The 57030-nt window shown below is 70.6% G+C and carries 51 protein-coding genes (2 of these 51 only partly in view); all 51 read right to left on the minus strand.

Annotation, left to right across the window (positions count from 1 at the left end):
* Positions 1-313: the 5' end (the start) of a methyl-accepting chemotaxis protein gene (locus IB242_RS06170; protein ID WP_192277007.1), read on the minus strand. The gene continues 1877 nt to the left of window position 1, outside the view; only the first 313 of its 2190 coding nucleotides appear in the window; its start codon is at positions 311-313; its stop codon lies off the left edge, out of view.
* A 63-nt stretch (positions 314-376) separates the two neighbouring features.
* On the minus strand, positions 377-937 hold the full coding sequence (locus tag IB242_RS06175; protein WP_192277010.1) for a transposase: 561 nt from the start codon (positions 935-937) through the stop codon (positions 377-379).
* A 327-nt stretch (positions 938-1264) separates the two neighbouring features.
* A complete protein-coding gene (locus tag IB242_RS06180; protein WP_192277013.1) occupies positions 1265-3451 on the minus strand; it encodes a methyl-accepting chemotaxis protein in 2187 nt (728 codons plus the stop codon).
* A 348-nt stretch (positions 3452-3799) separates the two neighbouring features.
* Positions 3800-6529 (minus strand): methyl-accepting chemotaxis protein, encoded by a 2730-nt coding sequence (locus tag IB242_RS20735; RefSeq protein ID WP_192277016.1) that lies wholly within the window; start codon positions 6527-6529, stop codon positions 3800-3802.
* Between the two features lie 194 nt (positions 6530-6723).
* Positions 6724-8976 (minus strand): methyl-accepting chemotaxis protein, encoded by a 2253-nt coding sequence (locus tag IB242_RS06190; protein ID WP_192277019.1) that lies wholly within the window; start codon positions 8974-8976, stop codon positions 6724-6726.
* Between the two features lie 186 nt (positions 8977-9162).
* A complete protein-coding gene (locus IB242_RS06195) occupies positions 9163-11526 on the minus strand; it encodes a methyl-accepting chemotaxis protein (protein WP_192277022.1) in 2364 nt (787 codons plus the stop codon).
* Positions 11527-11597: 71 nt separating this feature from the next.
* The gene (locus IB242_RS06200) at positions 11598-11987 is read right to left on the minus strand and encodes a hypothetical protein (protein WP_192277025.1); all 390 of its coding nucleotides are present in this window, start codon (positions 11985-11987) and stop codon (positions 11598-11600) included.
* 105 nt (positions 11988-12092) lie between these two features.
* On the minus strand, positions 12093-12569 hold the full coding sequence (locus IB242_RS06205; protein WP_192277028.1) for a chemotaxis protein CheW: 477 nt from the start codon (positions 12567-12569) through the stop codon (positions 12093-12095).
* Positions 12570-12666: 97 nt separating this feature from the next.
* Positions 12667-13431, minus strand: coding sequence for a flagellar brake protein (locus tag IB242_RS06210; protein ID WP_192277031.1), 765 nt, complete (start codon positions 13429-13431; stop codon positions 12667-12669).
* A gap of 87 nt (positions 13432-13518) precedes the next feature.
* On the minus strand, positions 13519-15759 hold the full coding sequence (locus tag IB242_RS06215) for a methyl-accepting chemotaxis protein (protein WP_192277034.1): 2241 nt from the start codon (positions 15757-15759) through the stop codon (positions 13519-13521).
* A 222-nt stretch (positions 15760-15981) separates the two neighbouring features.
* Positions 15982-17967, minus strand: coding sequence for a chemotaxis protein CheA (locus IB242_RS06220; RefSeq protein ID WP_192277036.1), 1986 nt, complete (start codon positions 17965-17967; stop codon positions 15982-15984).
* A gap of 36 nt (positions 17968-18003) precedes the next feature.
* Positions 18004-18369, minus strand: coding sequence for a response regulator (locus tag IB242_RS06225; RefSeq protein WP_192277039.1), 366 nt, complete (start codon positions 18367-18369; stop codon positions 18004-18006).
* On the minus strand, positions 18366-18683 hold the full coding sequence (locus tag IB242_RS06230; RefSeq protein ID WP_192277042.1) for an STAS domain-containing protein: 318 nt from the start codon (positions 18681-18683) through the stop codon (positions 18366-18368). Before IB242_RS06230 ends, IB242_RS06225 begins: the two co-directional genes overlap by 4 nt.
* A gap of 122 nt (positions 18684-18805) precedes the next feature.
* Entirely contained in the window at positions 18806-19837 is a 1032-nt protein-coding gene (locus tag IB242_RS06235) for a chemotaxis protein CheW (protein WP_192277046.1), read from the minus strand.
* Entirely contained in the window at positions 19834-20622 is a 789-nt protein-coding gene (locus IB242_RS06240; protein ID WP_192277049.1) for a ParA family protein, read from the minus strand. The genes IB242_RS06235 and IB242_RS06240 overlap by 4 nt, the downstream gene beginning before the upstream one ends.
* Complete coding sequence (gene motD, locus IB242_RS06245) at positions 20622-21599, minus strand: flagellar motor protein MotD (protein ID WP_192277052.1); 978 nt, start codon at positions 21597-21599, stop codon at positions 20622-20624. The genes IB242_RS06240 and motD overlap by 1 nt, the downstream gene beginning before the upstream one ends.
* A gap of 13 nt (positions 21600-21612) precedes the next feature.
* Positions 21613-22353 (minus strand): flagellar motor protein, encoded by a 741-nt coding sequence (locus IB242_RS06250; protein WP_192277055.1) that lies wholly within the window; start codon positions 22351-22353, stop codon positions 21613-21615.
* A gap of 139 nt (positions 22354-22492) precedes the next feature.
* Positions 22493-24364 (minus strand): chemotaxis protein CheA, encoded by a 1872-nt coding sequence (locus tag IB242_RS06255; RefSeq protein WP_192277058.1) that lies wholly within the window; start codon positions 24362-24364, stop codon positions 22493-22495.
* Positions 24365-24368: 4 nt separating this feature from the next.
* On the minus strand, positions 24369-24995 hold the full coding sequence (locus IB242_RS06260) for a protein phosphatase CheZ (RefSeq protein WP_192277061.1): 627 nt from the start codon (positions 24993-24995) through the stop codon (positions 24369-24371).
* Positions 24992-25384 (minus strand): chemotaxis response regulator CheY, encoded by a 393-nt coding sequence (cheY, locus tag IB242_RS06265; RefSeq protein WP_192277064.1) that lies wholly within the window; start codon positions 25382-25384, stop codon positions 24992-24994. Before cheY ends, IB242_RS06260 begins: the two co-directional genes overlap by 4 nt.
* 62 nt (positions 25385-25446) lie before the next feature.
* Entirely contained in the window at positions 25447-26193 is a 747-nt protein-coding gene (locus IB242_RS06270) for an RNA polymerase sigma factor FliA (RefSeq protein ID WP_192277067.1), read from the minus strand.
* Positions 26190-27068, minus strand: a complete 879-nt coding sequence (locus IB242_RS06275; protein WP_192277070.1) for a P-loop NTPase — start codon at positions 27066-27068, stop codon at positions 26190-26192. Before IB242_RS06275 ends, IB242_RS06270 begins: the two co-directional genes overlap by 4 nt.
* Positions 27055-28506, minus strand: a complete 1452-nt coding sequence (flhF, locus tag IB242_RS06280) for a flagellar biosynthesis protein FlhF (protein WP_192277073.1) — start codon at positions 28504-28506, stop codon at positions 27055-27057. The genes IB242_RS06275 and flhF overlap by 14 nt, the downstream gene beginning before the upstream one ends.
* A gap of 166 nt (positions 28507-28672) precedes the next feature.
* Entirely contained in the window at positions 28673-30772 is a 2100-nt protein-coding gene (flhA, locus tag IB242_RS06285; RefSeq protein ID WP_192277077.1) for a flagellar biosynthesis protein FlhA, read from the minus strand.
* A complete protein-coding gene (gene flhB / locus IB242_RS06290; RefSeq protein ID WP_192277079.1) occupies positions 30769-31908 on the minus strand; it encodes a flagellar biosynthesis protein FlhB in 1140 nt (379 codons plus the stop codon). Before flhB ends, flhA begins: the two co-directional genes overlap by 4 nt.
* A 70-nt stretch (positions 31909-31978) precedes the next feature.
* Complete coding sequence (locus tag IB242_RS20740) at positions 31979-34228, minus strand: EAL domain-containing protein (protein ID WP_192277081.1); 2250 nt, start codon at positions 34226-34228, stop codon at positions 31979-31981.
* Positions 34229-34357: 129 nt separating this feature from the next.
* Positions 34358-35152: a flagellar biosynthetic protein FliR gene (gene fliR / locus IB242_RS06300; protein WP_192277083.1), complete on the minus strand. Its 795-nt coding sequence runs from the start codon at positions 35150-35152 to the stop codon at positions 34358-34360.
* A 12-nt stretch (positions 35153-35164) separates the two neighbouring features.
* Positions 35165-35434 (minus strand): flagellar biosynthetic protein FliQ, encoded by a 270-nt coding sequence (locus tag IB242_RS06305; protein WP_192277086.1) that lies wholly within the window; start codon positions 35432-35434, stop codon positions 35165-35167.
* 483 nt (positions 35435-35917) lie between these two features.
* Positions 35918-36679 carry a flagellar type III secretion system pore protein FliP gene (fliP, locus tag IB242_RS06310; protein WP_192277088.1) on the minus strand — a complete coding sequence of 254 codons (762 nt, stop codon included), beginning with the start codon at positions 36677-36679 and terminating at the stop codon, positions 35918-35920.
* Between the two features lie 2 nt (positions 36680-36681).
* Positions 36682-37089 (minus strand): flagellar biosynthetic protein FliO, encoded by a 408-nt coding sequence (gene fliO, locus IB242_RS06315; RefSeq protein WP_192277774.1) that lies wholly within the window; start codon positions 37087-37089, stop codon positions 36682-36684.
* A 5-nt stretch (positions 37090-37094) separates the two neighbouring features.
* Positions 37095-37430: a flagellar motor switch protein FliN gene (gene fliN, locus IB242_RS06320; protein WP_192277090.1), complete on the minus strand. Its 336-nt coding sequence runs from the start codon at positions 37428-37430 to the stop codon at positions 37095-37097.
* Entirely contained in the window at positions 37427-38446 is a 1020-nt protein-coding gene (fliM, locus tag IB242_RS06325) for a flagellar motor switch protein FliM (protein ID WP_192277094.1), read from the minus strand. Before fliM ends, fliN begins: the two co-directional genes overlap by 4 nt.
* Positions 38447-38551: 105 nt before the next feature.
* Positions 38552-39004: a flagellar basal body-associated FliL family protein gene (locus IB242_RS06330; protein WP_225540257.1), complete on the minus strand. Its 453-nt coding sequence runs from the start codon at positions 39002-39004 to the stop codon at positions 38552-38554.
* Between the two features lie 420 nt (positions 39005-39424).
* Positions 39425-40561: a flagellar hook-length control protein FliK gene (locus IB242_RS20825; protein WP_192277097.1), complete on the minus strand. Its 1137-nt coding sequence runs from the start codon at positions 40559-40561 to the stop codon at positions 39425-39427.
* Positions 40558-41013, minus strand: coding sequence for a flagellar export protein FliJ (gene fliJ, locus IB242_RS06340; protein WP_192277100.1), 456 nt, complete (start codon positions 41011-41013; stop codon positions 40558-40560). Before fliJ ends, IB242_RS20825 begins: the two co-directional genes overlap by 4 nt.
* On the minus strand, positions 41010-42422 hold the full coding sequence (gene fliI / locus IB242_RS06345; RefSeq protein WP_192277103.1) for a flagellar protein export ATPase FliI: 1413 nt from the start codon (positions 42420-42422) through the stop codon (positions 41010-41012). Before fliI ends, fliJ begins: the two co-directional genes overlap by 4 nt.
* A complete protein-coding gene (locus IB242_RS06350) occupies positions 42419-43048 on the minus strand; it encodes a FliH/SctL family protein (RefSeq protein ID WP_192277106.1) in 630 nt (209 codons plus the stop codon). Before IB242_RS06350 ends, fliI begins: the two co-directional genes overlap by 4 nt.
* Positions 43045-44034 carry a flagellar motor switch protein FliG gene (gene fliG / locus IB242_RS06355; RefSeq protein WP_255523454.1) on the minus strand — a complete coding sequence of 330 codons (990 nt, stop codon included), beginning with the start codon at positions 44032-44034 and terminating at the stop codon, positions 43045-43047. Before fliG ends, IB242_RS06350 begins: the two co-directional genes overlap by 4 nt.
* Before the next feature lie 10 nt (positions 44035-44044).
* Positions 44045-45772, minus strand: a complete 1728-nt coding sequence (gene fliF, locus IB242_RS06360) for a flagellar basal-body MS-ring/collar protein FliF (RefSeq protein ID WP_192277110.1) — start codon at positions 45770-45772, stop codon at positions 44045-44047.
* Positions 45773-45790: 18 nt separating this feature from the next.
* On the minus strand, positions 45791-46159 hold the full coding sequence (gene fliE / locus IB242_RS06365; RefSeq protein ID WP_192277112.1) for a flagellar hook-basal body complex protein FliE: 369 nt from the start codon (positions 46157-46159) through the stop codon (positions 45791-45793).
* Positions 46160-46758: 599 nt separating this feature from the next.
* Positions 46759-48255 (minus strand): sigma-54 dependent transcriptional regulator, encoded by a 1497-nt coding sequence (locus IB242_RS06370; protein WP_192277114.1) that lies wholly within the window; start codon positions 48253-48255, stop codon positions 46759-46761.
* Positions 48252-48638 carry a response regulator transcription factor gene (locus IB242_RS06375; RefSeq protein ID WP_192277116.1) on the minus strand — a complete coding sequence of 129 codons (387 nt, stop codon included), beginning with the start codon at positions 48636-48638 and terminating at the stop codon, positions 48252-48254. The genes IB242_RS06370 and IB242_RS06375 overlap by 4 nt, the downstream gene beginning before the upstream one ends.
* A gap of 7 nt (positions 48639-48645) precedes the next feature.
* Positions 48646-50067, minus strand: a complete 1422-nt coding sequence (gene rpoN / locus IB242_RS06380; RefSeq protein ID WP_192277118.1) for an RNA polymerase factor sigma-54 — start codon at positions 50065-50067, stop codon at positions 48646-48648.
* 155 nt (positions 50068-50222) lie between these two features.
* Positions 50223-50855, minus strand: a complete 633-nt coding sequence (locus IB242_RS06385) for a response regulator transcription factor (protein WP_192277120.1) — start codon at positions 50853-50855, stop codon at positions 50223-50225.
* A gap of 98 nt (positions 50856-50953) precedes the next feature.
* Complete coding sequence (locus tag IB242_RS06390; RefSeq protein ID WP_192277122.1) at positions 50954-51544, minus strand: PilZ domain-containing protein; 591 nt, start codon at positions 51542-51544, stop codon at positions 50954-50956.
* Positions 51541-51837, minus strand: coding sequence for a hypothetical protein (locus IB242_RS06395; RefSeq protein ID WP_192277125.1), 297 nt, complete (start codon positions 51835-51837; stop codon positions 51541-51543). The genes IB242_RS06390 and IB242_RS06395 overlap by 4 nt, the downstream gene beginning before the upstream one ends.
* Positions 51834-52244, minus strand: a complete 411-nt coding sequence (gene fliS, locus IB242_RS06400) for a flagellar export chaperone FliS (protein ID WP_192277127.1) — start codon at positions 52242-52244, stop codon at positions 51834-51836. The genes IB242_RS06395 and fliS overlap by 4 nt, the downstream gene beginning before the upstream one ends.
* A 31-nt stretch (positions 52245-52275) precedes the next feature.
* Entirely contained in the window at positions 52276-53667 is a 1392-nt protein-coding gene (gene fliD, locus IB242_RS06405) for a flagellar filament capping protein FliD (protein ID WP_192277129.1), read from the minus strand.
* A 268-nt stretch (positions 53668-53935) separates the two neighbouring features.
* The gene (locus IB242_RS06410) at positions 53936-55081 is read right to left on the minus strand and encodes a flagellin (RefSeq protein WP_192277131.1); all 1146 of its coding nucleotides are present in this window, start codon (positions 55079-55081) and stop codon (positions 53936-53938) included.
* A 324-nt stretch (positions 55082-55405) separates the two neighbouring features.
* Positions 55406-56629, minus strand: a complete 1224-nt coding sequence (gene flgL / locus IB242_RS06415) for a flagellar hook-associated protein FlgL (protein ID WP_192277133.1) — start codon at positions 56627-56629, stop codon at positions 55406-55408.
* Positions 56626-57030 carry the end of a flagellar hook-associated protein FlgK gene (flgK, locus tag IB242_RS06420; RefSeq protein ID WP_192277135.1) on the minus strand. Its footprint extends 1479 nt past the window's final position, so the window shows 405 of its 1884 coding nt (coding positions 1480-1884); its start codon lies beyond the right edge, outside the window — the gene reads right to left on this strand; it ends in the stop codon at positions 56626-56628. Before flgK ends, flgL begins: the two co-directional genes overlap by 4 nt.

A 57030-nucleotide genomic window follows, 5' to 3' on the forward strand; every position in this document is an offset into this window, starting at 1 on the left:
GTGCCGACAGCTCCTCGCGCGTCTTCAGGTAGCCCTGGCGCATCGCGCGGACATCCTCGAGCAGCTGGGGGCGTTCGTCCTCGGGGGCGAGCAGCAGGTCGCGGGTGTTGCGCTCGGACTGCAGGTTGACGCGACGCATCTGGATCAGCAGCGCGGTCTTGCGGTTCTGCAGGTCGGTGATGTCCTGGACGTGGTCGTTGACCGTGTCCAGCTGGTACAGCGCCAGCGCGGACGACGCGGCGAGCATGGCCAGCAGCAGGCCGAAGCCGAGCGCCAGACGGCTGCCGACCTTCATCGATTGAAGAATGTTCATGAGCTCCTTGCAGGGGACGGGGTGGTCCTGTCCGATAGCGCAGGGATCGGCTCACGATTGAATTCAGCCGTCTCTCGAAATAAACACGCGCAGGGCCTGGACCAGTGCGTCGGTGGAGGACGCGGCCACGTCGGCCGCCGGCGCCGGCGCCGTCGTCAGCGGCGTGACCGGTGGAGAACGCGCCTGCAGGTGCTTGCGCGGGCGACCGCGGCGGCCACCGTGCACCGGGCGCCAGCGCGGCCCGCTCTGCCCGGGTCCCGGTGCCGGGTCGCACGTCCAGTGAATGCCCCGCAGTTCGGGGTGCTCGGCCAGGCCGGCGGCCCAGATCGCATCGAACAGGCCGTTCTCGTCCCAGTGCCGGAAATGCCGGTTGACGGTACTGACGCTGCCCAGCGCCGGTGGCAGCTCATGCCATGCACAACGGGTCAGCAGCACGTGCAGGACCGCGTCGAACACCTCGCGCTGGTCACGGGCCTTGCGCCCACCGCCGGGACGTCTGCGATAGGCCCTGTCTGGCGTTCGCCGGGAGGCCGGGATCAAGGGTTCGATGCGTTTCCACAGGTCGTTGCTGATTCCCATGCATGTCCGCTCGGTGTCCTCCCGGTGAGCCAGACGGCAGAGCATGCACGAGTGCGGCGTGAGTTTTAACCGCCAAGTTATTGTTTCGGGATAATTTTTCTTGAGTTCGCATTGTCCATCCACTGGCCTGCGGGTCAGGCAGTGGACAGTGCGAGGAGGATGGAGAGGCGCGCGCCGCCACTGTAGCCGCGGCGCGGCGGCGGTCATCGCAGTGTCATTTCGATATATCTTATCTATCGACGTGGTGTGCATCGGGGACAGCGATGGCGCCCGGCGCGGGCCCTGCATCGCCGTGATCCCGGTTGGCCGGCAGGTGCAGGCGCCCGGTTCCATCCGCAGCGGCGGAACGGAACCGGGGACGTGCGTACCGGATCAGGCGGTTTCCACCGCATACAGCGGGCGGCGCCCGCGGCGTTCGCCGGCACCCGCGCCGCGTACACCGCCCGGGTGCGGCGCACGCGGTTCCAGCCGGAACACCGCCACCGCCGATGCCAGACCGGAGGCCTGGTCTTCCATCGCGCGCGCCGCGGCGCTGGCCTCCTCGACCAGGGCGGCGTTCTGCTGGGTGGCGCCGTCCATCTGCACGATGGTCTGGCTGACCTGCTCGATGCCGCTGGCCTGCTCCTGCGACGCGGCGGCGATCTCGCCCATGATGTCGGTCACCCGCCGCACCGAGGCCACGATTTCGGTCATGGTCGCACCGGCCTGCAGCGCCAGCGCCGATCCGCTTTCGACCCTGCCGGTGGACTCCTCGATCAGGGTCTTGATCTCCCTGGCCGCCGTCGCGCTGCGCTGTGCCAGCGAACGCACCTCGCTGGCGACCACCGCGAAGCCGCGGCCGAGCTCACCGGCGCGGGCCGCCTCGACCGCCGCATTGAGCGCCAGGATGTTGGTCTGGAAGGCGATGCCGTCGATCACCGAGATGATGTCGCCGATCCGCCGCGAGGACGCCTGGATGTCGGTCATCGTCGCCACCACCTGGCCGACGACGTCGCCGCCCTGAGAGGCGACCGACGTCGCGCCGATGACCAGCTGGTTGGCCTGCCGCGCGTGCTCGGCATTCTGCTTGACGGTGGAGGTCAGTTCCTCCATCGAGGCCGCGGTCTCCTCCAGGTTGGCCGCCTGCTGCTCGGTGCGGCGCGACAGGTCCTCGTTGCCGGCGGCGATCTCGGCCGCCGCACTGTTGATGGCCACGTTGGACTGCTGGATGCGGCCGACGATCGCCGTCAGCTGTTCGACGGTGATGTTGGCGTCGTCGCGCATCGTGGCGAACACGCCGCGGAAGTCGCCCTCCATGCGCGCGGTCAGGTCGCCGGCGGCGATCGCACGCAGCAGCTGCGAGAGCTGCGACAGGGTCTGGTCGCTGCTGGCCATCATGCCGTTCAGGCTCTGCACCATGGCCAGGAAATCGTGGCGGTAGGCGGACTCGTCGCCACGGACCGAGAAGTCGCCTGCGGCGGCGGCCGCGGACAGGCGCCGGATCTCGCCATTGATCGACGACAGCGCCTGCTTGCACATGTCCATCGCGTCGGTGATCGCGGCCTTCTCGCCGGGCAGCCGGTCCATGTCCACCGACAGGTCGCCGACCGCATAGCGGCGCATGGTCTCCACCGCGCGCATCTTCACCCCGATGTGCTGGGCGACCAGCGCATTGGTGTCGCGCACCATGCGCCCGTACTCGCCCGGGAAGCTGGCGTCGTCGATGCGGAAGCTGATCTGGCCCTGGTCGTGGCGCACCGTCATCTCGGTCTGCGCGGCGATCACCGCCTGCAGCTGCTGCTGCATGCAACGCATCGACTCGAGCAGCTGCCCGGTCTCGTCGCGCCGCTGCGCGCCGATCGGATTGTCGAGCCGGCCCTGGGCGATGTCGCGCGCCACGCGGTTGGCCTGCTGCAGGGGGCGGGCGATCGCGCGGGAGATGCGCCAGCCGAACAGCGAGGCGGACAGCAGCAGGATCGCGATGCCGATCCAGATCACGGCCACGGTGCTCCGGTACGACGTTTCCGAGCCTGCGACCTGGCGATGCAGATGCTCGGCGTTGTAGGCGGTCAGCGCGTCGAGCGCATCGGACAGGTCGCGGCGATGCTGCAGGGCGTCGCTGTCGGAGATCCGGCTGGCGTCGGCGAAATCACCGCGCTCCAGCGCGGCCAGGATCGCCGCGTTGGCCGCCAGGTAGGCCTGGCGCGCAGTCCTCACCTCGTCGTACATCGCCTGTTCCCGGGCCGAGGATTCAGCGGGAATGGCGTCGTAGGCGCGCTCGGCCTCGGCGATGGCCTGCAGGTCCTTGTCGAGCCGCGCGCGGTACTCCCGCCGCTGGTCCTGCGGGCGCTGCGGATCGAGCAGGGCCAGTTCGTAGAGCCGGATCTCGTTGGTCAGCGCCCGCATCTGGCCCAGGTGCAGCACCGCCGGCAGCCAGTTGCGGTTGGTGTCCTGGATCTGGACGTTGGAGATGCCCAGGCGCCACAGCGCCAGCATGCCCAGCGCGAAGGTCATCAGGGTGGTCACGGCGAACGCCACCGCAAGCTTGCGTCCGACCGGCAGGTCATGGAACCAGGTCATGGTGTTGCCCTCCTTGAGCGGATCGTCGGATGACGATCGAGACTGATCGGTTAGCGGCAGGCCGCCTCCGTTATGGAAGATCCTTCCTTGAATGGTTCACCGCGATGCCGCGGCTGCAGGACGGCGGACATGGCGGACAGGCGCGCGGGAACGTCCCCGCGTGCGATGGTGACGATGGTCGAGCAGGCGATCCTGTCATCCGGCATGGCGCCTCCTGCACTGCGACCGCGCTGTCACCGGATCGGCGCGCGGCCGATGACAACGCGATGTCCAGTCCGTGCGTGCGAATCCAGCGACGTGTTCACCCGGCCGTCGGCGGCGTGCACCGGCGCGCCTGCGTCACCGCACTCAGAACTCCGCCCAGTCCTTCTCCGCTGCCGGCCGCGCGCGGGGCGGGCGTGCCGGTAACGCAGGTGGTGCGGAAGCCAGGGGCGCGGCGCGGGGGCGGGGAGCGGCAGGTGCCGGTGCGGCGGTACGCTCGAACCGGAACACCGAGATGGCCTGGCCGAGGCCGGCGGCCTGCTCCTCCATCGCACGTGCCGCGGCGGTGGCTTCCTCCACCAGCGCCGCGTTCTGCTGGGTGGTCTCGTCCATCTGGGTGATGGTCTGGTTGACCTGCTCGATGCCGGCGGCCTGTTCCTGCGAGGCCGCCGAGATCTCGGCCATGATGTCGGTCACCCGCTGCACCGAGGCCACCAGTTCGCCCATCGTCGCCCCGGCCTGCTGGGCCAGCGCCGAGCCGGTCTCGACCTTGCCGGTCGAATCCTCGATCAGGCCCTTGATCTCCTTGGCCGCGGTGGCGCTGCGCTGGGCCAGCGAACGGACCTCGGTGGCGACCACGGCGAAGCCGCGGCCCTGCTCGCCGGCACGCGCCGCTTCCACCGCGGCGTTGAGCGCCAGGATGTTGGTCTGGAAGGCGATGCCGTCGATCACCGAGATGATGTCGGCGATCCGGCGCGAGGAGGCCTGGATGTCGGCCATGGTGGTGACGACCTGGCCGACGACCTGACCGCCCTGGGCGGCGACCGAGGCCGCGCCGATGGTGAGCTGGTTGGCCTGCCGTGCGTGGTCGGCGTTCTGCTTGACCGTGGAGGTCAGCTCCTCCATCGAGGCGGCGGTTTCCTCCAGGTTGGCGGCCTGCTGCTCGGTACGGCGCGACAGGTCATTGTTGCCCGAAGCGATCTCGGTGGCGGCGGTGTTGATGGCCACGTTGGACTGCTGGATGCGGCCGACGATGGAGGTCAGCTGTTCGACGGTGGCATTGGCGTCATCGCGCATCTTCGCGAACACGCCGTGGAAATCGCCTTCCATCCGTGCGGTCAGGTCGCCTGCGGACAGCGCCGTCAGCAGGCGCGAGACCTCGGCCAGGCTGACGTCGTTGGCCTGGAGCAGGGCATTGAGCTGCTGGGCCAGCTGCAACAGGAAACCCTGCTTGCCCTGCAGCGACACGCGGCCGGAGAGGTCGCCGGCCGCCGCCGCCGAGACGATGCCGCTGAGTTCCTGCTCGACCTGCACTTCGGCGGTGCGGTCCGCCCATTCCACCGCGTAACCGATGCGGTCACCGGCCGCGTCGCTGACCGGATTGATGATCAGCTGCATGATGTGGCCGCCGACCTGGATCTGCGCCTTGTGCGTGCCCGACAGGGCCGACAGCAGCCGCGACTGGTGCTCGGGATGCCGATGGAACACGTCGATGCTGCCACCGACGACCGTGGCCACCTGGAACTGCGGCAGATCGCGCTGGATGTCGCTCTCGACCTCGGCCAGCATGCGCAGCAGCGGGCGGTTGGCGTAGATGATGGTGCGGTCGGCGTCGGCGATCATCACGTTGGTGGTGACGTCGTCCAGCGCGGTGCGGATGCGCAGGTTCTCGCGGGCCAGCGCCGCATCCTGCTCGATGCGGCTGCGCAGGTTGCCCTGCATGCGCAGCATCGAGCGCATCAGGTCGCCGATCTCGTCGCCGCGCGATGCATCGATGCGGGTATCGAGCGTGCCGTTGGCGATGTCGTCGGCCACCGCGGCCGCCTGCGACAGCGGACGCACCACCTGCCTGCGCAGCAGCAGCGACAACGCGACGCTCAGCACCACCGCGGCGCCGAGCCCGACCAGCACCAGCAGCCAGAGCAGGGAACGGGCCTGCTGCATCAGCAGGGCGTGCGGGACGATCACGCCCATCGCGAAACGCTGCGCGGTGCTGCCGACCTGCATCGGCGCGTAGACCGCCACCGCATCGTCGCTGCGCGCATGCTCGCCGAACGTGTCGAACAGGTCGCCGCGCGCAATCCCGGTCAGCGCCGCCCGCGTGGTGGCATCCTCGCGGACCCGGCCGACCTCGGCCGGATCGGGGCTGGCCAGCACCCGGCCGGCCGGCGACAGCAGTTCGATGTGGCCTTCGCCCAGCGGACGCAGCGCCGACAGGCGCTCCTGCAGCGAGGACAGGGCGATGTCGACGGTGACCATGCCGAGGAAGCGATCGCCCTCGAGGATCGGCATCGACAGCGTGGTCATCAGGATCGTGCGTCCGCCGATCTGGTATTCGTAGGGCTCGACCAGCATCGCCTCGCGCCGCTCGCGCGGCATCCGGTACCAGTCGCCCGCGCCGGGCACCTCGTAGTCGCGCAGCGGCTCGCTGATCGGCGTGCCGTCGTTCCACGCCCAGTAGCTCATGAAGCGGCCGGTCTCGTCGTGGGCTTCGGCGCCGACATGCTCGGCGTCGCGTCCGTCGAACGCATCCGGTTCCCACAGCGTGCCCACGCCGATCCACTCCGGATGGGCCTGGAGCTGGGCGCGCATCAGGGCCGAGGCCGAGGCACGGTCGAGCCGGCCCTGCTCGCGCAACAGCAGCAGCGTGCCGGCGAGCGTGGCGGCGGTGTCGTGCGCGGTGCCCAGTTCGGCCGAGACGCGTCCAGCCTCGACAGTGGCCAGGTTCCGCATCGATTCGGCGGCGGTGGAGAGCAGGGCGGTGCTGCTCTTCCAGTAGCTGATGGCCGCGGTCAGGCCGAAGGAGACGACGGCAACGAGGGCGGTACCCAGCATCAGCCGGGTGGCGATGCTGGCCTGACGGCGGGAGGTGGACATGCGGGGCTCGCGGAGTTGCCGGAATGGCCCTGTTGTCATCGGGCCGCAATCCACCAACTTGAGGCACGAACTGTGCTTCAGTTCACCAAAATGCCGTACCTGCCAGCATGTCGCTGCCGGGCCGCCCGGTCGGCGGCCGGACCTCTGGTATCAGGCCGACCGCGCGCGGAGGTTCTCGTGACCCGGCAGGCGCCTCAGAAGGTCGCCCAGCCCTCGGAGGACGACGACACCGGGGCCGCCGGCACCGCCGCGCGTGGCCGCCGCGCACCACCACCGCGGATCGCCGACGGCCGCGGCGAGGGCGCCGCCTGCGGCGTCGGCAGGGGCTCCTGCGCAGGCTCGCCGGTGCGGAACACCGCGACCGCCTGCGCCAGGCCGGCGGCCTGTTCTTCCATCGAACGCGCGGCAGCGGTGGCTTCCTCGACCAGCGCCGCGTTCTGCTGGGTGGTCTCGTCCATCTGGGTGATGGTCTGGTTGACCTGCTCGATGCCGGCGGCCTGTTCCTGCGAGGCCGCCGAGATCTCGGCCATGATGTCGGTCACCCGCTGAACCGAGGCTACGATCTCGACCATGGTCTTGCCGGCCTGCTCGGCCAGCGCCGAGCCGGTCTCGACCTTGCCGGTCGAATCCTCGATCAGGCCCTTGATCTCCTTGGCCGCCGTGGCGCTGCGCTGCGCCAGCGAACGGACCTCGGTGGCGACCACGGCGAAGCCGCGGCCCTGCTCGCCGGCCCGCGCCGCTTCCACCGCGGCGTTGAGCGCCAGGATGTTGGTCTGGAAGGCGATGCCGTCGATGACGCTGATGATGTCGGCGATCCGGCGCGAGGAGGCCTGGATGTCGGCCATGGTGGTGACCACCTGGCCGACGACCTCACCGCCCTGGGCGGCGACCGAGGCCGCGCCGATGGTGAGCTGGTTGGCTTGCCGTGCGTGGTCGGCGTTCTGCTTGACCGTGGAGGTCAGCTCCTCCATCGAGGCGGCGGTTTCCTCCAGGTTGGCGGCCTGCTGCTCGGTACGGCGCGACAGGTCGTTGTTGCCCGAGGCGATTTCGGTGGCGGCGATGCCGATGGTGCCGGAGGCGGCATTGATACGTCCGATGATCGAGGTCAGCTGGCCGACCGTGGCGTTGGCGTCGTCGCGCATCTTCGCGAACACGCCCTGGTAGTCGCCGTCCATGCGCACGGTCAGGTCGCCATCGGCGATGGCCTGCAGCAGCTGCGAGACCTGGCCGAGGTTGTCGTCGGCGGTGCCGATCATGCGGTTGAGGTCGTCGATCATGATCCGGAAATCGTGCTCGAAGCGGTCGGCATTGCCACGCTGGGAGAAATCGCCGGCGGCGGCGGCACGCGCCAGCCGCTTGATCTCGCCGTTGATCGCCAGCAGGCTGGCCTTGGCCGCGTCCATGCTTTCGTGCAGCACCGCGCGGCTGCCCGGCAGGCGCCGTGCATCGCGGTGCAGGTCGCCGCTGGCGTATTCGTTGAGCACCGCCACCGCATCGACGATCGCGTCCAGGTGCTCGAACATCATCGTGTTGATGCCGGTCGCCAGTTCACCGTAGACGCCGGGGAAATCGGTCGGCATGCGGTGGCTGATGTCCTCGGCCGCGTGCATCGTGATCATGTGGCGGGTCTCGTGCGAGAACCGCTCCAGCGTGTGCACCATCTCGTCGGTGGCGCGCAGCATCTGGCCGACCTCGTCCTTGCCATGCTGTCCGGTGCGCACGCTCAGATCGCCGCGGGCGACCGCGCGGATCGCCGACAGGGCGCGCCCGACCGGGGCCAGCACCGAGTTGCCGATCAGCCAGCCGATGGCCAGGTTCAGCAGCACCAGCAGGCCGCCGGCCACGGTCATGACGCCGGTGAACAGCAGCGCCTGCGACTGGGTGTCGTCCAGGTACACGCCGGTGCCCACCACCCAGTTCCAGGGGCCGTACAGGGTGGCGTAGGAGGTCTTCTGGACCGGGTTCTCCTCGCCGGCCTTGGCCCAGGTGTAGTCGACGAAGCCGCCGCCGGCCTCGGCCACGCGGACGAACTCGGGGAAGATGCGCTTGCCGTCCGGACTGAGGATGTCGGCCACCGGCTTGCCGACCAGATCCGGCCGGGTCGGATGCATCAGCATCCGCGGCTCGCGGTCGGTGACGAAGAAGTAGTCCACGCCCTTGTTGGCCTGCATCGCCGCCAGCTGCTGCAGTGCCTGTGCCTGCGCTTCTTCCAGCGGCAGGGTGCCGTCGGCGGCCAGCCCGGCGTACCGCTCGACCACGCCGAGCGCCATCTCGGTCTGCGATTTCAGGCCGGTCTGGCGGGTCTGGTTGAGGTCCAGGAACTGGATGCGGGCGGCGATGACGGCGAGCGCGATGATGCCCACGGCCACGAACACGGCCTGGATCAGGAACTTGCGCTTCATCGGCAGATCGGACAGCAGGCGGAGCGTGGCAGCGTACGGATTCATCGCACATCTCGTGTCGGGCGGAGCGCCCGCGTGTCCACGTTATCGGCGTGGCCGCGGCCTTTTTGAGCACCTGGCCCGGATCGGATGTGACGCAGCGCAGCATCGCGCCCGACAAAAAAGGCCCCGGATGCGGACATCCGGGGCCCGAAGGCACATCAAACGGAGTGGATCAGACGATGGAGCGGATCAGAACTCGGCCCAGTCGGCCTCGGCGACCGCAGCGCTTTCGCGTGCCGGGACCGCACGCACCGGCTTGCGTGCCGCCGGCGCAGCGGCGGGCGCGGGCGCCGGCGGCGCCGACACGGCCGTACGCGGGGTGCCGGCGTGCTCGTGGATGCGGAAGACCGAGATCGCGGACGCCAGACCGCCCGCCTGTTCCTCCATCGCGCGCGCAGCGGCGGTGGCTTCTTCCACCAGCGCGGCGTTCTGCTGGGTGGTCTCGTCCATCTGGGTGATGGTCTGGTTGACCTGCTCGATGCCCGAAGCCTGCTCCTGCGAGGCGGCGGCGATCTCGGCCATGATGTCGGTCACCCGCTGCACCGAGGCCACGATCTCGCCCATGGTCTTGCCGGCCTGCTCGGCCAGCGAGGCGCCATTGGCCACCTTGTCGGTGGAGTCCTCGATCAGGGTCTTGATCTCCTTGGCCGCGGTGGCGCTGCGCTGCGCCAGCGAACGCACCTCGGTGGCGACCACGGCGAAGCCACGGCCCTGCTCGCCGGCACGGGCCGCTTCCACCGCGGCGTTGAGCGCCAGGATGTTGGTCTGGAACGCGATGCCGTCGATCACCGAGATGATGTCGGCGATCTTGCGCGAGGAGGCCTGGATGTCGCTCATCGTGCTGACCACCTGGCCGACGACCTGACCACCCTGGGCGGCGACATTGGCCGCGCCGATGGTGAGCTGGTTGGCCTGGCGGGCGTGGTCGGCGTTCTGCTTGACCGTGGAGGTCAGCTCTTCCATCGACGCCGCGGTCTCTTCCAGGTTGGCCGCCTGCTGCTCGGTACGGCGCGACAGGTCGTTGTTGCCCGAGGCGATCTCGGCCGAGGCCGTGCCGATCGCGGCCGACGCGTTCTGGATGCGGGTGACGATCGAGGTCAGCTGCGACGCGGTGGCGTTGGCGTCGTCGCGCATCTTCGCGAACACGCCGTGGAAGTCGCCTTCCATGCGGGTGGTCAGGTCGCCGTCCGACAGGGCGGTCAGCAGGCGCGACACCTCGCTCAGGCTGCTGTCGTTGGCATCCAGCAGCGAGTTGAGCTGCTGCGCCAGCTGCAGCAGGAAGCCCTGCTTGCCATCCAGCGAGACGCGGCCGGACAGGTCGCCGGCGGCGGCGGCGCCGACGATGCGCTCGACTTCCTGTTCGACATGGACTTCGGTAGTGCGGTCGCGCCACTCGACGACCGAGCCGACGGTCTGGCCGTCCTCGTCGCGGATCAGGGCGATGTTCTGCGAGAAGCACGAACTGCCATAGCGCATCTCGCGCTGCAGCGAACCGTCCTTCTCCAGGCGCGCCAGCAGGGCCGGGTCGATCTGGCCGCCGTGCTCGAGCACGGCCGCGTTCTGGCCGATCAGCGGACGCTCCGGATCGACCGCCGGGACCGCCTCGACGATCTGGGCGGCATAGCTGTCGAGCATGCCGCGCAGCGACGGGTTGGTGTAGACGATGTCCATGTCGCGATCGGTGATGTGCAGGCCGATCGAGGAGCTTTCCAGCGCGGTGCGCACACGCAGGTTCTCGGCGGCGACCTTCTGGTCGCGCTCGATGCGCTCGCGCAGGTCGTGCTGCATGCGCTGCATCGACTTGAGCAGGTCGCCGATCTCGTCGGCGCGCGAGGTGTCGATCCGGCTGGTCAGGTTGCCGCCGGCCACGTCGTTGGCAACGCCGACCGCTTCGCGCATCGCGCCGGTCAGGTTGCGCGCCAGGAACCAGGCGATCGCCAGGCCGCCGGCGATGCCGGCCAGCAGCATGACCACGATCAGGGTCACCGAGGCGGTGTGCGCGGTCGCGGCGTCGGCCTTGGCGGCGGCGGCCTGGCGGTCGCCTTCCTCGATCAGCGCCACCGCGGCCGCATTGGCGGCGGTGTGCAGGTCGCGGGTCTCGCCGAGGAAGGTGTCGATGGCGTCGTCCGGCAGCTCCAGGTCGACCAGTTCGTTGACCGAGGCGTAGGACTCCCGGGCCTTGCCCCAGGCGGTCTTGAAGTCCTCGAACAGCTTGCGCTCTTCCGGCGTGCTGATCAGGCCTTCGTATTCGTTGGTGGTCTGCTCGATCTGATTGCCGAGCTCGGTGGCGCGCTGGCGCGCTTCGGCCTTGACCGCGTCGCTGGCGCGGATGAGGCCACGGTAGGAACCGCTGCGATATTCGCCGAGCAGCGCACGCAGTTCGCCTGCGGTCGACACGGTCGCCAGGGTATTGCCGGCGATGTGGTCGGTCGCGCGGTTCAGCGACGAAAGCCCGGCAAAGGCGCCGATGCCTTGGGCGAGCATGAGGACCAGGACCACGCCGAAGGCGAGCATGAGCCGGGGCGTGAGCTTGAGATTCTTGAGCCAGTGCATCGAGCGTTTCCCTCGCAGTGCCAAAGAGAAACGGCCCGGCGCGCGTGGTTCGCGGCCGGGCCGTGTCCGGATTACTTGATCGTCGCCAGCTTGATGTTGGCCGGCGAGCTGACCGCGATTTCCGCGCGGCTGGCATCACGCTCGATGGTGCCGATCACGCAGACGTCGCGGCCTTCCAGTTCCTCCGGCGAAGGACGGAACTTGTCGCGCTGGTCGCCCGGAATGCGGGCCGAGAAGGTGTGCCGCGGGAACGCGCCGCCCATGTACAGGAAGGTCGGCTCGCCCTCGGAGTTCTGCGCGTAACGGGTCTTCTCGACCTTGCCGCAGACCATGCCGTTCTTGCCGACATGACGCGCGGCCTGCTCGGCCGGGATCATGTCCTGCGCCGAGGCCGGCAGGGCCAGGGTGGTGGCCAGCAGGACGCCGGCGACCAGGAGGAAGGTCTTGGGGGATGCTTTCATCTGAGTTCTGCTCCAGTGGCTTGACCGCAGGAGGTGCCGGGCATTGGCAGCCTGCTAGGGGGCTTATCGGCCGGCGCGCGCCGGACTTTAGGCCCATCGTTGGGATCAGGCCGCGGCCTCGACCTCGGCGGTGCCGATCAGGTCGGCGCTGTCGAGCAGGGTCTCGATGTCGAGCAGGATCAGCATCCGCTCGTCGATGGTGCCGATGCCCGAGATGAAGCGGGTATCGACGGCCGCGCCGAAGCCCGGGGTCGGGCGGATCTGCTCCTGCGCCAGCGGCACCACGTCCGAGACGCCGTCGACGACGATGCCGACCACTCGGTCCTCGACGTTGAGCACGATCATCACGGTGAAGGTGTCGTAGCGGGCCTCGAGGCGCAGCTTCAGGCGCAGGTCGATCACCGGCACGATGGTGCCGCGCAGGTTGATCACGCCCTTGATGTATTCCGGTGCGTCCGGCACCCGGGTGACCGCGTCGTAGCCGCGGATCTCCTGCACCTTCAGGATGTCGACGCCGTAGTGCTCGTCACCCAGGGTGAAGGTGAGGAACTCGCCGGCGGGCTGTGACTGGGTGCTGCTCATGGGGTGGCTCCTGCGTGGGCATGGCCGGAGGACGGCATCGCCCGGGATGGGTATGCGAGCGGTATCGGCCGCCGCGGGAAGGACTTTAGGGCGCCACTCAGACCGCGCGCCGCTCGCGCGCGTTGCGCTGGCGCTCGACCTTGAAGATGAACTGCAGGATCTGCCGTTCGGTGGTCGGCAGCAGGCCGATGAAGCGGCAGCCGACACGCCAGTGCGGCTGGCCGCGGATCTCGTGGGTGGAGACGTGGGCGACCTGCAGGTGGACCGGCAGCGGCTCGGTATCCGGCAGCCGGAGTTCGCAGCCCTCGTGGAAACTGCGGGCCTCGAACAGGCGCTGGTCGTCTTCGTCGATCGCCATGGCCAGACCGCCGCCGCTGATGTCCAGCACCCGGTGCTCCTTCGGCGCCGCGTTGCCGTGCGGCACCAGCAGCCCGGCATGCGGACCCGGAAACAGCGCCAGGCGGAACAGTTCGCGCCGCTGCAGCTGCAGCAGCGCCTCGGGGCAGGGCGCGCGGAACGCCGGATGCCCGTCGTGCTCGATCGCGGTGAGGCCCTGCAGGCGGAACTGGATGCGGACGCGTTCGAGCTGCGAGATGCACAGCAGGTGGCTGGCCTCGAGCACCCGCCGGTTGACCGAATCCAGCCGGCTGGCGTCGATCACGACGCTGCCGTCGGCGTCGACCTCGACCACCGCCGTGGGCATCGGCGTGCCGCCGGGCATCACGTGGGCGCTGATCATCGCCTTGGCGTCGCACAGCGCGCTCAGGACCCGCACGATCTCGCGCGGGTCGTGCAGTGTGTAGCGGGCCGCCTGTTCGTAATCGGACGGCGTCTGCAGGGATGTGATGGTCTCGTCCGGCATTGCTGGGCGGTCAACGGCGTTTGCCCTGTCGGTATCGGCCGGCAGGGGCTCGAACTGAACCCATGCCGGCCGGACTCCGCCGATCGCTTAGAACTCCGCCCAGTCGGTGTCGGCCACGGCGGCTGCGCTGGAGGTGGTGCGGGTCACGGTCGGCGCCGCGCGCCTGGCAGGCTTGCGCAGGGCGGTGGCGACCGGCGCGGGCGCCAGCGCATGCGGGACCTGCTGGGCCTGGCCGTCGATGCGGAACACGGCGATGGCGGTGGCCAGGCCGGCGGCCTGTTCCTCCATCGAACGCGCCGCGGCGGTGGCTTCCTCCACCAGCGCCGCGTTCTGCTGGGTGGTCTCGTCCATCTGGGTGATGGTCTGGTTGACCTGCTCGATGCCGGCGGCCTGCTCCTGCGAGGCGGCCGAGATCTCGGCCATGATGTCGGTCACCCGTTGCACCGAGGCCACCAGTTCGCCCATCGTCGCCCCGGCCTGCTGGGCCAGCGCCGAGCCGGTCTCGACCTTGCCGGTCGAATCCTCGATCAGGCCCTTGATCTCCTTGGCCGCGGTGGCCGAACGCTGGGCCAGCGAACGGACCTCGGTGGCGACCACGGCGAAGCCGCGGCCCTGCTCGCCGGCACGGGCCGCTTCCACCGCGGCGTTGAGCGCCAGGATGTTGGTCTGGAACGCGATGCCGTCGATCACCGAGATGATGTCGGCGATCCGGCGCGAGGAGGCCTGGATGTCGGCCATGGTGGTGACGACCTGGCCGACGACCTGACCGCCCTGGGCGGCGACCGAGGCCGCGCCGATGGTGAGCTGGTTGGCCTGGCGGGCGTGGTCGGCGTTCTGGCGCACGGTGGAGGTCAGCTCCTCCATCGAGGCGGCGGTTTCCTCCAGATTGGCGGCCTGCTGCTCGGTGCGGCGCGACAGGTCGTTGTTGCCCGACGCGATCTCGGTGGCGGCGGTGTTGATGGCCACGTTGGACTGCTGGATGCGGCCGACGATGCCGGTCAACTGCTCGACGGTGGCGTTGGCGTCGTCGCGCATCTTCGCGAACACGCCGTGGAAATCGCCGTGCATGCGTGCGGTGAGATCGCCGCCGGCGATGGCCTGCAGCAGCTGCGAGACCTGGGTCAGGTTGTCGTCGGCCGAGCCGATCATGCCGTTGAGGCCATCGATCATCGCGCGGAAGTCGTGCTCGAAGCGGGCCGCATCGCCACGCTGGGAGAAGTCGCCGGCGGCGGCGGCCTCGGCCAGGCGGCGGATCTCGCGGTTGATCGCGCCCAGGTTGGCCTTGACCGCGTCCATCGTGTTGCTCAGCACCGCCTTCTCGCCCGGATAGCGGTCCATGTCCTCGGACAGGTCGCCCACCGCATAGCGCTGCATCACCGCCACCAGGCGCATCTTGACCGCCACGTGCGCGGCGACCAGCTCGTTGCAGTCCTCGACCATGCGCCGGAAATCGCCCGGGAATGCGGTCGGATCCATGCGGAAGCTGATCGCGCCTTCATCGTGCTTGCGGGCCATCTCGCGCTGGGCGGCCATCACCGCCTGCAGCTGGTCCTGCATGCGCTGCATCGCGCGCAGCAGGGTGCCGGCCTCGTCCTTGCGGGTGGCGTCGATGCGGGTGTCGAGCTTGCCCTCGGCGACGTTGTCGGCCACGCGCACGGCGCTGGCCAGCGGCACGGTGATCGCACGCGCGATCGACCAGCCCAGGCCGGCGGCCAGCAGCGACAGCACCACGATGCAGGCGATCACCGCCTGCACGCTGTTGACGTACATCGCGTCCGCCTGGGCGACCTCCTGGTCCATCTGCTCGTCGAGCACTTCGCCCAGTTCCTTGAGGCTGGCGAACAGCTCGCGACGGCGCGGACGCGACTTCTCGTCGGAGACGGCCTGCGCGGCGACCGCATCGCCGGCGGCGACGGCCCGGTCGATCTCGCCATGCGCCTCGAAGTAGGCGCCCAGGCGCTCCTTCATCACGTCGTAGACGGCCTTCTCGCGTGCGGTCATCGCGATCGACGAATACAGGCGGTCCTGTTCCTCGATGATCGCGCGCGAATCGGTCAGGCGCTTGTCGTAATCGGCGATGACCTCGGCGCCCTCGGCCATGCGGCTGATCTGCGCCATCTCGAAGGTGCGGTACTCGCCGAGCTGGGCGCGGATCTCGCCCAGGTACTGGACGTTGGGCACGTCCTGGCGCGCGATCTTCTGCAGCTGCTCGTTGGCCGACTGCATCCGCGTCAGCGCGAACACGCCCAGCAGCAGCGTGGCCAGGGTGGTGATGGTAAACGCCACGGCGAGCTTGCGGCCGATGGACAGGTTCTGAAACCACTTCATCAGGAAAACTCCAGAATGTAAGACGGGTGCGGCCGTGTGCTCCCCACGCACGGCCGAAACGTGTAGTGCTGGAAAACAGCCCCGTCCTGGAGCGCTCTGTCCGGTAACCGGACTAGCGGCGCGGGGCCTGGGAACTTGATGCGCCGGACATCACGATCCCGCCGGCATCACGACGCCGCCCGATGGAATCGGGCGGCGTGCGGGCAGGGCGGGAATGGGGGGTCAGGCGGCCTGGGCGATCTGGCACAGGCGCACCAGACCGCCGACATCGACGATCAGTGCGACGCGGCCGTCGCCGAGGATGGTCGCGCCGGAGATGCCGGGAACGCGACGGTAATTGCGCTCGAGATTCTTGACCACGACCTGCTGCTGGCCGACCAGCTCGTCGACCTGCAGGGCCAGTTTCTGGCCGTCGCCTTCGACCACCACCACCAGCGATTCGTCGGCGGCTTCGCGGTAACCGTAGTGCTCGGACAGCGCGAGCAGCGGCAGGTACTCGCCACGCACGCGCAGCACGCGTCCGTCGCCGGCGACCGAGCGGATGTCGTCGCTCTGCGGCTGCAGCGCTTCGAGCACGTGGTTGAGCGGCAGGATCAGGGTTTCGCCACCGGCGGAGATGACCATGCCATCGAGGATGGCCAGGGTCAGCGGCAGGCGGATGACCACGCGGGTACCGCGGCCTTCGGCGCTCTCCAGCTGGACTTCGCCGCCCAGCGCCTGGATGTTCTTGCGCACCACGTCCATGCCCACGCCACGGCCGGACAGGTCGGTGACCGCATCGGCGGTGGAGAAGCCGGCCTGGAAGATCAGGTCCCAGACCTGGCCGTCGGTCGGATTCTCGGGCACGGCCAGGCCGCGCTCGGCGGCCTTGGCCAGGATCTTGTCGCGGTTCAGGCCGCGCCCGTCGTCGCTGACCTCGATCACGATGTGACCGCCCTGGTGCGAGGCGGCCAGGGTGATCGTGCCGGTCTCGTCCTTGCCGGCCGCGCGGCGCGCGTCGGGCAGTTCCAGGCCGTGGTCGATCGAGTTGCGGACCAGGTGCACGAGCGGATCGGCGATCTTCTCGATCAGGCCCTTGTCCAGCTCGGTGCCTTCGCCGATGGTGCGCAGCTGGACCTGCTTGCCCAGGCGCGCCGACAGGTCGCGGACCAGGCGCGGGAAGCGGCGGAACACCGCATCCACCGGCAGCATGCGCACGCCGATCACCGCTTCCTGCAGGTCGCGGGTGTTGCGTTCCAGCAGCTCCAGGCCGGCAAACAGGCGTTCGGCCAGCGAGGGGTCGATGTCGCCGCTGACCTGCTTGAGCATGGCCTGGGTGATGACCAGTTCGCCGACCAGGTTGATCAGCGCATCGACCTTGTCGACGCTGACGCGGATCGAGCTTTCCGCCTCGGCATGCGCGGCGGGCGCCTGGGCGCCGCCCTGGACCACGCTCAGGGCGGGAGCCGCCGCAGGGGCCGCGGCAACGGCCGGCGCGGCGGGCGCCTGCGCCATCTGCGGTTCGATGGACAGTTCGCAGTCGTCGACGACCCAGGCGAACACGTCGTCGATGGCCGTGCGCGAGACCTTGCCGGCAAGGCCCAGATCCCACGCCAGGCAGGCCTCGAGCGGGTCGAGCTGGGAGAAGCCGGGCAGGCGCTCCATCCGTGCCTTGACCTCGAGCGGGGCCAGGGTTTCCAGCTCGCGCAGGATGCGCAGCGGGTCGTTGCCGGTCATGAACAGCGACGGCGACGGGGTGAAGCCGATCTTCCAGCCTTCCGGTTCATCGCTGGCCGGCGCGCTGGCCGCAGTCGCGGTGGCGCTGGCGGCCGGGGCCGCGGTGCCGTCCAGTTCGGCCTGCAGGCGCGCATGCGAAGCCTGCACCAGGGCCGGATCGGCCGCGCGACCATGCTCGGCCTCGGCCAGCAGGGCGCGCAGCACGTCGACCGAGCCGAGGATGGCGTCGATCGCACTGGCCTGCAGGGCCCGCTTGCCGCTGCGGATCTCGTCCAGCAGCGTTTCCAGCAGGTGGGTCAGCGCGGCCATCTTCTCGAAACCGAAGGTGGCAGCACCGCCCTTGATCGAGTGCGCCGCGCGGAACACCGAATTGACCACCTCCGGATCGCGTTGTCCGCCCTCGAGGGCCAGCAGGCCGTCCTCCATGGCATCCAGCCCTTCGCGGCTTTCCTCGAAGTAGGTGGCGTGGAAACGTTGCAGGTCCATGCTCATGGGCGCGCGGGCTCGTGGTGTGTCGGGGACGCGGCGTCAGCCGAGGACTTTCTGGACGGTGGCGACAAGCTGTTCGGGATTGAACGGCTTGACCAGCCAGCCGGTGGCGCCGGCGGCCTTGCCTTCGGCCTTCTTGTCGGCCGCCGACTCGGTGGTCAGCATCAGCATCGGCGTGAACTTGTAGTTCGGCAGCTGGCGCAGCTCGCGGATCAGCGAGATGCCGTCCATGTTCGGCATGTTCACGTCGGTCACGACGGCGTTGAAGCTGCCGCCCTTGGCGCGACCGAGGGCGACCTGGCCGTCTTCGGCCTCTTCGACGGCGTAGCCGGCCGAGGTCAGTGCGAAGGACACCATCTGGCGCATCGACGCCGAATCGTCCACTACGAGGATGCGTGCGCTCATGCGGCGTTCTCCACAGTGCTGTGTTGCGGGTGGTCCGGCCGGCCGGGACCGGCCAGCCCAAGGGATGCGCTCAGGCCGAGCAGGCGTGCGGCGTCGCGGAGGACGTCGCTGCAACCTTCCAGGCTCGTCTGATGGCCGGCATCCGCTCGACTGCGGAAGAAGGCGCACAACACTTGCAGCGCTGCGGTATGCACGCGGCGCACGGAGCCGCCGTCGAGGACGACGTCCTGCTGAGAAAGGAAGGGCGCAAGCCGCTCCTTGAGCTCGGCGCTGGTCTCGATGCCGAGATCGTCGCCAAGGGGCACGGTACTCATCGGGGCTCCGTCTGGAAGGTACGGTCAGCTGTATCGGCCGCCTTCACGAGGTCTTTAGCGCGGCCGGTGGATTTCATGCCGATGCGTGCCGCAGTGTGCGCCGGTTCACATCTCCGGCCGGCTCAGGCCGTCCGGGATTCGGCCGGCGTGAGCAGGGCGGAGGCGTCGAGCAGGATCATCGGCTCGGTCTGCAGGCGCGCCACGCCGCGGAACAGCGCGGCGCTGACGCGGCCGACGCGGGCGTTCTCCGGCGATTCGATCTGGTCCTGGCCCAGGGTCACCACGTCTTCGACGCAGGACACGCGCAGGCCCAGGGTCTCGCCGCCTTCCTCCAGGACCACGATGCGCGTGGCCGGGCTCGACGGCAGCGGCGACTGGCCCAGGTGCACGCCCAGATCCATCACCGGCACGACCTGGCCGCGCAGGTTCATCACCCCGAGCATGGCCGCCGGCGTGCCGCGCAGCGGCAGCAGCGGCGTCGGCAGAACGACTTCCTGGACCTTGAGCAGTTCCAGCCCGTACGGCTGCACGCCGCAGCGCAGGCGCAGCCAGCGCGAACTGTGGTCGCTGACCCGGCGTTGCTGGTGCGCGGAGGGCACTGCCGGCGCCGGCCGCTGCAGGTCGACGGCCGGCGGGTGCGGCGCAGCGGGCACCGCCTGCGACCGGGGCCGCGGTGCGACAGGTGCCGGTGCCGGGACGGGCGCCCGCGCGACCGCGGGAGCGGGAGCGGCGGGTCCGATCGGCGGGACCGCCACGGCTGGCGCCGGTGCGGGCGCCGCGTCGATCACCGGGACGCCGACCACCGGGGCTGCTTCCTCCGGCACCGCCGGCGTTTCGACTGGCGCGTCCACAACCGCCGCCGCGTCCAGCGCGGTTTCGGGCGCGACCTCGACGGCGGGCACGGTGGTCGCCTCGACCACCTCCGCGGACGTGTCGGAGGCACTCTCCACCACGGCCACTGGATCGTGCCCGGCATCCACCTCGACACCCGCCTCGTCATCCGGCGCGACCGGCCCGGCGACTCCGTCAGCGACCGGCGCTCCGGTCGCGGCCACCGGCGTGGCGGACGGTTCCGGCCTGGCAGCAGGCACCGGCGCGACCGCGTCGGCGAGCAGGCCATCCAGATAGTCGTCGAGGACGGCGGCGGCGCTCATGCGGCCTGCTCCATCCCGTCGCTGGCGCGATCGTTCTCCAGGATCCACTCCAGGGCGCGCCGGTAGGCGGACAAGGCGCGCCCCGGGTAGCCGTCGTCGGTGAGCGGCTGCACCAGCTGCTCGGCATTGCAGATCTTGGTGTCGACCGGGATCGCGTCGTCCCAGACGCGCTCGCCATGATCGAGCTCCATCTGCCTGAGCGCGTCCTGGCCGGCACGGGTGCGCCTGTCGTACAGGGTCGGCAGCACCGACACCGGCAGCGGACGGCGGCGCGAGCGCTCGACCATCTCGGCGGTGCGGCGCATGCCGGCCAGGCCGTGCAGGGCCAACGGCTCGGCCTGGGTCGGGATCACCACGCGGTCGCAGGCGGCCAGCGCGTTGATCATCAGCAGGCCCAGCGTCGGCGGGCAGTCGAGCAGGATGTAGTCGTGCAGCCCGGCATGCCGGGCCAGCGCCTGGGACAGGGCCAGGCCGAGGCCGGGCTGGTTGGCGCTGCGCCGCTCCAGCGTGGCCAGCGCGGCCTGCGCGCAGACGTAGGACATGTTCTCGACCGCGCCGGGGCGGGACAGCGCTTCGAGCGTCTGCGGCGGCGCGGAGAACAGTTCCAGCGTGCCTTCCGGCGCCGGCTCGCTGGGAACGCCGAAGGCGCGGGTCAGCGAGGCATGCGGATCCAGGTCCACCAGCAGGACCCGATGGCCGCGCATCGCCAGGCCGCGGCCCAGCGCCAGGGTGGTCGTGGTCTTGCCCACGCCGCCTTTCTGGTTGGCGATCGCCCACACGCGCATCAGTCGGATCCTCCCTGTGTACTTGTCGTCGTGGCATCGGCCGGCGCGGGACGGGATCCCGCTGCGATGGCGGCCGGTGCCTTCTGATCTATCGGCAGCGATGGCGTCGGCTTGACCATGTCGGCCGGGTTGGCCGGTGCATCCGGCGCCGCCAGCACGATCAGCACCACGCGCCGATTGAGGTTGCGGCCCTCGGCGGACAGATTGTCCGCCCGCGGCCGGAATTCGCCGTAACCGACCATGGCCAGCCGCTCCGGCGCCAGCCCCTGCGCCGAGAACAGGTGGACCACGCTGGCCGCGCGCGCGGCCGACAGCTCCCAGTTGGACGGGAACTGCACGGTGTTGATCGGCATGTTGTCGGTGTAGCCCTCGACCCGGACCGGGTTGGGCGTGTCGCGCAGCACGTCGGCCAGCTTGGACAGCACGTCATGCGCGGACAGGTCGAGCGCCGCCGATCCGGGATCGAACAGGATGTCGCTGTTGATCTCCACCTCCAGCCACAGCTCGGCGCGCTGCACGGTGATCAGGCGCGCGTCGACCAGCGGCGCCAGCGCGTCTTCCAGCCTGGAGGCGATGTTGCCCAGCTGGTTCTGCACCCGTTCCATCGCGTCGCGATCGCTGATCTCCATCGGCGTGCCGGTGCGCGCATGCGAGGCCAGCGACGGCAGCAGGGTGGGATTGGGCGCGGGCGAGGGCGCCGACGGACCGGACTTGGCGCCGGACTTGATCGGCGAGGGCCGGTCGAAGTCCGAGCCCTGCAGCTGGTTGTTGCCGACCTGGACCGGATTGATCGTGCGCGGGGCGCCTCCGAACGCCGCGCTCAGCGAATCGGCCAGCACCCGGTACTTGCCCTCGTTGAGCGAGGAGATCGCGTACATCACCACGAAGAACGCCAGCAGCAGCGTCATCAGGTCGGCATAGGGGATGGCCCATGCCTCGTGGTTCGCGTGTTCCTCGTGGGCCTTCTTGCGCGCCATCGCTCGCCCCGGCTCAGTGCAGGAAGCCGGCCAGCTTGGCCTCGATGTTGCGCGGATTCTCGCCCTGGGCGATCGCGATCAGGCCCTCGATGATCATCTCGCGCTCGCCGGTGCGGCGGTTGATGACGCTCTTGAGCTTGGAGGCGACCGGCAGGAAGAACAGGTTGGCCGAGGCGATGCCGTAGATCGTCGCGGTGAACGCGGCGGCGATGCCGTGGCCGAGCTTGCTCGGGTCGGCCAGGTTCTTCATCACCGCGATCAGGCCGAACACCGCGCCGATGATACCCAGCGTCGGCGCATAGATGCCCATGCCCTCGAATACCTTGGCCGCGGCCAGGTCGTGGTGTTCCTGGCCGGACAGGTCGATTTCCAGCATGTGCCGGATCGCCTCCGGCTCGACGCCGTCGACCAGCATCTGCAGGCCCTTCTTCAGGAACGGGTCGGACTGCTCGGCCACCTGCGCTTCCAGGCCCAGCAGGCCCTGGCGGCGGGCGATGTTGCTCCACTCGATGATCTGCGCCACCAGCGCCTCGCGGTCGGCCGCCGGCGGCTTGATGATCCAGCCGAGGATGGCGAGCGCGCGCTTGAACACGGCCGGCGGGGTGTGCACGAAGATCGAGGCCATGGTGCCCACGATCACGATCACGAAGGCGGCCGACGACCAGAGCGAACCCAGGCCCGCGCCCTTCAGGATGCTGCCGCCGACCAGTGCGATCAGGGCCAGCAACAATCCGATGAGGCTGAGGATGTCCATGGGGGCTGTATCGACCGGGGAAGGGCGTGACTTGAGCAGCGCGATGACGCACTGCGGCGAAGTGTGTGCTGCGCCTCACTCGCGCAGGGCATCGGAGCGCAGGCCCCGCTGCATCGGGGGACGGCCGTGGCCGTCCCGCTCAGTGGCTGGCGCGCAGGCCGTCGACGTCGAGGATCAGCGCCAGGCGTCCGTCGCCGATCAGGGTCGCGCCGGCATAGCCGGGCAGCCCGCGCAGGGCGCGCGGCAGCGGCTTGATCACCACTTCCTCGCGACCGCGGACCTGGTCGACGACCAGGCCGAAGCGCGCGTCGCCCATCTGCAGCACCACCACCGTCAGCAGCGGCGTCTCGTCGGGCTGCACGTGCAGCCAGCGGCGCAGGTCGACCAGCGGCAGCGTGTGCGACTGCCGGTCCAGCACCGGATCGCCGTCGAACCAGCCGACCGAGGCGGCCGGTGCGTGCAGCACTTCCATCACCCGTGCCAGTGGCAGGGCGTAGACGTCGTCGCCGGCCTGCACCAGCAGGGTCGGCAGGATCGCCAGGGTCAGCGGCACCCGGATCAGGAAGCGGCTGCCACGGCCGAGTTCGGACTGGATCTGGATCTGGCCGCCGAGCTCGCGGATCCGCGACTGGACCACGTCCATGCCGACGCCACGACCGGAGATGTCGGTGACCTGCTGCTTGGTCGACAGGCCGGCCATGAACACCAGGCTCAGGCATTCCTCGGCACTGAGCCGGGCCGCGGCCTCGGCGTCGAGCAGGCCCTTCTCGCGGGCCTTGGCGCGCAGGCGTTCGGGGTCGATGCCGGCGCCGTCGTCGACGACCTCGATGCCGACGTAGTCGCCTTCCTGCTGCGCGGCCAGTCGCAGGCGCCCGGTGCGCGGCTTGCCGGCGGCTTCGCGCAGCTCGGGCGATTCGATGCCGTGGTCGATGCCGTTGCGGACCAGGTGCACCAGCGGATCGGCCAGCGCCTCGACCAGGTTGCGGTCCAGCTCGGTTTCCGCGCCGACCAGCTCCAGCTCGACTTCCTTGGACAACGAGCGGGCGACGTCGCGGGCGACCTTGGGAAAGCGCGAAAAGACCTTGCCGACCGGCTGCATGCGGGTGCGCATCACCGCCGACTGCAGGCGCGCGGTGGCCACGTCCAGGCTGGCGACGGCGCGGTCCAGCTCCTCGTCCTTGAGCCGGGTGCGCAGGGTCTTGAGCCGGTTGCGGGCCAGCACCAGCTCGCCGATCAGGTTGACGATGGCGTCCAGGCGACGGGTATCGACGCGGACCGTGTGCTCGGCTTCGCTCGGCGTCGTCGCACGCGGCGCGGGGACCGCGCGCGGGGCGGCCGGCCTGGCGGCGGGCGCTGCCGGCGGCGGGGCGGCCTGGAGCGCCGGCAACGGCTGCGCACCGGGGGCACTCGCGCCATGCAGGCTGTCGAGCAGGGCCTCGAACTCGTCGTCGTCGATCATCCCGCCCTTGGTCGGCGGCGCGGCGACCGGAGCCGGCGCGGCTGCGCCTGGCGGAGCGGCGCCATGCAACTGGTCGAGCAGGGCCTCGAACTCGTCGTCGTCGATCATGTCCGAGGCCGGCTTGGCAGCGGCCACGGGGGCGGCGGCAGCGACCGGCGCGGCAACGGCGGCCGCGGGTTCGACGCTGAACTGGGCGATCAGTTCCGGCGGGGCGTGTTCGGGTTCGGCGGCACCGGCGACCGCATCGAGCATGGCCTGCAGCCAGTCCAGCGACTGCTGCGCGGCATCGAAATGCAGCGCGGTCAGTTCGGCTTCGCCGGCGCGGACCAGGCCGAGGGTTTCCTCGGCGGCATGGCACAGGTTGACCATCGCGGTGATGCCGAGGAAGCCGGCACCGCCCTTCAGCGTGTGGAAGCCACGGAACACCGCGTTGAGCTGCTCGCGGTCGTCCGGGGCCTGCTCCAGGCCGACCAGCTGCTCGCCGAGGCGGTCCAGGATTTCCTGGGCCTCGATGATGAAGTCCGCCGCGATTTCCGGTGTCACGCCGCTCATGGCATTACAGCCCCAGGTCCGACAGCAGCGCGTCGGCGTCGTTCTGGGACACCGCGTGGCGATCCAGGCCGGCGACGGCCGGGCCGGCGAGCTTGCCGTCGCGGGCGGGCTCTTCCTTCGGCGGCAGGCCCAGCGCGCCGAAGCCCTCGTGCACGCGGCGCACGATGCCGGCGACGCGGCGGATGATCTGTCCGGTCAGGTCCTGGTAGCTCTGGGTGAGCGCGATCTCGGTGAGGTTGTGGCGCAGCTGGTCCAGCAGCGCCTCCTGGTCCGGACCGACGCCGCTCTCGCGCAGGCGGGTGGCCAGGGCACGGCTTTCCTCGGCCAGGTCCAGGGTGCGGTGGCTGGCGTCCTCGGTCATCTTGATGACGTGGTCCAGGCGCGCGCAGGCGTCGTCGAGTTCGGCCGCATGCGGGGTGCCGTCCGGCGGCTCGGGCAGTTCGCCCAGCGCCTGACCCAGCTCGCGGGCCAGCCGGCTCAGGCCCTGCACCAGCGGGCGGGTGCGCGCGGCGGCCAGGCCGTCGATTTCCTGGCGCCATGCGCCCTCGTCGCCGCGTTCGAGCGCATCCAGCGCGCCCTGCAGGCGCGCGACCAGCGCGGCGCGATCGGTCTGTTCCAGGACGACGCTCATGCGGTGGCCGCCAGCCGTTCGAAGATCTTGCCCAGCTTCTCTTCCAGGGTCTGCGCGGTGAACGGCTTGATGATGTAGCCGTTCACGCCGTTCTGCGCGGCCTCGATGATCTGCTCGCGCTTGGCCTCGGCGGTGACCATCAGCACCGGCAGGGTCTTGAGCTTGTCGTCGGCGCGGATCGCGCGCAGCAGGTCGATGCCGGTCATGCCGGGCATGTTCCAGTCGGTGACCACGAAATCGAACGGTGCGCTGCGCAGCGCCGCCAGCGCCGTGTTGCCGTCGTCGGCTTCGGCGGTGTTGGTGTAGCCCAGATCGGCGAGGAGGTTCTTGACGATGCGGCGCATGGTCGAGAAGTCATCGACAATCAGGATGCGCATGTTCTTGTTCACGTTCGACTCCAGGACTGTTGCGGATGGCGCATGGTACGTGGTTGTGGAATGGCGGCGGGAGTTCAGGCGCTGTCGAGGCCGGCATCGCGCGACTCGTAGCCGCCCAGCCGTCCGCGCAGGCGCAGCACGGCCTGGCCATGGATCTGGCAGACCCGCGACTCGCTGACGCCGAGCACCGCGCCGATCTCCTTGAGGTTCAGCTCCTGCTCGTAGTACAGCGACAGCACCAGCTGCTCGCGCTCGGGCAGCTGGCCGATCGCGCCGGCCAGCTCGCGGCCGAAGTCGCTGCGCTCCAGGGTCTGCTGCGGGCTGAGGCCACCGCTGGGCGCATGCACCTCGCCGTGGTCCTCGACGTGCGAGTCCAGGCTCAGCACCTGGCCGCGCGAGGCGTCCTCGAGCAGCTTCATGTACTCGGGCAGCGGCATCTCCAGGCGCGCGGCCACTTCCTGCGGGGTCGCCGCGCGGCCACTGGCCTGCTCGAGCTCGCGGACCGCGGCAGCGGCATCGCGTGCGCGCCGGTGGACCGAGCGCGGCACCCAGTCGCCACGCCGGATCTCGTCGATCATCGAGCCGCGGATGCGGATCGAGGCGTAGGTCTCGAAGGACGCGCCCTGTTCGGGGTCGTAGCTGCGCGAGGCCTCGATCAGGCCGATCATGCCGGACTGGATCAGGTCGTCGATCTCGACGCTGGCCGGAAGGCGCGCGGCGAGGTGGTGGGCGATACGGCGGACCAGGTCGGCATGACGTGACACGCAGTCGCCGGCGCTTGCGCGCTGGACGGCGCGGTATTCGGCGGCGGCGGTATTCACGCGAGCGCTCCCTGCCGGATCATCCGGTCGACGAAGAACTCGATGTTGCCGCGCGGGGTGGTCGGCGCCTCCCAGCGGGCGGTGCGGCGCGCGATCTCGGCGATCGCACGCGCCGAGGCGCTGGCCGGATAGGCGGTGGCGACGGCCTGCTGGCGCTGCACGGCCATCCGCAGCCAGTCGCACTGCGGCACCGCGCCCAGGAAATTCAGCGAGACATCGCCGAGGAAGCGCTCGCACACCCGCGAGAGCTTCTCGTACAGGCCGCGGCCCTCGGCCGGGCTGCGCACCATGTTGGCGACCACCTGCAGCCGGTCCACGCCGCGCTCGCGCGAGAGGACCTTGATCAGCGCGTAGGCGTCGGTGATCGAGGCCGGCTCGTCGCAGACCACCACCACCGCGTCCTGCGCGGCCTGGCAGAAGGTCAGCACGCTGTCGGTGATGCCGGCGGCGGTATCGACGACCAGGATGTCCAGGTCGCGCTGCAGGTCGTTGAACACGTTGACCAGGCCGACGTGCTGGGCCGGCTGCAGCTCGGCCATGTGGCGGCGGCCGGACGCGGCCGGGACCACCAGCAGGCCGCCGGGGCCTTCCAGGATCACGTCGTCGAGCTCGCAGCGCCCGGCGACCAGGTCGGCCAGGGTGTTCTGCGGCGACAGGCCCAGCAGCACGTCGACGTTGGCCAGGCCCAGGTCGGCGTCCAGCAGCAGCGTGCGCTTGCCGAGCATGGCCAGCGACGCGGCCAGGTTGACCGAGATGTTGGTCTTGCCCACGCCACCCTTACCGCCGGTGACGGCGATGCTGCGGACCGGATTCATGCTGGGCTGGGTGCTGGTCGGGATGGACATGGTCGGGGGGTAGGGCTCACGCGGCTGCATGGTCGTGCTCCGGGATGTTCGGCTTATCGGCAGCGCGGCGCAGATCTTCAAGGCGGAGCACGATGCTGGCGGCATTGGCGCGGTGCAGGTCGTCGGGAACGTGCTGGCCGTCGGTCACCCAGGTCAGCGGCAGCTGGTGGTCGACCACCACCGACAGGGCGCTGCCCAGGCGGCCGGTCTCGTCCAGTTTGGTCAGGACCACCCCCTGCGGATTGGCCCCGCCGAAGCGGCGCACGACCTCGTCCAGATCGGCGTAGTGGGAGTTGGCCGGCAGCACCAGCAGGGTGCGGACCTCGCGCGCGGCGCGCAGCCAGTTGAGCTGGCTGGCCAGGGCGCGGTCGCGCTGGCCCATGCCGGCGGTGTCCACCAGCACCAGCTTGTAGTCCTGCAGGCGCTGCAGCAGCTGGATCAGGGCCGCGTCGCTGTCGGCCTCGTGCACGGCCACGCCGAGCTGGCGGCCATAGCTGTAGAGCTGCTCGCGGCCGCCGATGCGGGCGGTGTCGGTGGTGACCAGGGCGATGTTGCGGGCACCGTGCTCGGCGGCGTAACGGGCGGCGAGCTTGGCGATGGTGGTGGTCTTGCCGGCGCCGGTCGGGCCGACCAGGGCGATCACGCCGCCCTGCGACAGCGGATCGACCGGACACACCGGCAGGCGCCGCGAGATCAGGCCCAGCATCAGGCCGCGGCCACGATGCTCGGCGGTGTCGGCCGGCAGCTGCAGGACCACGTCGCGGGTGATGCCGGCATCGAAGCCGTAATCGTCCATCAGCTCCATGGCCTGCAGGCGCACGGGCGAGCCGCGCAGGCGCTCGTCGGTCAGCCGGTGCATCTCGCGCTCGATCATCTGCCGCATCTGCGCCAGTTCGTCGCGCATCTGGTCGAGCTGGGCATCGCTGTTGGCCGTGGGCAGCGCCGGCACCGCCGCCAGCGCCGGCGCGGCCGCGCGTTCGGCCGCGGCGCGTTCGACGTCGGCGTCGGCCTGCGCCTGCAGGCTGGCGACGGCGGCCCTGGCCTCGCTGGCCTGCGCGGCCTGCGCGTTCGCCAGCAGCGCGGCGAACGCGTTGCCGGTGAAGCCGGCTTCGTTCTCCGGCAGCGCGGCCGGGATGTCGGCGGCGGCGACGCCCGCGGCCGGGACGGGCGGGGCAGCGGCCGCCGCCTGCAGCGACGCCGGCAGCGCGGCCATGCCTGCCTCCGGCGCCGCGGGACGGACCGGTGCCGCCGCAGCCGCCTGCGCGGCGCGCTGGGTCTCGGCCGCGGCGCGGTTGGCCTCGATCAGGGCGCGCTGGACCGCGTCCTCGTCGTAGTTGCTGGCCGCCACGATCTCGACGCCTTCGGACGTGCGGCGGTTGGACAGGATCACCGCGTCGGCACCGTGCTCCTCACGGACCTGGCGCAGCGCGGTACGCATGTCGGGGGCTACGAATCGCTTGATCTTCATGGCAGTCGGTCACGGGTGGTGTGGCGGGAGACGCTGCCGGCGCTGGCCGGGGCGGGGGACGGCGCCCGAGGCGCCTGCCCGCATGTCGATGTGGATGCCGCTGTCATCGCTGTGGTCTCCGCTCGCGGGGCCCTGCGGCCCCAGGTCGTGTCGCTTCTCTGGCGTCTCAGCTGATCGTGCCGATCAGCTTGAGGCGCTTGTCCTCGGGAACTTCGGTGTAGGACAGCACCGACAGGTTGGGCACGCTGTGCCGCACCAGCCGGGCCAGCGCGGCGCGGACCGTTCCCGGCACCAGCACCACCGCAGGTTCGCCGCGTGCCTCCTGGCGGCCCGCACAGTCCTGCAGGCTCTGCTGCAGGCGTTCGGCCAGACCGGGCTCCAGCGCGGCGCCGCTGCCCTGTGCAGAGTCCTGCAAGACCCGTTCCAAAGGCGCGGCCAGGGTGAACACCGGCAGCTCCGGGGACATGCCCGCGATCTCCTGCACGATGAAACGTCCCAGCGCGTTGCGGACGGCCGCGGTCAGCACGGCCGGGTCCTGGCTGTGCGCGCCGTGCTCGACCAGCGACTCGACGATCTTGCGCAGCTGGCGCACCGGGATCCGCTCGATCAGCAGGTTCTGCAGCACCCGCACGACCACCGACAGCGGCAGGGTCTTGGGGGTGAGGTCCTCGACCAGCTTGGGCGCGGTCTTGGTCAGCTGCGCCAGCAGCTGCTGGACCTCCTCGTGGCCGAGCAGCTCCGGCGCGTGCTCGCGCACCAGGTGCGAGAGGTGGGTGGCGATCACGGTGGCCGGATCGACCACGGTGTAGCCCAGCGACTCGGCCTGGGCGCGCTGGTGGGGCTGGATCCACACCGCGTCGAGGCCGAACGCCGGGTCCTTGCCCTTGATGCCGTCGATGGTGCCGAGCGCGCCGCCCGGGTCGAGCGCCAGCTCGCGGTCGGGGTGGACCTCGGCGGTCGCCACGGGCACGCCGTGGACCATCAGCCGGTAATGGGTCGCCGGCAGTTCCAGGTTGTCGCGGATGTGCACCGGCGGCACCAGGAAGCCGATCTCCTGGGTCAGCTTGCGGCGCACGCCCTTGATCCGCGCCATCAGTTCGCCGCCCTGGGCCTTGTCGACCAGCGGAATCAGCCGGTAGCCGACTTCCAGGCCCAGCGGATCGACCGGGCGCAGTTCGTCCCAGCCCAGCTCGGGCGTGGTGTAGCCCGGGGTCGGCTGCGCGCCCCCGTCGGCATCGGTGCCGTTGGCGGCGTCCTGCGCGGCGGCGGCTTCGCCCCGCTTCCACAGCTTCCAGGCCAGGAAGCCGAGGATCGCGCCCAGCGTCAAAAAGGCGACGTTGGGCATGCCCGGCACCAGGCCGACCGCGATCAGGATCGCCGCGGCGATCGCCAGGGCGCGGTGCTGGCCGAACACCTGGCCGACCATGGCGTTGCGCATGTCCTGGGCGCGCGAGGCGCGGGTCACCAGCAGCGCCACCGCCGAGGACACCAGCAGGGCCGGCAGCTGCGAGACCAGGCCGTCGCCGATCGACAGCAGGGTGTAGGTCGAGGCGGCCTCGCCGACCGGCATGCCGTGCTGCAGCACGCCGACGATCAGGCCGCCGATCAGGGTCACGAACAGGATCAGGATGCCGGCGATCGCGTCGCCGCGGATGAACTTGCTGGCGCCGTCCATCGCGCCGTAGAAGTCGGCTTCCTCGCGGACCTCCTCGCGCCGGGCCTTGGCCTCCTCGCGCGAGAGCAGGCCGGCGTTGAGGTCGGCGTCGATCGCCATCTGCTTGCCGGGCATCGCGTCGAGGATGAAGCGCGCGGTCACTTCCGACACGCGCCCGGCGCCCTTGGTGATGACCACGAAGTTGATGATGGTCAGGATCGCGAAGGCGATGATGCCGACCGCGTAGTTGCCGCCGACCACGAACTCGCCGAACGCGGCGATGACCTTGCCGGCCGCGTCGTGGCCGTTCTGGCCGTTGAGCAGGATCACGCGGGTCGAGGCTACGTTCAGCGCCAGGCGCAGCATCGTGGTCATCAGCAGCACGATCGGGAAGATCGTGAAATCCAGCGGACGCTGCACGTAGACCACCGCCAGCAGCACCACCAGCGAGATCGCGATGTTGAAGCTGAACAGCGCATCGAGCACCGGCGCGGGCAGGGGCACCACGACCATCGCCAGCATCGCCAGCACGATCAGTGGCGCGCCCACGCCGCTGCGCGCGATCTCGAGCAGGCGGCGGGCCAGCGGCGGCTGCGGGACGGCGGCGCTCATCGCGGCTCACCCGGCGGATGTTCCTGAACGTCGATCGGCGCCAGCTCCGGATGCGGCATGCGCGCACCGCCGCGCCAGGCGCGCAGCTGGTAGACGTAGGAGAGGATCTGGGCCACGGCCGCGTACAGTCTCACGGGGATTTCCTTGTCGAGCTGGCCTTCCCGATACAAGGCGCGTGCCAAAGGCGGTGCGGACACGATCGCGACCCGGTGCAGTTCGCCGACCTCGCGGATCCGCAGCGCCACCTCGTCCACGCCCTTGGCCACCACCTTGGGCGCGCGCATGCTGTCGCCGACGTACTTCAGCGCCACCGCGTAGTGGGTCGGGTTGACCACCACCACGTCGGCCTGCGGCACCGCCTCGATCATCCGTCGCTGCGACAGCTGCTGCTGCATCTGCCGGATCCGCCCCTTCACCTCCGGGCGGCCCTCGGATTCCTTGAACTCGTCGCGCATTTCCTGGCGGGTCATCATCAGCTTCCGCCGCCAGTTCCACTTCTGGTAAGGCGCATCGATGGCCGCCAGCAGCAGCATCGCCGAGGTGGTGGCGATCAGCAGGCTGGAGGTGAAGCCCAGGCCGCTGCGCACCGCCGTCTCCAGGGTCTGCGCCGGCATCGCCCGCAGCGTGCCCAGGCCGTGGGTCAGGGTCAGGCCGGCTGCGGTGCCGACGAACAGCACGCGCAGCAGCGACTTGGCCAGCTCGGCCAGGCCCTCGGCGCCGTACACGCGCTTGAGCCCGGCCAGCGGGTCCAGGCGCTTGAGATCGGGCTGCAGGCTCTTGGAGGACGCCTGCAGGCTGCCCATCACCGCCGGGGCCAGCACGCAGGCCAGCAGGCAGATCACGATCAGCGGCAGCATCACCACCAGCAGCCGCAGCAGCAGATGGCCGGCATGGGCGAACAGCCGCTCGGGCGAGGCGATCAGCTCCGGATCGGGCGACAGCGCGGCCTGCATCCAGCCCATCGCGCCCTGCGACAGGGCAGGGCCGAGCGCGAGCAGGCCGGCCACGCCGGCGCCGAACACGGCCACGGTCGCCAGCTCGCGCGAGCGCGGCACGTTGCCCTTCTCACGGGCTTCGCGCAGGCGCTTCTCACTGGGTTGTTCGGTGCGTTCCTGGCCGTCTTCGTTCTCGGCCATCGCCGGCTCCTGCGCCGTGGGGGGCTGCAGGGACAGGCTGCAAGCGGCGTGCCAGCCGCCGGTGCCGGACTCAGCCGGGCGCCGGACCGGCCGCGTCGAGGTCCTCCAGCGGCTGGGGCCGGCCGATGTGGTAGCCCTGCACCCAGTCGACCTGGAGCTCGCGCAGCTGCTCCAGCACGGCCGCGTCCTCGACGTACTCGGCCACGATCTCGGCGCGGTAGGCGCGGGCGATGGTGACCATCGCCCGTACCAGCTCGCGGTCGCGCGCATTGGTGGCGATCGCGCGGACGAAGGTGCCGTCGATCTTGACCAGGTTGATCGGCAGCTGCTGCAGGCGCTCGAAGCTCTGCATGCCGGTGCCGAAGTCGTCCAGCGCGACCAGGCAGCCGCGCTGGCTCAGGCCGTCCAGCAGCGGGCGGGCCTGGTCCAGGCTGCCGCCGATCGCCCGTTCGGTGATCTCGAAGCACAGCGCCGCGGCGCTGCCGGGGGTGTTGTCGAGCTGGTAGAGCAGCCAGTTGCGGAAATGGTCGGACACCAGGCTGCGCCCCGTGAGGTTGACCGCCAGCCGTGCGAACGGCCGCTGGCCGCCGTGCCTGCGGAACCACTGCAGCAGGGTCTCGACCACGGCCCGGTCCAGCTCGACCACGCCGCGGCTGGCTTCCAGCTCGTCCATGTAGTCGCGCGGCATCAGCAGGCGGCCGTCCTCGCAGCGCAGCCGGCACAGGATCTCGGCCATGCAGGCGTGCTGCGCATCGATCCGCCGGATCGGCTGCGCATGCAGCTCGATCCGGCGCTGCCGCACCAGCGACAACGCCAGTGAGTGGGTCTGCAGCAGCGCCTTGCGTGCGGCCGGGTCGGCACGCCCCTGCGCGAACACCGGCGCGGTCTCGCCGCGCTGGCGCGCTTCCAGCAGCGCGCCGTAGGCCGCCTCCAGCGCCGCATCGACCGCGCTTTCGCCGGTCTCGCGCAGCCGGCAGACCCCCAGATGCGGTTCGATCCGCACGCGGCTGTCGCCGTAGCCGAACTCGAACTGCTCGATCCGCGCCAGCACGCCCTGCCAGGACACCGCGCCATCGCCCGGGACCAGCACGAAGCGACCGGGGCCGAGCGTGTAGGTGCTCACGTGCGGCAGCAAGTGCGCCGCCAGCCCGGCCGTCAGCGCTTCCTGGGCCGGCAGGCCGAGCCCGGCGACCAGGCTGTCGACGTGCTCGATGCCCAGGCAGGCGATCTCGGCGGGCACCGGCTCACGCCGCGCCAGGTCCTGGCGCAGCGCGTTGATGTTGGGCACGCCGCTCAATCCATCGCGGCGGCTCTCCTCGGCCAGGCGTTCGACCGCGCGCCGGTTGTCGCGGCTCATCACCAAGCACAGCAGGATCATCAGCTGCAGCACGCCCAGTTCTGCGGCCAGCTGCGCCAGCCGCACCGCGTCCAGCCCCGGACCATGCCGGCTGCCCCAGGCGATGAGCACCGCCAGCAACAGCATCAGGGCCGCCACCAGCGGTGCCGACCAGCGCCAGGGCAGCCGCAGGGCCAGCCAGATCATCGCCACCATCAACATGAAGCGCTGGTCCAGCAGCGCCTCGAACGGCGCCTGGTGCAGGCGCGGCGAGACCAGCAGCAGGCTGGCGACCAGGGCCAGATACGCCACGCCCAGCGCCGCCTCCCACCAGGGAATGCGGCTGGGCATCGGCGCCGGCTCGTGGCGTCCTGTGGCGAACAGCAGGACCGGCAGGGTCACGCACAGCACGCCGAAGAAGCGGGCGTAGCCGACCTGGAGCACCTCGGCCCACAGCTGCGGAGATGCCGGGTCGAACAGGGCGCGCGATGCCGCATGCGCCACGGCCCAGCCCAACGGGAACAGGAACAGCGCGCACACGCCGTAGGGAATGACGTCGTGCTGGCGGATGCGGCCGCGCCCGGCCGGCCGCGGCCAGCCCATCAGGCGCAGGCACACCAGCGTCCATGCATACATCGCCGCGTAGCCCAGCACGCCGGCCAGCACGGTGGTGCCGACCGCATCGCCGTCGCCCAGCAGCACGCGCAGGCACCAGCCGGCGAACACGGCCAGGTAGGCGGCGGTGAACACGCGGCGCTCGCACAGCATCGCCGTCGCCAGCAGCACGCCCCAGTGCAGGTGGGCCAGCGAGGCGCTCGCGCCGGCCTGGAAGGCCGGCAGGTAGGACACCGGCAGCGCCTGCAGCAGCAGGCACACCACGGACACCGCCAGCGCCTGCTGCGGCCATGTGCCTGCGACGACCGGCCCCGGCACCGAGCCGCCGGGCGAGGGCGGGGCGCGCGGAGGGTCCTGCTTGCCGGGCATGGGCGTTGGCGGCACCGAGGATCCTCGTGGCCGCAACAGACGACCCGTCTGAAAGCGTTTATCGGACCGGGCCACCGCAACTTGAATCGGGCGCCGCCTCCGGCATGGCCCGAGGCGCACCATGACGCGTCAGGTGCTGTAGACCCGCTCGGCGTAGCCGAACGCCTGGTTGAACAGCCCCTGGATCGGTCCGGCCAGTTCGCCGGCCAGCACCGCCAGCAGGAACAGGCCCAGCAGCACCGCCACCGGCAGGCCGAGCTGGATCGGGTTCAGGGCCGGCGCGGCCTTGGACAGCGCGCCGAAGGCGATGTTGGTGGCCAGCATCGCGGCGATCACCGGCAGGGCCAGGCTCAGCGCCCCGCGCAGCACCACGACGAACAGGTCGGGGATCACCGCCAGCATGGCGGTGGCGTCCGGCAGCGGCGTGCCGATCGGCAGTGCCTGGTAGCTGCGCACCAGCAGCGCGATCATCGCCAGGTGGCCGTCGGCGGCGAAGAACAGCAGGCCGAACGCCACGTAGAACCACTGCGAGATCACGCCGGAGCTGGTGCCACGCAGCGGGTCGTTCATCTGCGCGAACGACAGGCCCATGCCCTGCGAGATCAGTTCGCCAGCCAGCGCCCCGGCCTCGAACATCAGCCGCAGGGTGAAGCCCATCGCCACGCCCAGCGCCAGTTCGCGGGCCACGCCCAGGACGGCGGCGGCATCCAGGCCATTGCCCGGCGGCGGGGTGGGCAGGATCGGCGCCAGCGCCATCGCCAGGGCGCCAGCGAGCAGGCCGCGGATCCGCAGCGGCACCGCACGGGTGCCGATCAGCGGCATCGCCATCAGCATCGCGCCGGTGCGCAGCATGGTCCACAGCACGGTCCCGATCATGCCGAAGGCCTGCTGGCCGTCGACGATCATGGCGGTTGCAGGATCCACGTCGCGCCCGGCTCAGCCGATCAGATGTGGAATGCGCTGGAACAGCGCGATGGTGTAGTCGACCAGATAGCCGAGCAGCCAGCTGCCGGTCGCGAACAGCGCGGCGGTCAGGGCCACGGCCTTGGCGATGAAGGCGATCGTCGGCTCGTTGATCTGGGTCGCGGCCTGGACGATGCCCACCACCACGCCGACCACCAGCACGGCGACCAGCAGCGGACCACCGACCCAGAGAACGACCTCGAGGCCACGGCGCAGTTCGGTAAGGGCGAGTTCGGGCGTCATGGGCAGGAGGATGCAAGGACGGTGCCAGTGCGATGGCGGCATTCCGGCGGCGACCTCGATGCGGCGGTTTGCCGGCTTTCGACGAGACGGAAGCAGGCAGCGCAACAGCGCGGAGGTCGTTGTGCGCACAAGGTCAACGCGACGCTGGCGCAGCGCGGCAAGCGCTTGAACAGCGGATCCAGCACGCGCCCGAGCGGGCGGGAGCGGGGCGTCCTTCCAGAAAGCGACCCGAAACGGTCAGGGCCGGTGCGCGAGCCGATGTGGCTGCGACACGCCGCACCCCGGCGTGCCTGGCGGCGGCCGGGGCGGCGCGAGACACTCCGCCCCGACACGCGGGCCCGTCCGCCCGCAGCGCCACCGCGATGCCTTGCGCGCTTCACGGCACTGGAGCGTCGAGGACGAAGAGAGCAACGGGCAACGGCCAGGGCGGAGCACCGGACGATCACGCGACGGCCGGACGCCAGAACGGCGCGGCGGGCTGCGTCAGGACACGTTGAAGCTCGCCGCCAGCGTCCCCACCGTGAGCACCCAGCCGTCGACCAGCACGAACAGCAGGATCTTGAACGGTGCCGAGACCAGCATCGGCGACAGCATCATCATGCCCATCGACATCAGCACGCTGGCCACCACCAGGTCGATCACCACGAACGGGATGAAGATCAGGAAGCCGATCTCGAAGGCGGTCTTCAGCTCGCTGGTGACGAACGAGGCGACCAGCACCGGGAACGGCACCGCGTCGGGGCCGCTGTAGGTGCCGTGGCCGGCCAGGCCGGCGAAGGTCATCAGGTCGGTCTCGCGGACCTGGGCGAGCATGAACGCGCGCAGCGGGGCGGTGCCCAGGTCCCAGGCCGTGCGGAAATCGATCTCGCCGTTGAGATAGGCGCCGAAGCCGCTGTCCCAGGCCTTCTGCCACACCGGCATCATGATCATCGCGGTCAGGAACAGCGCCAGGCCGACCAGGATCTGGTTGGACGGAGTCTGGCCGGTGCCCAGCGCCTGCCGCAGCAGGGCCAGCACGATGATGATCCGGGTGAAGGCGGTCATCACCAGCAGCAGCGACGGCAGCAGGGTGATCGCCGTCATCAGCAGCAGGGTCTGCAGCGGCAGGCTCACCGGGGCGTCGCCGATGCGGCCGACAGTGACGTCGGGCAAGGCGGGCACCTGCGGGACCGCGGGCGCGGCCGAGGCCAGCACCGGCAGCAGCGCGAGCAGCAGGAACAGCAGCGGAAGGGCGCGGCGCAGCATGGTCAGGAATCCCTGCGCAGCCGCTGGGCGAGCATCTGCGCGAAGTTGGGCAGGTTCTTGAAATCCGGCAGCGACGGCGCGGGCGCCTGCGGCAGCGGTTCGGGCAGGGTGTGCAGCAGGCTCACGCCGCCGGCCGACACGCCCAGCAGCAGCTGCTGGCCGCCGACCTCGACCACCACCATGCGTTCCTTGGCGCCGACCTGCAGGCTGGCGACCACTTTCAGCCCCTCGGCCGGGCGGAATCCGCTGCCGGGCATCCGCCGCAGCAGCCAGGCCAGCCCGAGGATCAGGCCCAGCACCAGCAGCAGCGCGAAGAACGCGCCGGCCAGGCCGGGCGCCTGCGGCGCATGGCTGCCGACCTCGACCGCCGGGCGCGTGGCCGGGGCGGCGACGGCGAGCAGTCCCGCCAGCAGGCTCATCGCAGTCTCCGGATGCGCTCGCTGGGGCTGACCACGTCGGTCAGGCGCACGCCGAACCGGTCGTTGATCACCACCACCTCGCCATGCGCGATCAGGGTGCCGTTGACGTAGACGTCCAGTGGTTCGCCGGCGCCGCGCTCCAGCTCGATCACCGAGCCCTGGTTGAGCTGCAGCAGGTTGCGGATCGGCATGCGCACGCGGCCGACCTCGAGCGACAGGGTGACCGGCACATCGAGGATGACGTCCAGGTTCAGGTCGCGCAGCTCGCCGTTGCTTTCAGGCTGCAGCTGGTCGAACGCCGCGGCGCTGGCGAAGGGATCGGTGGAGTTCATTCTGGCGTTTCCTCGTCGTTGCGTTCCGCGCGCGGCTCGTGGGTTCCGGGGGGACGGGTACTGATGATCTTGACCGCGTTGCGGCCGTTGGCGATGCCGAACTCGCCGGTGAACACCGGCACGTCCTCCACGCAGATCGGTACCTGCGAGGGCAGGTCGATCGGCAGGATGTCGCCGACCTTGAGCTGGGTCAGCTGGCGCAGGTCGATGCGCTTTTCGGCCAGCACGCTGGAGACGTCGACCTCGGCCAGCCGCAGCTGGTCGCGCAGGGTCGTGTTCCAGCTTTCGTCGCGGTCGATGCGGTCGCTCTGGATGCCGGCGTCGAGCAGTTCGCGGATCGGCTCGAGCATCGAGTAGGGCAGGGTGATGTGGATCTCGCCGCCGCCGCCATCGAGCTCGGCATGGAAGCGGCTGACCACCACGTACTCGCGCGGAGTGACGATGTTGGCGAAGTGCGGGTTGATCTCGGAGTTGATGTACTCCAGGTCCACGTCCATCACCGGCGCCCAGGCCTCGTGGATGTCGGCGAAGGTCTGCTTGAGCAGCAGCTGGATCACGCGCATCTCGGTCGGGGTGAACTCACGGCCCTCGATCCGGGTCGGGTAGCGCCCGTCGCCGCCGAAGAAGTTGTCGACCACCGAGAACACCAGCTTGGGTTCGAACACGATCAGGCCGGTGCCGCGCAGCGGCTTGAACTTGATCAGGTTGAGGTTGGTCGGCACGTACAGCGAATGCAGGTACTCGCCGAACTTGACGAGCTCGATCCCACGCACCGACAGGTCGGCCGAGCGGCGGATGAGGTTGAACAGGCCGATCCGCCACAGGCGCACGAAGCGCTCGTTGACCATTTCCAGGGTCGGCATGCGACCACGGATGATCCGGTCCTGGCTGGCGAAATCGTAGCTGCGGGCCTCGCCCGGCGCGGACGGGGACGGATCGGTGTCGACCGCGCCCGAATCGACGCCGTGCAGCAGCGCATCGATCTCGTCCTGCGACAGCAGATCGTTGATGCTCATCCCCGCCTCTCCTGCGAGGCCGTCCCGGCCGGGCCACGCCATGCGCTCCGGCGGTGTCCCGGATGCGATGCGAGCTGTACGCGGATCGATGACATGCGCTGGCCCTTACTGGGTGACGAAGCTGGTGAACAGCAGCGCTTCGGCCGCAGGCTTGCCGGTCTCGGTCTGCATGAGCTTCTGCACTTCGGTCAGCGCCTGGCCCTGCAGCTTCTCCTTGCCGCTGCGGTCGGCGATGCTTTCGGAGGTCTGCTGCGCGAGCAGCATCAGCAGGCGCGCCCGGATCGCCGGGGCGTGGCGCTCGAGGTCGGCCAGCGAGGCCGCGTCGCGGGTCATCAGCTGGATCTCGACCTGCAGATAGCGCGGGCCGGCGGTCCCGCTGTCGAGGTTGACCACGAACGGCGGCTCCAGCGCCAGGTACTGTGCCGGGGCCGGCAGCTTGGGCTTGGCCGCCTCGATCGCGGCGGCCTCGGCTTCGGCGGCCTTGCGCGAGCTGAGGAACCAGCCGCCACCGGCACCGCCGGCGGCCAGCACGGCCACGCCGGCGATGATCAGCGGCAGCTTGCCACCACGTTTGGCAGGGGGGGCACTGGCGGGGGCCTTCTTGTCGGCTGCGGCCACGATGGATCTCCTGGGGAATGCCCGGAGTCAGATGCAAAGCGCGTGCCGCTCCGGCGACGGCCACCCGGCGCGGGCGTTCAGCGATGTGGTGACGGAGTGTTGACGCAGGGGGGCGGTGAGCGCCCGGCGGCCGGAGCGCGGGTCAGGTCGCCGAGCCCACGCCGTCGCAGGCGGGCCGGCGCGCCCTGGCGGCCGTCGTAGCGGGCCCCGCAGGCCCGGTGGGCTGGCCGGTACCGGCCGCGCGTGCCCATCCTGCCGCGTGGTCGGCGCGAGCGGGCCGCATGGCGCTGGCGACGGCGGGTACCTGCCTGCCGCGCGATGGGCGCTGCGGGAACGTCCGCAGCGCTTCGACGCGGGTGATCAGGCGTAGGCGTCGAGCAGACCGCGCAGGCGGAGCTGGCCGGCGGTGAGCAGCGGGGCGTCGCCGCCGCCCTCCACGCCGCCAAGGCCATTGCCGTCGTTACCGCGACCACGTGCCGTGCCCTCGGCATCCTGCCCACGTCCGCCATCATGCTGCTGGCCGACACCGGCGTGCGCCAGCTGGAAACCCTGCTGGCCGAGCATGTCGCGCAGGCGCGGCAGCCCCTGTTCGAGCGCCTGGCGGACATCCGGCGCGGCGGCGGTGAAGTCGGCCGAGATCCGGTCGCCATCCAGGTTCAGCCGCACCTCGATCGGGCCCATGTCCTGCGGCGAGATGCGGATGTGGGCGTGGCCGATCTTCTGGTCGGCCATCCAGCTGAGGTTGGCGCCGACGTCGTCGGCGAAGGCCTCGCCATGCAGGTCCGGCTGCGGCAGCGACGCCGGCAGCGTGGCCGGAGCCCCCGCGGCGGCCGGTGCGGGGGCCGGCGTGGAGCCGATCACCACGAAGGCAGGCGCTTCCGGCCCGTCGACCGCGGCCTGCAGGCCGGCGTCGAGCGCCAGCGCGGCAGCGCCCTGGTCGGCGACCTGGGCCACCGCATCCGATGTGAGGGGCGCGGTGGCCGTCGCAGCGGCTGCCGACGCTCCCGGTGCGGCGGCACCAGGCAGGAAAGGCGAAACCAGCGGCTGCGCCGTGCCACCGCCGCGTGCGGCAGGCAGGTCGCCCTGCGGCACCGGCGCACTGGCCGGGTCCGGCGTGGCCGGAGGCGCCAGGCCGAGCAGGCTGGCCAGCCCCGGGGGGGGCCAGTCCGGCAGCGCCGCGGTGTCGTCGTCCAGGCTGTCCTGCAGCTCCGTCGCGGTGGGCAGTGGAAGCTGGGGGGTTGCCGCCTCCAGCGCCAGCGCCTCGGCGTCGGCCGGCTGTCCGGGCACCGCATCGGTGGCGGCCGGCGTCGCCCGGGCCGTGCCCGCGCCGGGTCTGGCCGACGCGGCTGGCGTGGGGCGGCCTTCGGCGGTGGGCGCCGTGCCGGCGCCGATCAGCGCCGCGAAGCTGCCGTCGGCCGGCGCGCCGGTGTCGGACGACGAGGAGGAGGAAGCGGGGCCGCTGCTGGCCGCCGCAGGAGGAGCGGAAGACACGTTCACGCCGGCTCCTCTCCCTGCGCGGCATCGCGGTTGGCACGGCTCAGGCGCGCGCCGAGGTCGTCCATCACCCGCTGCTCGCGCCGGTTCTCCACCACGCGCTCCTGCGCGCGGTAGCTGGCTGCCAGCTGCTCCAGCACCTGCTTGTCACGGCTGGCCAGCAGCAGCCGGGTGCGTTCGGCCTCGACCCGCTCGCGGCTGCTGTCCACGGTCCGGCTCTGCTGCTCGACCGCGCTTTCCAGGCGCTCCAGGAAGGCACGCCGGTTGGCCAGCTGGGCCGGGCTGGTGGCGGCCATCTGGCTGGAGGCGTACTCCTCGGCGTAGCGGCGCAGCTCGTCCAGCCGCGATTCCTGCTGGGCATGGGCGTGCTGCCGTTCGGCCAGGTCGCGGGCCACGGCATCCTCGTGCTCCTGCGCGCGGCGCAGCAGCGGGTCGATGCGGCGGGACTGCATCATGCGGCGGTCTCCTTCACTTGCAGCAGGTCCGCGAGCGCGTCGCGGCTATGGTCCAGGTCGGCGGCGTGGGCGATGTCCTGGCCGAGGAACTCGACGATCTCCGGCCAGCGCGCCAGCGCCTCGTCGACCGCGGGGTCGGCGCCGCGCTGGTAGGCGCCGATCGCGATCAGGTCGCGGTTGGCGTTGTAGGCGGCGATCAGGCGCTTGAGGCCGCGGATGCGGTCGCGCCAGGTCGCGTCGGCGATCTCGGTGACCACGCGGCTGACCGAGGACTCGACGTCGATCGCCGGATACAGGCCGGCGTCGGCGATCCGGCGCGACAGCAGGATGTGGCCGTCGAGGATCGCGCGCGCGGCATCGGCGATCGGGTCCTGCGGGTCGTCGCCTTCGGTCAGCACCGTGTAGAACGCGGTGATCGAGCCGCGGCCCTTGGCGCCGTTGCCGGCACGCTCGACCAGCGCCGGCAGCTTGGCGAACACCGACGGCGGATAGCCGCGGGTGGTCGGCGGCTCGCCGACCGACAGGCCGATCTCGCGCTGGGCCTGGGCGAAACGGGTCAGCGAGTCCATCAGCAGCAGCACGTTCAGGCCCTGGTCGCGGAACCACTCGGCGATGGCGGTGGCGCGGTAGGCGCCGTGCAGGCGCGCCAGCGGCGGCCGGTCGGCCGGGGCGGCGACCACGACCGCGCGGCGCAGGCCTTCCTCGCCCAGTGTGCTTTCGACGAAATCGCGCACTTCGCGGCCGCGCTCGCCGATCAGGCCGACCACGATCACGTCGGCCGAGGTGAAGCGGGTCATCATGCCCAGCAGCGTCGACTTGCCGACGCCGGAGCCGGCGAACAGGCCGACGCGCTGGCCGCGGCCGATCGGCAGCAGCGCGTTGATCGCGCGCACGCCCACGTCCAGCGGCTGGGTGATCGGTTCGCGCGCCAGCGGGTTGATCGACACGCCGGCCATGCCGACGCTGCCTTCGGCGCGGATCGGGCCCTTGCCGTCCAGCGGCACGCCGTCGCTGTCGATCACGCGGCCGAGCAGGCCTTCGCCGATCTCGACACCGCCGCGCCGGCGCACCGGCACCACGCGTGCGTTCGGCAGAAGGCCGTGCAGCTCGGCGCTGGGCATCAGCGAGGTGCGTTCGCCGGCGAAGCCGACGACCTCGGCCTCGACCCAGCCGCCGTCGGCGACCTCGACCTTGCAGGTCGCGCCCATCGGCGCCTCGCAGCCGACCGCTTCCAGGGTCAGGCCGACCGCGCGGCGCAGGATGCCTTCGCGGATCAGGCCGCGGCCACCGGCCTGGTCCAGGTCGATCGCGCCCAGCCGGGTGGCCAGGCGCAGGTTGCGGGCCTGCAGCCAGTCGGCCGGGACCGCGCTGGGCATGTTGAGCGTGGCGGGGGCGGGAGGCGGACTCATGCGGCGGCTCCGGACTTGTGGATCACGCGTTCCAGCGCGCCGCGCAGGCGCGCTTCCAGGGTGCCGTCGATGCGCACGGCCTCGGCATGCACGCGCAGGTCGCCGCGGCCCAGCGCCAGATCCGGCACCAGGCGGATGCCGGTCATCATCGCCATCAGCGGGGCCAGCGCGGCGATGTCGTCCGGGTGCAGGCGCACCTCGACCTCGCGCGAAGCACCGCCGACCGCGTCGACCGCCTCGGACACCAGGTCCGAAAGCAGCACCGGATCGGCGTCGTAGGCGCGTCCGACCAGGCTGCCGGCGATGCGCACGGCCAGCTCGCCGAGCGCGGCGGTGACCTCGTCCTCGAGCCGCGCCAGCGGTCGGGTGAAGTTGTCGAGGATGCCGTCGATCTGCGCGATCAGGCGCCGGACCTCGGCCTGGCCCTGCGCGAAGCCTTCCTCGTGGCCCCTGGCCAGGCCGGCCTGGTAGCCCTCTTCGCGGGCCGCATCCTCGATCGCCTGGATTTCCTCCAGCGTCGGCGGGCGCAGCACCGGCACGTCCTGCGCCACCTCGGGCTCCAGCACCGGTGCCTGCACCTTGCCGACGTGGAGTTCGGGCGCCAGCCAGCGGACGACGTTGCTCATACCAGTTCCTCGCCGCCGCCGCTGCTCATCGTGATCGCACCCTCATCGGCCAGGCGGCGGACGATGGTCAGGATCTCCTTCTGCGCGCCCTCGACATCGGTCAGGCGCACCGGACCGCGCGCCTCCATGTCCTCGAGCAGGATCTCGGCGGCGCGCGCGGACATGTTGCGGGTGATCTTCTCGCGCACGCGCACGTCGGCGCCGCGCAGGGCGATGCCCAGGCGCTCGCCGGACACCTCGCGCAGCAGGGTCTGCAGCTCGCGGTCTTCCAGCTCGACCAGGTCGTCGAACACGAACATCAGGTCCTGGATGCGCTGGCCCAGCTCCTGGTCGACCTTGGCGATCTCGCCCAGGATCGACTGGTCCTGGCCGCTTTCCAGGAAGTTGAGGATGTTGGCCGCCACCTTGACCCCGCCGATGTTGGACGACTTCAGGTTCTGGTTGCCGGAGAACTGGCGCTCCATGATCTCGTTGAGCTCGTTGAGCGCGTTCGGCGGAATGCCTTCCAGCGTGGCGATGCGCAGCAGCACGTCGGCGCGGGTGCGCTCGGGCAGCATCTTCAGGGTCTCGGCCGCCTGGTCCGGGTCCAGGTGCGACAGCACGATCGCCATGATCTGTGGATGCTCGTTGCGCACCAGGTCTGCGACCGAGCGCGGGTCCATCCACTTCAGCGTGTCCAGACCGGTGGTGTTGCGGCCGAGCAGGATGCGGTCGATCAGGCCACTGGCCTTGTCCGCGCCCAGGGCCTGGATCAGCATGTTGCGGATGTAGTCGTCGGCGCCCACGCCCAGCGAGGTCTGCCGGTCCAGCGCCTGCTCGAACTGCTCCATCACCCGCGTGACCTGCTCGCGGGTCACGCCGGCCATGGTGGCCATCGCCAGGCCGAGCTTCTGCACTTCCTTGGCGCCCATGTGCTTGAGCACCTCGGCCGCATCGCCTTCGCCGAGCGAGAGCAGCAGGACCGCGGCGCGCTGCACGCCGCTCAGATCGTCGTCGTTAGACTTCATTGCCCAACCAGTCCTTCACCACCTGGGCGACCCGCTTGGAGTCGGTCTTGACCGCCTCGCGCGCACTGCGCAGGCGATCTTCGTAGGCATCCGACGGCAGGGCCATCGGTTGCGGCGGCGCGCTGCTGCCGATGACCGCGGTGTCGTTGGCCAGCGCGGCGGTGTCCTCGTCGTCGAGCAGGGTCAGTTCGGCTTCGGCCGGTGTCTCCCTGGTCAGCGCTTCGGGCTTCTTGGTCGGCCCGACGATCTGGCGGATCGCCGGACGCAGCACGCCGAACGCGAGGACCAGCACGATCAGCGCACCGACACCCAGGCGCAGCCAGTCCTGCATCCGCGGGTCCTGCCACCACGGCGCCGGCTCGCTCGCCTCGGGGGTCTCGCGCACGAACGGGGCGTTCATCACCGAGACCACGTCGCCACGGGCGGCGTCGAAGCCGACCGCCTGCTTGACCAGGTCCTCGACCCGGGCCAGCTCCTGCTCGGACAGCGCCTGCATCACCGGCTTGCCGTCGGCGCCGGCACGCGGCACGTGGTCGACCAGCACCGCGGTGGTGACGCGGCGCAGGCGCCCGGCCGGCTGGCGGGTGTGCTGCAGGGTGCGGTCGAGCTCGAAGTTGCGGGTCGCGCTGCGGGCGGACTCGGTCGGTGCGGCGGCCGCGGCGGTGGCGCCAGGCGCGCCAGCAGCAGCCGCGCCAGGCGCCGGGGTGCCGTCGGCCTGCTGGCCGGCCACTGCGCCCGGCGGGGTGTTGCTGGTCGCGCCGGGAATGCCCTGCGGGCCTTCGGCGGCGGTGCTGTTCTCGCTGACCTGCTCGCTGCGCAGCTTCGGCGGCTCGCCGTTGAACAACTCGCGCGCCTCCTCTGTGACCGAGAAGTCCATGTCCACGGTGACCTCGGCGTTGACGCGGCCGGGGCCGGTCAGCGGTTCGAGCAGCTCGCGGATGCGGGTGTTGTACGAGGTTTCCTGGCGGCGCACCTGCTCGAACTGGACCGCACTCAGTTCCGAAGCCGAGTCGGCGCCGTCGCGGCTGAGCAGGCGGCCGTTCTGGTCGACCACGGTGACGCGCTCGGGCGCCAGGTCCGGGATGCTGGAGGACACCAGGTGCACGATCGCATCGACCTGGTTGCGTTCGAGCGCGGCACCGGAGCGCAGATCCAGCACCACCGAGGCGCTGGCCGCCTCGCGCTGGCGGGTGAAGGCGCTGGGCTTGGGGATGGCCAGGTGCACGCGGGCGTCGCGGACCGGACGCAGGGTGGCGATGGTGCGGACCAGCTCGGTTTCCAGCGCGTGCTGGTAGCGCGCGTTCTCGACGAACTGGCTGACACCGAACCCCGGGTCGCGCTCCATCAGTTCGAAGCCGATGCGGCCGCTCTCGGCCATGCCCGAGCCGGCCAGCTTCAGGCGCGCGTCGTGCAGGTTCTTCTCCGGTACCGAGATCGCGCCGGTGGCCTGGTCGAGCTTGAACGGGATCTGCGCGGCGCGCAGCAGGTCGGTCGCCTCGGCGGTGGCTTTCGGGTCCAGGCCGGTGTAGAGCGGGCTGTAGTCCGGCTTCTGCGACCAGAAGAACACGAACAGGCCGGCCGCGACCGCCAGCGCGATCATCAGCATCATCCCGAGCTTGCGCAGCAGCTGCATCTCCTGCAGCTTGACCATCGCCAACGCGGCCTTCTCGCTGGCCTGCTCGGTGTTGAACGATTCCTTGGAGATCGAAAGCGCCATTTCGCTGGGTTCCCGGGATTACAGCGGCATGTTCATGACGTCCTGGTACGCCTGTACCAGACGGTTGCGGACCTCGACGGTCGCGCGGAAGGCCACCTGCGACTGCTGCGAGGCGATCATCACCCGGGCCAGGTCGGCCCCCGGCTCGCCACGCTCGAAGGCCTGGGCCAGCGCGCCGGCGCGCTGCTGGGCGCCGTTCACGCCTTCCAGCGCACCGCGCAGGGTCTCGCTGAAGCTGGGCACCGACGACACCGCCGGGCCCTGCTGGAGCGCACGCACGTCGATGGCATCGCCGCGGACCACGTCGTTGACCGGGCGCGCACCCTGACCGAGCTGCGTCTGGTAGCTGCGGATCTGGGACAGGACCGAGTCGATCGAATGGCTCATGGCGTCGGCATCACGTTGGCGCAGGGGCGTCGTGAAGGTGAATGCAATTCGCGTGCCGGAACGGCGACGGCATCCCGGCGCGCCGCTATCGACGGCCGCGACCCCAGTGCCCGGCAGCCGGGAGGAGAGGTGGCCCCCGTATCAGGCGGGCGACCGCAGCGCCCGGGACAGCCAGGCGGGCCGGATGCGGAGCGTCAGCGCAGGCGCCCGGGGCAGCGTCCGGTTCCAGCGGCGATCACCGGGCCGGTTCAGGCAACGGGCGTGCCAGGGCGGCTGGCGCTGCGGCACCGGGAATCGCCAGCGGCCCGCATCACGCGAGGACGAGCGAGGAGGGGCCGGCCGGGAGCAGGCGTCGGCCCGTCCCGTTCGAGGGCGTTCGCCTCGACGGCCGCCTGCGGCCTCTTGTTCAGGACCTTGCCTGGACACGCGCGGGACGAGCAGCCTGCCGGGCATCCCGGGCTTCGGGATCAGGGAGAGGCAGCAGAGACGAGGTGCGGACGCTGCGGAGCACGCCGGCGCGCGGCGCGGCCACCTCGAGACGGGAGACAGGCCCGGACGCGGGGGTGCGCACGCCGGGCGGTGGATCGAAGGCGCGCGCCTCAGCCGTCGGTCGGCAGCTCGTCGCGCTCGATCCCGTACTTGCGCAGCTTCTCGACCAGGGTCGTGCGGCGCAGGCCGAGCAGCTGCGCGGCATGGGCGACCACGCCGCCGGTGCGCTCCAGCGCCTCGCGGATCAGCTGCAGCTCGATCTGCGCCATGTGGTCGCGCAGGTCGATGCCATCGTCGGGCAGGGCGGCCGGAGCCGCCGGCGCCGGTGCGGAAGGCGATACCGCGGCAGCGGCAGGCCCCTGCGGATCGGCGGCACGCAGCGGTTCGGCCTGACTGGCGCGCGGCGGCTCGACCGGGAGCTCGGGCGGGCCGATCGCCGCATCGCCCAGATGCGCGCGGTAGCGCGTCGGCAGGTCGTCCAGCCTGACCAGGCCGCCGGGATTGAGCACCGCCAGGCGTTCGACCAGGTTGGTCAGCTCGCGCACGTTGCCCGGCCAGGCGTAGCCGGCGAGCGCGGCAAGCGCGGCATCGGCGAAGCGCACCTCACCGCGCCCGGTCCGGGCCAGCTGCGCGGCGATGGTCGCCACCAGCGCCGGCAGGTCGTCGCGGCGCTCGCGCAGCGGCGGCATCTCGATCGGGAACACATTGAGGCGATAGAACAGGTCCTCGCGGAACTGGCCGTCGCCGATCCGGTCCTCGAGGTTGCGATGGGTCGCGGCGATCACGCGCACGTTGCAGCGGATGGTCTGGTTGCCGCCGACGCGCTCGAAGGTGCGTTCCTGCAGCACGCGCAGCAGCTTGACCTGCATCGGCAGGCTCATGTCGCCGATCTCGTCCAGCAGCAGGGTGCCGCCTTCGGCCATCTCGAAGCGGCCCTTGCGGGCGCTCAGCGCACCGGTGAACGCGCCCTTCTCATGGCCGAACAGTTCGCTTTCGAGCAGGTCCGGCGGGATCGCGCCGCAGTTGATCGCCACGAAGGCGCCGTCGCGACGGGCCGACTGCTGATGGATCGCGCGCGCGGCCACTTCCTTGCCGGTGCCCGATTCGCCCAGGACCAGCACCGTGGTATCGAACGGGGCGACCTGGGTGATCATCCTGCGCAGGCGCTGCACGGCCTGGCTGCTGCCGGTGGGGCCGTCGTCCTGCTGCACCGCGCCGGCCTGGTGCTCGGCGTCCAGGCGCTTGAGGCTGGCACGGCGCAGCAGCGCCTCCAGGTGCGCATGCCGGATCGGCGACTCCAGCGGCCACACCCCGGCCTCGTGCAGGCCATGGGCGGCCGCGAACGCGGCGGGCTCGCCGTCGAGCAGCAGCACCGGCACCGGCAGGGGTGTCTGCCCCAGCCAGGCGAAGAACCGGCCGGCGGCCTGTGCGTCGTCGAGCTGGCCGACGACCAGCGCCATCCAGTCGGTCGGGCGCTGGCGCGTGGTCGAGACGTCCTCGACGCTGGTGACCCAGCGCGGGTTGAGGTCCATGAACTCGAGCAGGCCGCACAGGCGCTCCGCACGCTCGCCGTTGGCGTCGACGACCAGGATGCGGGACTCGCTCATGACGGCAGGCCTTCGAGCGACAGGCGCTCCAGGATCGGCATGACCTCCTGCACGTAGGAGAGCTTGCTGACGAAGCTGTCGGCACCGGCACGCAGCGCGTGCTCGCGGTGCTCGCCATCGTCGAAATGGCTGGCGATCACGATGAACGGCGGGTCGTCCTGGGCCTTGATCAGGCGGGTCGCCTGCAGGCCGCCCATCTCCGGCATGGCCAGGTCCATCAGCACGATGTCCGGGCGCAGCGCCTCCGAGCGCTCGATCGCCTCGAGCCCGTTGCCGGCGGTGCCGACGATGTCCAGCCACTCGACCTTGCGGAAGTGGCGCATCGCGGCGTTGATGAAGCCCTCGTGGTCGTCCACGAGCAGCACCTTGACGTTGTTGTGCATGACGGCCTCAGCCCGCCCGGGCCAGGGTAGGGGTCTTGCCGCGGCGGCGCTCGCGGGCGGTGGGAATGTCCAGCTGTTCGCGGTACTTGGCCACGGTGCGGCGCGCGATGTTGACACCCTGGCGGGCGAGCATCGCCGCGATCGCGTCGTCCGACAGCGGGCGCTGCGCCGGCTCGGCCTCGATCAGGCGCCGGACCATGGCCTTGACCGCCATGCCCGAGACGCTGGCGCCTTCCAGGCGCACGGCGAAGAAGCGCTTGAGCTCGAACGTGCCGCGCGGGGTCTGCATGTACTTGCCGCTGGTGATGCGCGACACGGTGGATTCGTGCATGCCGATCGCGTCGGCCACTTCCTTCAGGGTCAGCGGCGCCATCGCCTCGTCGCCCTGGACCAGGAAGGCCGCCTGGCGCTCGACGATCACCCGCGCGGTGCGCAGCAGGGTGTCGTAGCGCATCGACAGGCCGCGGGTCAGCCAGCGCGCTTCCTGCAGCAGCTCGCGCAGCTTGCCGCCACCGGCGCTGTCGCCGCAGTCGGCGAGCGCCCGCTCGTACCCGGCGTTGATCGACAGGCGCGGCGCCGTGGCCGGGTTCAGCGCCACCTTCCACTGCGCATCCGCGTGCCAGACCACCACGTCCGGGACCACGTGCGTGGCCGTGCCCTGGTCGGCGCCGGCCTCCAGCGGGCGCGGCTGCAACGACAGCACCAGGCCGATCGCGGACTGGACGTCGGCCGGTTCGGCCTCCAGGGTGCGCGCGATCAGCGCGTGGTCGTGCGTCGCCAGCGCCGGCAGGCAGTCGCGCAGGATCCGCGCGGCCAGCGTGCGGCCGGCGACCGGGCCGGGCAGGGCAGCGAGCTGGGACAGCAGGCATTCCTGCAGGTCGCGTGCGGCCACGCCGGCCGGCTCGCCGTGCAGCAGCCGCTGGCGTACCGATTCGATCCGCTCGGCGGACACGTCGAAACGGGCGCAGGCACGCAGCAGCAGGGCGGCGTGGTCGCCGTCCAGGTACCCGGCATCGTCGCAGTGCTCGAGCCAGAACCCGGCGATCTCCAGGGTGCGCGGGTCCAGCTCCAGCGCCAGCTGCTGGAGGATGCGCACGCAGGGATCGCTGGAGCCCTGCTCGGCGATGCGCTGCATGCGGTCGTCGTCGGCATCGTTCCAGCCGGCGCCGGCGACATCCCACATCGAGGATTCGGGCAGTTCGTCGAAGGCGGCCGTCTCCAGCGAGGGCGCCTGCGCATCGGCGTCCTGGCCCGGCACGCTTCCTGCATCGCTGTCCTCGTCCAGCTCGAGCATCGGATTGAGCTCGAGCGCGCGGGTCACTTCCAGCTGCAGCTGAAGCGCGTCGAGCTGCAGCAGCCGGATGGACTGCAGCAGCTGCGGCGTGAGATGGAGCTGCTGGCCCAGCTGGGCCGAGGTGGTGACCTTCATCGTCTTCCCCAACGACGCGCCGGACATCCGGCACATGACGGGTGACATGGTGAAGGGGATGCGCCGGAAAATGAATCGGGGATGACCCGTATCCGGTCATTCATTTCCCCACATCGTGTCAGGGCTTCCCCTACATCACAGCGGATTTCCGACGCTCATCCCAGTTCCTGGCGGTGCTTGACCGCCAGCAGGACCAGCTCGTTCGCACGGCGGCAGCCCAGTGTCTCCATCATCCGGGCGCGATGGGTCTCCACGGTCTTCACGCTGATCCCCAGATCGGCGGCAATTTCCTTGCTGCTCAGCCCCCGCCCGATCTGGCCCAGGATCTGGCGCTGGCGCGGCGGCAGCGCGGCCACGCCCACCGGGCGGCTGCGGCCGAGCATCGGCGCGATCATCTTGGCCGAGATGCGCGGGCTCAGGAACACCTCGCCGGCCATCGCGGCACGCAGCGCCAGTTCCAGTTCGAGCGGGGCCGCGTCCTTGACCACGAAGCCGGCGGCGCCGCGGTCGAGCGCCTCGCGCACGTGCATCGGGTCGTCGTGCATCGACATCATCACCACCCGGATGGCGGTGGAGTGGGCGTGGATGCCGCTCAGCGCATCCAGGCCGGTACGGCCCGGCAGCGACAGGTCGAGCAGGACCACGTCGGGCCGATGGATCGCGGCCAGGTCGATGGCCTGGTCGGCGGTGCTGGCCTCGGCGATCACATCGACGTCGGCGAAGGTCTGCAGCAGTCTGCTCAGCCCGGCGCGGACCAGGGTGTGGTCGTCGACGATCAGTACTCGCACGATGCAGCGTGTCCCGGATGAGCCGGCGTCACCTTAGCCCAGCGCGCCGGGTTAGGGAATCTTGCGGTTCCGGCGCTGGCGTGCACCGGGGTGCGCGATCAGCGGCGGCCGCGGGCATCGGCGATCTGGCGCCGGTGCAGGCGGAACAGGTGGCGGTCCAGGGCTTCTTCCAGCCCCTGCGGGAAGGTGGGGAAGCGCAGCCAGACCGCGACGCTGCCGATGCCCTGCGGGGCCACGGCCAGCACGGTCGCCGGCAGCTCCAGGTCGTCCGGGAGCCAGTCGGCGGCCTGCGCGCACAGGGTGCCCTCGGCACCGATGCCGGGTGCGTCCGACAGCAGCATGCGCATGCCATTGCGCGACCAGCGCACGCTGCGGACAGGCAGCTGCTCGCTGTTCTGGCGCACCAGGCGGCCCAGCAGCACCAGCACCAGATCCAGCTTGGCGTCCATGCGCTGCGCCAGCAGCGGCAGTTCGCCGCGCTTTTCCTCGGCGCCTTCCTCGCTGCGCAGATCCTCGATCTGCGCCAGGCCCTTCAGCAGGGTCTCGGCCTGGGCCAGGCGGATGGCGGCGGTCGCACGGGTGGAGAACCCGGCTGGCAGCAGCGCGTCGCAGACCAGGGTGTCGTCGAACAATGCCGCTTCGGCCGCCTCGGCCTCGGGCGGCCAGGGGAGCGAAGCGCCGGCGTTCATCGCGCGGCCTCGCGGTAGTGCTGGCTCGCCTGGCCGGAACGGCGCAGACCGGCCAGCCGGGCCGCATGCTCGTCGCGGACGCGACGCATGTGGCTCTGCAGCCGCTGCTGCAGCTCGAGCAGTTCGCGCAGCGCGCCCAGTGGCGCATCCTGGCCGAGCTGGCCCATGTAGCGGCGCAGGCGCTGGTCGTGTTCGTGCAGGACCTCGGCGGCGCGCTCCAGGTCCTCGTCGTCCAGCGCCTGGCGCAGCGTCCTCAGGTCCTGGTGCAGCGCGTCCAGTCCGTCGGTGTTCATCGCGCCATCCCGACCGGCGTGCGGTGCTCCTGCGGGATGGCGTTCCAGGCCGAATCGATCTCGCCCAGCAGATCCAGCGACTCGCCCAGCGCGGTCTGGTCGTTGTGGAGGTTGGCTTCGGTCAGCCGCTGCACGATGTAATCGTAGAGCGAGGCCAGGTTGCCGGCCAGCTCGCCACCGGCCTCGTGGTCGAGCGAGCCGTTGAGATGGCCGACGATCGCGCAGGCTTCCCCGATCGCCTTGCCCTTGCGCGCCAGTTCCCCCTGTTCCATGCACTGCTGGGCCAGGCGCACGCGGTCGCAGGCGCCACGCAGCAGCAGGGAAACCAGTTTGTGGGGACTGGCGTCGGTCACCGTGCCTTCCAGATCGTTCTGGCGGTACTGGTTGACGTAGGAGCGCAGCGACATGGGGGAATCTCCCGAAGATGAGGCGGCCGGCTCAACCACCGCTCTGGGCGGCGAGCATCGACAGCTGCTGTGACAGATAGTTGCTGGTGTTGTTCAGGCTGCCGACCATGCTGTCGAGCGCCACGAACTGGGCCTTGTAGCGTTCGGCGACGGCCAGCATGCGGGTCTCGAGCGATTCGCGCTGCTTGGTGACGTCCTTGAGCTGGGCGTCCAGACCCTTGGTCCGCAGGGTGAAGGCGCCCTTGTCGCCGACGTAGCTGTCGACGACCTTGCCGACCTTGGCGGCGAAGCCGTTGTCGCCGGTGAAGGCGTCCACGATCCGGTTCGGCTGCGAGGCCAGCAGCGCGTCGAACTTGGCGCTGTCGAACACCAGGGTGCCATCCGGTGCCGGGTAGCCCTTGGTCTGCAGGCCCAGCGTCTTGGCGTCCAGCCCCTGCTTGGCCAGTTCGCCGAGCATGTCGTTGAGCGTGCCGCGCAGCTGCGTCGCCGCGCCGCGCATCTGCGCATCGCCGGTCAGCGAGGAGGGCGTGTCGCTCTCGGCGTCGTACTTGGTCGAGTTGGCGATCGCGTTGACCGCCGCGTTGTAGGCGGTGACGAAGCTCTGCACCACCGCGCGACCGGCAGCGGCGTCATTGGCCACGGTGACGGTGCTGGTGCCTTCCTTCTTCAGCGTCAGGGTCAGGCCGGGCACGGCGGTGGAGACGCTGTTGGTCTGCGAGGTCACCGACAGCCCATCGATCTTCAGCTTGGCGTCCTGTGCCGGAACCCGTTCCTCGATGCCGTCGACCAGGCCCTGCAGGTCGCTGCCACCGCTGCCCAGCGTCAACGAAATGGCGTGCTTGGAGCCGGTCTGGTCCGCGGTCAGCGACAGGTGCTGGCCGGCGTCGGAGGTTAGCACCGCCACCTGGATGCCCATGCCCTTGGCCGCGTCGCTGATCAGGCCACGCACTTCGGCCAGGGTGCTGCCGTCCTTGATGTCGACCGCGACGGTCTTCTCGCCGACGGTCAGGTTCAGGCTGCCCGCACCGAAGGTGGTCGTGGTCGACACACCGGCACCGAGCAGCTTGTGCGCGGTCGCCAGCTGTTCCACCTCGACCTTGTAGGCGCCGAGCGGGGTGCTCTTGCCGACCGTGCTCGAGACGATGGAATCGGACACCGGCGCGCCGTTGGCATCGGAGGAGACCGAGCTCACCGTGCGCGAGCCGAAGGCGTCGGCCTTCTTGAGGTTGTTCAGCGCGGTCTGCAGCGTGCTGAACGCCGAGGCGACGTTGCCCACGCCGGTACGCTTGAACTTGGCGGTCGATTCCAGCTTGTTCAGGCGCGCATCCTGCGGCGCGCGATCGGCGGCCACCAGCTGGTTGACCATCGTACTGATGTTGATGTTCGAGCCGATGCCGCCGTACCCGAAGGAATAGTCCGCCATTGCCATCTCCTGTCTCCCCGTCCACGGGGGCAAGGACGCGGCGGTACATGCCGCCGGTCGAGAACACTATCGGCATCGATGTGCCGCGCTTTAGCCCCCGATGCGATGCATGAACCATGCCAGTGCCATGCCGCTGGAGCGCGAGGGCAGGCAGGGCGAAAGACGCGCACGCGTGACGCCCGCGGCGGCCGACACGGCAAAAGAAAAGCCCGCCTCCGTTGCCGGAGGCGGGCCTGTCGATCCACCAGGAGGCTGGTGGCCGCTGCGATCAGCGCAGCAGGCTCAGCACGTTCTGCGGGATCTGGTTGGCCTGGGCCAGCATCGCGGTACCGGCCTGCTGCAGGATCTGGGTCCGCGACAGTTCCGCGGTTTCCTTGGCGAAGTCGGTGTCACGGATGCGGCTGCGGGAGGCCGACAGGTTCTCGGAGCTGGTGTTCAGGTTGGCGACCACCGAGGTGAAGCGGTTCTGGATCGCACCCAGGTCGGCGCGGGTGCTGTTGACGGTGGTCAGCGCGGCGTCGACCACTTCCAGTGCGCGCTGGGCGCCCAGGACCGTAGAGATGTCCACGCCACCGACCATGCTGGCGGTCGCGGTGCCGGAGGCGGCGGTGGTGCCCGCGGTCAGGCCGGTGCCGGTCACGGTACCGCCGATCACCACGTCTTCGCCGGCCTTGACCGAGTTCAGGGTGATGGCGCCGTTCTCGGACTGGGCGTAGACGCCGGTCTCGCCGATCTTGGCGTTGATCGCGGCGACGACGCTGTTGGCGATCTGGGCGCCGGTCGCGCCGGAAGCGAACTCGACGGTGTCGATGGCGATGTTGTTGACCGTCAGGCCGGCCACCGAGCCGCTGGCGCTGGCCGCGGCGATGGTCGAACCGGACACCTGCTCGGCGAACTTGACGTCGCCCAGCGCGCCGACAGTGGCGTTGACCACCTTGTCGATGGCGATGGCCTGGCCGGCGTCGGCGCCGACCTGGAACAGCTGGCTGGTGAAGCTGCCGTCCAGCAGCTTGGTGCCGTTGAAGTCGGACTGCTTGGCGACGCGGTCGATTTCCGAGGTCAGCTGCTTGACTTCGGCCTGCAGGGCGGCGCGGTCGGTCGAGGAGTTGCTGGCGTTGGCCGACTGCACCGACAGTTCGCGGATGCGCTGCAGGTTGTTGCCGATCTCGGTCAGCGCGCCTTCGGCGGTCTGCGCCAGCGAGATGCCGTCGTTGGCGTTGCGGGCGGCGACGTTCATGCCGCGCACCTGGGTGGTCAGGCGCTCGGAGATGGCCAGGCCGGCGGCGTCGTCCTTGGCGCTGTTGATGCGCAGGCCCGAGGACAGGCGCTGGATCGTGGTCGACAGGCTCGCACTGTTGGTGCCCAGGTTGCGCTGCGCGTTCAGTGCGATGGAATTGGTGTTGATGACAGACATTGCTGGTCTCCTGAAGTAGGGAATCCGGCGGGTCAACAGGGCCTTGCCGGTGGCTCCGCAGGGGCTTGCCGTTTGTGCCGGCCCTGTCCTCTGCTGACATTCTTAACGGCGCTGTGCCGGTGGTCTTTAGGCTTTTTCCCGCTTTTTTTCTGATCCCGTGGGATTTCGAAAACAGCGGGAAACCGCGCTGGATACGCTAACGGCGGCACCGGGAAGAACTTGAGCGCCTGTCCGGCGACCCGGTGGCAAGCGCGTTTCAGGACGGCCATAACGGCGACGGGCCGCAATGCGGCCCGTCGTGTGGCGATGCCCGGGAGCGGCCGGTCAGCGCAGGAAGTCGAACAGCGACAGCCGCTGGGTCTGGGTGAAGGTCAGCTGTGCCGCTTCCAGCGCGGTCTTCTCCAGGGTGAAGCGGCTGATCGCCTCGGCGTAGTCGAGATCGCGCAGCTCGGACAGCGTGCTCTTCAGCGTGACCGAATGCGCGTCGCGCATGCTGCCGGCGCTGTCGAGCGCGGCCAGCTGCGCACCGCCGATCGCACGCACGTCGATCATGTGCTCCTGGGCCGCGGTGATGTCGCGCATCGAAGACTGGAGCAGGTTCTGCTGGTGGGTCTTCTCGGCCTCGGTGGTCGGTTCGGAAGCCAGCGCCTCGATCAGCCTGTCGATGGTCGCGAAGACGTCTCGCGTCGCCGACGGACCGATCTCGAAGGTGTCGCCGGCCGCGGGCTGCCCGATGATCTGCATGCTCACGCCGTTGAAGCTCACGCTCTGGCCCGGCTCGAAGGTGCCGGTGACCGGATCGCCCGCGCCGTTTAGCACCGGCGCGCCGCCCGCATCCAGCAGCGCCCAGGTGTCCTCTGCCGTGAACGAGAGGGTGAAGCGCTGGCCGTTCCAGACGTCCGCGTTCTGCAGGCTGTACTGGCCGATGATGCCGGTGCCCGCGTTGGCCACGCCGGACGACGCGTCCAGCCGCCCGTCGCCGGTGCGGATGCGCAGGAATACCTCGCTGCCGGGCAGGGTGTCGGTGACGCTGGTTTCCGGACCGACCTCGACCCGTCGCTGGGTCTGGTCGCCGCTGTAGATCACGCCCGAGCCGCCCAGCGCGAACGGTGATGCGCTGTCGGCGGTGCCGCCGAACAGGTAGCGCCCGGTGCCGTCGGTGCCGTTGGCCAGGTCGAGCAGGCTGTCGCGCAGGCTGGAGACCTCGCGGCTGATCGAAAGCCGGTTGCTGTCCGACATCGCGCCGCTGTTGGCCTGGATGGTCAGGTCGTTGATCCGGCGCATGATCTCGCCTGCCTGGGAGAGGCTGTTCTCCTGCAGGCCCAGGCGGTTGTACATGGTGTTGGCGTTGGACCCGTAGCGTTCCAGCTCGGCCAGTGCGCGGTCGACGCTGACCGCCGCGCCGGCGCCGACCGGGTCGTCCTTGGCGGTGACCAGCTTCTTGCCGGTCGCCAGCTGCTCCTGCAGCTTGGCCAGGTTGGCCTGCTTGTTGAACAGGGTGCCGATGGTCTGGTTGAAGACCATGCCCGTGGAGATGCGTGTGCTCATCGGCGTGTCGCGCTCAGGATGGACTGGAACATCGAATCGGCGGTGGAGATCAGCTGGGCGGCGGCCTGGTAGGCCTGCTGCAGGCGCATCATGTTGGCCGCCTCCTCGTTGATGTTCACGCCCGAAATCGACTCACGCTGGTCCACCGCCTGCTGGTGCAGCACGCTCTGGGCCTCGGCCGCGTAGTCGGCCTGGCGCGCGGCCGAGCCGACCGAGGTGGTGAGCCCGCCGATCGCCCCGTTCAGGCTCAGCGTGCCACCGGCCAGGACCTTGGCGTCGTCCAGGTTGGCCAGCAGGCTGGCATTGGTGTTGTCGCTGGAGCCGGCGCCGGTGGGCCCCACGTCGAAGCGGTCGCCTGCGGCCGGCGCGCCGTCCAGGACCAGGCTCCAGCCGTTGCCGGC

It is taken from the genome of Xanthomonas sp. XNM01, assembly GCF_014851915.1.
Classification (GTDB): Bacteria; Pseudomonadota; Gammaproteobacteria; order Xanthomonadales; family Xanthomonadaceae; genus Pseudoxanthomonas.

Excerpts from the sequence above, each read along its gene's own strand:
- IB242_RS06180 (WP_192277013.1), bottom strand. The coding sequence starts at position 3,451 with ATGACCTGGTTCCATGACCTGCCGGTCGGACGCAAGCTTGCGGTGGCG.
- fliS (WP_192277127.1), bottom strand. The coding sequence starts at position 52,244 with ATGTCGCTGCGCTCCTACGTCAACCAGTACCGCCAGAACGATCTGGAA.
- IB242_RS06220 (WP_192277036.1), bottom strand. The coding sequence starts at position 17,967 with ATGAGCATGGACCTGCAACGTTTCCACGCCACCTACTTCGAGGAAAGC.
- flgL (WP_192277133.1), bottom strand. The coding sequence starts at position 56,629 with ATGAGCACACGCATCTCCACGGGCATGGTCTTCAACCAGACCATCGGC.
- IB242_RS06215 (WP_192277034.1), bottom strand. The coding sequence starts at position 15,759 with ATGAAGTGGTTTCAGAACCTGTCCATCGGCCGCAAGCTCGCCGTGGCG.
- IB242_RS06200 (WP_192277025.1), bottom strand. The coding sequence starts at position 11,987 with ATGAAAGCATCCCCCAAGACCTTCCTCCTGGTCGCCGGCGTCCTGCTG.
- IB242_RS06210 (WP_192277031.1), bottom strand. The coding sequence starts at position 13,431 with ATGCCGGACGAGACCATCACATCCCTGCAGACGCCGTCCGATTACGAA.
- IB242_RS06260 (WP_192277061.1), bottom strand. The coding sequence starts at position 24,995 with ATGAGCGTCGTCCTGGAACAGACCGATCGCGCCGCGCTGGTCGCGCGC.
- IB242_RS20740 (WP_192277081.1), bottom strand. The coding sequence starts at position 34,228 with ATGCCCGGCAAGCAGGACCCTCCGCGCGCCCCGCCCTCGCCCGGCGGC.
- flhF (WP_192277073.1), bottom strand. The coding sequence starts at position 28,506 with ATGAAGATCAAGCGATTCGTAGCCCCCGACATGCGTACCGCGCTGCGC.
- fliN (WP_192277090.1), bottom strand. The coding sequence starts at position 37,430 with ATGAACTCCACCGATCCCTTCGCCAGCGCCGCGGCGTTCGACCAGCTG.
- IB242_RS06375 (WP_192277116.1), bottom strand. The coding sequence starts at position 48,638 with ATGCACAACAACGTCAAGGTGCTGCTCGTGGACGACCACGAGGGCTTC.
- IB242_RS06255 (WP_192277058.1), bottom strand. The coding sequence starts at position 24,364 with ATGAGCGGCGTGACACCGGAAATCGCGGCGGACTTCATCATCGAGGCC.
- fliI (WP_192277103.1), bottom strand. The coding sequence starts at position 42,422 with ATGAGTCCGCCTCCCGCCCCCGCCACGCTCAACATGCCCAGCGCGGTC.
- IB242_RS20735 (WP_192277016.1), bottom strand. The coding sequence starts at position 6,529 with ATGTCCACCTCCCGCCGTCAGGCCAGCATCGCCACCCGGCTGATGCTG.
- motD (WP_192277052.1), bottom strand. The coding sequence starts at position 21,599 with ATGGCGCGCAAGAAGGCCCACGAGGAACACGCGAACCACGAGGCATGG.
- IB242_RS06175 (WP_192277010.1), bottom strand. The coding sequence starts at position 937 with ATGCTCTGCCGTCTGGCTCACCGGGAGGACACCGAGCGGACATGCATG.
- fliE (WP_192277112.1), bottom strand. The coding sequence starts at position 46,159 with ATGAGCCATTCGATCGACTCGGTCCTGTCCCAGATCCGCAGCTACCAG.
- IB242_RS06350 (WP_192277106.1), bottom strand. The coding sequence starts at position 43,048 with ATGAGCAACGTCGTCCGCTGGCTGGCGCCCGAACTCCACGTCGGCAAG.
- IB242_RS06305 (WP_192277086.1), bottom strand. The coding sequence starts at position 35,434 with ATGACGCCCGAACTCGCCCTTACCGAACTGCGCCGTGGCCTCGAGGTC.
- IB242_RS06225 (WP_192277039.1), bottom strand. The coding sequence starts at position 18,369 with ATGAGCGCACGCATCCTCGTAGTGGACGATTCGGCGTCGATGCGCCAG.
- fliJ (WP_192277100.1), bottom strand. The coding sequence starts at position 41,013 with ATGATGCAGTCCCGCCGCATCGACCCGCTGCTGCGCCGCGCGCAGGAG.
- fliP (WP_192277088.1), bottom strand. The coding sequence starts at position 36,679 with ATGCTGCGCCGCGCCCTTCCGCTGCTGTTCCTGCTGCTCGCGCTGCTG.
- rpoN (WP_192277118.1), bottom strand. The coding sequence starts at position 50,067 with ATGAAGGTCACCACCTCGGCCCAGCTGGGCCAGCAGCTCCATCTCACG.
- fliF (WP_192277110.1), bottom strand. The coding sequence starts at position 45,772 with ATGGCGCTTTCGATCTCCAAGGAATCGTTCAACACCGAGCAGGCCAGC.
- flhA (WP_192277077.1), bottom strand. The coding sequence starts at position 30,772 with ATGAGCGCCGCCGTCCCGCAGCCGCCGCTGGCCCGCCGCCTGCTCGAG.
- IB242_RS06190 (WP_192277019.1), bottom strand. The coding sequence starts at position 8,976 with ATGAATCCGTACGCTGCCACGCTCCGCCTGCTGTCCGATCTGCCGATG.
- IB242_RS06370 (WP_192277114.1), bottom strand. The coding sequence starts at position 48,255 with ATGAGCGAGTCCCGCATCCTGGTCGTCGACGCCAACGGCGAGCGTGCG.
- IB242_RS06240 (WP_192277049.1), bottom strand. The coding sequence starts at position 20,622 with ATGCGCGTGTGGGCGATCGCCAACCAGAAAGGCGGCGTGGGCAAGACC.
- IB242_RS06395 (WP_192277125.1), bottom strand. The coding sequence starts at position 51,837 with ATGAACACCGACGGACTGGACGCGCTGCACCAGGACCTGAGGACGCTG.
- IB242_RS06205 (WP_192277028.1), bottom strand. The coding sequence starts at position 12,569 with ATGAGCAGCACCCAGTCACAGCCCGCCGGCGAGTTCCTCACCTTCACC.
- IB242_RS06410 (WP_192277131.1), bottom strand. The coding sequence starts at position 55,081 with ATGTCTGTCATCAACACCAATTCCATCGCACTGAACGCGCAGCGCAAC.
- IB242_RS06250 (WP_192277055.1), bottom strand. The coding sequence starts at position 22,353 with ATGGACATCCTCAGCCTCATCGGATTGTTGCTGGCCCTGATCGCACTG.
- fliM (WP_192277094.1), bottom strand. The coding sequence starts at position 38,446 with ATGAGCATCAACGATCTGCTGTCGCAGGACGAGATCGATGCGCTGCTG.
- IB242_RS06275 (WP_192277070.1), bottom strand. The coding sequence starts at position 27,068 with ATGCAGCCGCGTGAGCCCTACCCCCCGACCATGTCCATCCCGACCAGC.
- IB242_RS06235 (WP_192277046.1), bottom strand. The coding sequence starts at position 19,837 with ATGAGCGCCGCCGCCGTCCTCGACGACTATCTGGATGGCCTGCTCGCC.
- flhB (WP_192277079.1), bottom strand. The coding sequence starts at position 31,908 with ATGGCCGAGAACGAAGACGGCCAGGAACGCACCGAACAACCCAGTGAG.
- IB242_RS06195 (WP_192277022.1), bottom strand. The coding sequence starts at position 11,526 with ATGCACTGGCTCAAGAATCTCAAGCTCACGCCCCGGCTCATGCTCGCC.
- IB242_RS06230 (WP_192277042.1), bottom strand. The coding sequence starts at position 18,683 with ATGAGTACCGTGCCCCTTGGCGACGATCTCGGCATCGAGACCAGCGCC.
- fliD (WP_192277129.1), bottom strand. The coding sequence starts at position 53,667 with ATGGCGGACTATTCCTTCGGGTACGGCGGCATCGGCTCGAACATCAAC.
- IB242_RS06390 (WP_192277122.1), bottom strand. The coding sequence starts at position 51,544 with ATGAACGCCGGCGCTTCGCTCCCCTGGCCGCCCGAGGCCGAGGCGGCC.